Source organism: Bacillus sp. CCNWLW194 (assembly GCF_037120585.1).
GTDB classification, from domain to species: Bacteria; Bacillota; Bacilli; order Bacillales; family Bacillaceae_G; genus Bacillus_A; species Bacillus_A basilensis.
This window is the reverse complement of record NZ_JBBBBL010000005.1, coordinates 173,015-230,685: the sequence shown is the minus strand read 5'-3', so window position 1 is coordinate 230,685 and position 57,671 is coordinate 173,015. Positions and strand designations below refer to the sequence as shown.

The window sequence follows — 57,671 nt, the reverse complement described above, 5'->3', positions numbered from 1 at the left end:
TCCATTTTTTCGTTTAACATAATTGGAACTATGTCATACTTACTTTTATCTAAATGTGCAATCATTTCATTTCCAGTCATAATTGATACTTGTTTTTCAGAGGATACTCCTCCCATAATAACGCCAATTCTCATTTCCTCAACTCCAAATTTCATTTTTTATTGTACCACCGATTATTTTAATTCCCCGAACTATTTCTTCTTCTTTCAGACGTGAAAATCCTAATCGAAAAGTATTCGCTCCTCCTCCATCAGAGTAAAAAACATCTCCAGGAGAAAATGTAACTCCTTGCTCATAACACTTTTGCAAAAGTGTACGGGCATTAATATGCTCTTCTAGCTCTATAAATAAATGAAGTCCACCATCACCGGTCATTCTTTGAAACGGAATGTACTCGTTACACGCCCCAACAGCTAACTCATATTTTTTCTTATAAACAGACCTTGCCTTTTTTAAATATTTTTCAAAATATCCTTCATGTAAATATTGAAAAAGAACAGCTTGATCTAAAGTAGATGTATGAATTGTTCTTGCTCTTTTTACACTTTCTAAATGATGGATCAGCTCTTTATCTGCAATGATCCATCCTACACGTAAACCAGGGAAAAGTACCTTCGAAAAGCTACTAATATAAATCACATTATTACCAGCGCCAGCAAAAGTTAATAATGGTGCTAAATGTGAACCTGAATAACGTAGTTCCTCATTAAATCCATCTTCTATAATAGGAACCTTATATTTTGAAAATAATCTCATCAGTTCCGTTCTTTTCTCTGAACTTGTAACAATACCGGTTGGATTATGATAGGAAGGAATTAAATATGCAAAATCAAACTCTTTTTCACGCAAGCTTTTTTCAACTTGATTCGTATCAAGACCATCCTCATTCATATCAATACCATGAACTTCAAGGCCATGTAAGCGGAACAGCTTCAACGCAGCATGGTGAGTTGGATTCTCACAAATAACTCGCCCTGATTTCTTTGACAACGAGGATAATACAATGTCTAATCCTTCTGTAAATCCATTTGTAATTAAAATATCTTTGTTCGATATATCTACACCCTTCATTTCCATATAATGAAGTAGATAATTCATTAACGATCTATAACCTTTTGCGTATCCGTAGTTTAGTACGACATCTCCTTCAATGGACATACGAGTAAGAAAAGCTCTTTTGAAATTTTCCACATCAAATAGCTTTTCATCCGGAGCAATGCTATTAAAAACAATCATTCCTTTTTCCCAGCGAACACCATGTTTCATTAAATCTAATTCATCCGCTAATAGGGTAACTGTATTAAGTTTATTTTTCCAATTTATTTCAACAGACGAAGTGTTGCTTATATCAACCTTCGCAACAAAATTTCCTTTTCCTTTAACTGCATAAATGAGCCCTTCTTGCTCCAAATCTGCATAAGCAGCGAGTACAGTATTTCTGCTCACACTTAATAATTCACTTAGTTCCCTTGTTGAAGGTATTTTTTGATCCCCGAGCAAATGCCCTTTCATAATCATCTTTTTTAAATAATCTTTCAATTGAATATAAACGGGACGATCTTTCACAACTTTAAAATCTTTAAACAATTTCTTACCCCCTGCAATTATTTTTACACATTTATTTCATTCTCAAAAGGTCCACTACATATGTATTTTTTATAAAGGGCGGTACGGTCTTATAAATCTTTTCGGTACAAGTTAATTACATCTTTTAACGCTGCTGCTGCGGCTCCACGTGGATTTGATGCTCCACCAATTGTAGTAACTTGGCCCATCGTATCTGTAAAGAACGTAACCCCTTTTTCTGTACCATTTACTTTTGCTAGCGGATGATCTCTATCTATTTCGGACGGTTCTACATGAAGAACCACGTTACCATCCTTATCCTTATTTGCTGAAGCTATTAATTTAATATATTTATTTTGTTCCTTCGCATTTCGAATTTGTTGTTTTGTAACATGTTCGATTCCTTTTATATGTATATCTGTAAGCGTATTCTCTGTTCCCATTAAAATGTTTGTCAAAAGTAATAATTTACACGCACTATCAGAACCACTTACATCTAATATTGAGTTTGTTTCAGCAATTCCCTTATTTTTGGCTTCTTTCAGTGCTTCTTCAAACGTAACATCTTCCTCATTCATTTTCGAAAGAATATAATTTGTTGTCCCGTTTAATATTCCTTCTATTTTTTCAATATGGCAACCAGCTAAACTAAGTTGACCAATATCAAGTGTTGGTAATGCGGCTGCAGTTGCACCGCTATATCGAATTCGTACATTTGCCTGCTTTGCTGCTTCATTTATTTCTCTCCAGTTTGTAACGAGTGCGCCTTTTGAAATTGCAACTATATCCATATGTTTCTCAATCGCTTGTTTCATATAGTGTTTCCCGGGATTTCCATCTTTAAGGTTTGTAACAGTTGATTCTACTAATACAGTACCATTTATCCCATTTGTTGCACGTTCCTTCGGATAATAGTCTAAATATTTTTCAATTGCAGCAGTACCGCCACCATACATCAATAAATGGTGAATAGATAAGCCATCTTCATTATGTATTGCAATATTTCTCCCTAATACACCACTTACAACTAATTGAATCCCATATGTTTCATATATATATGAATATTTTTCGTTTAATAATTTTATAAACTCTCTGCCTACTGTTCCATATCCTGATAGTACAACTTGAATTTTCATAATATCCCCCTATATTTTTCTATCAAATCCCCCTTTCAATATAATATAAAGCGCTCTCGAATTCCATCGAGAGCGCTTTATTATTACCTATTTCGGTAAATGTGATAGCTTTTCAGCAATTGTTCTATAAAACTCTTGAATGCTAGAAAAACCTAACGTGTCTGAAACACTTAATCCTACCATGTCGAGATGGTCCCAATTTGCTTTCGTTTCGATATGATTCCATTTTCCAACCTGTAAAGATTCATTATTATTTACAGCAGTATTAGAAGAAGGTGCAATCATAGAATTTGTATTTACTACACCATCATTTTGCCACCAAGAAGTATCAATTAATGGACGGTTTTCTTCATATCTCGCATAAGAACCTAAGAAAAATGCATTCCCCATTAACACTTTATTCATCGTTATATGAGGTAAATGTAAACCTGTTATAGGTGCTGCTTGTGATGCATGTCCACTATAGGATAAGTAATACACATCAGATTGCGTCTTTACCCAATTATTTAACTCCTTTGCACCATCTGTACTTAAATCCCATTGACTTATATCTTTTGTATTTTTCCAAAGTGAACTATTTATAATGCGATCAGTATATTGAAAAAAAGACTCTCCAGCATTCTTCTTTATACCCCATTGATCCAATTTGAAATCATATAACGATAAATTATTGTTTCCTCCAAAACTTGCAGCTGTAATGAGTAAATCTTTAACGAACGATAGCAGAAGACTACCATCCGCAAGTGTTGTACCGTTGTGAGGGGTTGCTAATGTTGTAACACTATGAACATATGATTTCTCACCTTCAAATAGTGGTGATATTTTGGTGTTCGGGTGATTTTTTACATAATTCTTTTCTTCAAAACTACCTTCTTTTAATAGCTGTACTAATGCTCTAGTCGTTTGTCCACCCATGCTATGCCCAACTAAATGAACTTTATTTGTTTCACTCCAATTCGGTACAAAGCCACTATAAGTTCTGCCAAAACGATTATGTCCATGTTTCTCGGCATGTGCGGCACCATAGTCTACTGTTCCACCGTTAATTTGGGCATACAATTCACATGCACGGTCCCAGTTACTAGAAACAGGTCCAACAGCTGCGGTATGTACAGTATAACCATTTCTTTTTAAATCTTCCTGTATATCATGAACACCGCCCCAATATTTTACGCCAAGCATTTCTTCTCTACCCCATCCAGCAAATCCATTCACTAATATGATCGGATAATTATTTTGGTGACCCTCTTCAGCGTATATAATTTTCGCTGAGAATAAACCTACAGTCATTAATGCAAAAAAACATATTTTTAAAAATAACTTTCCCATACTTTCTCCCCCCCTAATAAAACGCTTATATTTTTCTTTTAAAAAATCCACAGCCTGCTTTAATAACTTAAACATAATGTAAAGTATTTTATATACGTTGTATATATAGAAAACATATACAAATGTTGATAAATATTAATTCAAGTAAGCATTTACTTTTTACAATACATCTTGTAAATCTGTTTATTTGAATTTATAATTAGATATAGTTTCCTCATGTTAAATAAATTTAAAAACCATAAGAAAACTAATTTCATTGCTTGAAAAGGAGGAAAAATCATGCAAATCGGATCAAACATTCATACATTATCTCAACCTACTAAAATAACTCCATCTACTCTTGAGCATAATACTATCTCTTCTACTAAACTTGAAGGTAAGAAAGTAAATGATCCTATCAAGTTCGATATTCGTTCATCTGAAAAAGAAATGAAACAACCTGAGCATAAATTTAACGAATTAGATTTATGGAAGATGTTAAAAGATAAAGGTGTTCCATTATGGATCATACTTGAAATGCTACAAAAGTCTCGTAAAGAAAAAGAAGCTCAAAATAATTCGGTTCAAAATACAAATGCAATTGAGGAAACAAACGAGACTCGATTAAATGAAGTAATGTAATCTATTTTATATAAATGGTCTATAAACTAAAAAGAGTTCGAGGTTGATAAAGTTTCTATCAACCTCGAACTCTTTTTTAAGATTTTTCTCCAATCGTTACAAACTGAAAAGATACTTCTCCTTCCAAACCTTTAATTAGCTTTTTTACTTTGATATTTTCATTAACCAATGAATTATCTGTCGACATTTTAGGTTTTTCATCACCTATAGATTTTTTAAATTGAAGAAGATGCAATTTTGTTTCATTTGCTTTTATTTCCTTATATACATTGTTTTTTGATACAATCACATACCGTTGCGTTGGATAAATACGTTTGTTACCAATCCAAGCGTCACTATCGTATATGACAGGAATCTCTTTTCCTTCTAGTTTAATACTTTTCAAAGTCTTTTCGTCGTCTTGTGCAAACAGTAGCGAACCCCCTTTTGGGAATTTCGGTAACGTATTTACAGGTATATAATTAGAACCATTGTCTCGTTCACGAAAAACTTTAGCTTTAATCAATGCTTGTGCTGTAGATTCATTTAAAATTAATACGTGTCCGTTTCCATAAATACCTGTTTTCACAGAAAACACTTCATTTACTTTCGTAATTTCCTGATAACGATTAATAATTGGTGAAATTTTATTTTCATCTCCAATGATTAATATACCGTTTGCAGGAAATAGATTCTCCTTTTTAGAACATGCACTAAAACTTATTATTAGTAGTATCGTTAACATAAAAATAGTTAAAGTTCTTTTCATCGCGTTTCCTTTCATCATACAGTTGATTTTTTTACATACTTTCATATAGTCTTACAAGCTAATAAACTCTATTGCTCCATAACCTTATAAAGCTTTTGCAAGTAACGCCAACGGGTTATAAAGAAATATAAAACTTGTATACAAATAAATGAAATCAAAATTATGATAGAGCTATTCATAATAGAAAAATCGACTAATTGTTGTAATGCCATATAAGCGACTACAGTATGTATCACTGCAATGATAATCGGTAAGAAGAACATTAATAATAACTGTCTCGTTACAACTTTCTTTAGCTCTCGTTTACTTAATCCCATTTTCGAAATCATTTTATATTGCTGTTGATCACGATTCAAATCCGTATATAATCGGAAATAAATAAAACTAGCAGCAAATGTAAAGAAGACGATTCCGACTAAAACACTTGCCATAAGTAATAATCCATTCGTTTGTTTTGCACTTAACAAATCTATAGTTAAAGCTCGAAACTGAAAACTACCTTCTTCTTCCGCAAATGTACTAATTAATTCGTTTGAAATTCTCTTCGTTTTTATCCAATCGTCTACAACAAATCCGTAAGTACGATATGGAATATCAAGATTATCTGGATCACTAATAATAGGTATTTCATCATATACATGATCTTGAACAGCGATATATATATTTCTCGTATCATGTGGTAAAACTAAATTTTCTACAGCCTTTTTCACTTGAAATGTCTTTGTCCATTCACCTTGAATGACTTCTATACTTTTTTTATACTCGCCATTTTTAAATTCTTGTTTTTGTGATACGACTCCAGGAATTAATAAAATTTCATCCTCTTTTTCAATCGTTTCTTGTTGATACCCAAGTGCTTTAGCAAGATCGTTATATTCACTTAACTTCATTACAATTACATTACTTTCTGTGTATATATATGAAGCTGAAGCCATTCGATATGGAATGTTAGCATCAGAAAGTTGTTTTTTTATAATAGAAAGATTTTTATTTAATGCTTTTTCGTTTTCAAAATCCCCATATAAAAATGTATACGGATTTGTCATCCTTACCAAATCTTTACTTCCAATTGCAGCTGTTGTACCAATCGCTGTAAATGCAACTGCTGAAACAATAGAAACTATAAAAAACATCGTTGCATTATCTTTCATACGGTAAATTAATTCAGAAAACGTTAATATATTTGTTCTCTTTAAAAAGAAAGATTCTCTCCTTTTAGCAAGATGTAATATATAAACGCTACACTGTGTATATAAAAAGTACGTTCCTATAATTACTAGCAGGACACCCATTCCAAGCGTAGTAAAACTAGAACTTGAAATGAAGCGAAATACTGAGAAATATCCATATCCTATACTACTTAAAGAAAGTAGCGATAATAAAATTGAAGATTTCGGTTCAGGTTTTGGCTTTTCCTCTGCTCGAATAAGTTCCACAAGTTCCGTTATTTTTACCATTTTAAATGTAAATAGTGAAACAATTAAAAATAAGAAAAGAAAAGTGATAACTGTTAATAATACAGCCTTCACTGGTGTATAAAAAGGTAAACCATTATTAATCATTAATACACTTGCGCTTATCAATAAGACTAGTTTAGAAAATATGAGTCCGATGAAAATCCCTATACAAATTGAACCAAATCCAATCAACATATTTTCAATTAATAATAATTTCTTAAACTGTTTCATTGACATACCTTGCATCATTAATATGCCAAATTCTTTCTTACGAGTTTTTAAAAATGAACTAACTGAATATAGAATAAAGAAAAATGAAAATACAAAAATCAAACCTTGCGAAAGTGTAAATCCCATAGTACCATACGCGCTTATTGTTGCACTTGTTGATTTTAATTCTCCTTGTAAATCAGGATGAAATAATAAAAGAGCATACGTAAAGAAAATCATAATAGAAAATGTACTACTTAAAAAATGACCTGCATATGTACGCTTATTACGAAAAATATTATTAAATGCGAACTGACGAAAAGTCATGGCTTTTCCCTCCTAACAAAGAAAGGACATCCATAATCTTTTGATAAAACGCTTGCCTGCTTTCGCCGCAATAGATTTCATTATATAGTTGACCATCTTTAATAAATATAACCCTGTTGCAAAAACTCGCTGCATACGGATCATGTGTAACTAACATCATCGTCGCTTTTTCTTCTTTATTTAGAGTATCAAGCATCTCCATTACATCATTTGAAGATTTAGAGTCTAAATTCCCTGTTGGTTCGTCAGCAAGTAATAATTGTGGCTTATGGACAATCGCACGTGCGATTGCCGTTCTTTGAGCTTGCCCCCCTGATATTTCAAACGTTCTTTTACTCAATATATCTGTAATATTTAATTTCTCTGCAATTTCTTCCACTCGTTTGTTCATTTCTTGTACAGACACACCATCTAAAGTCATCGGTAATACGATGTTTTCTTTTACAGTAAGTGTACTAAGAAGATTAAATGATTGAAAAACAAATCCTAATTGTTTTCTGCGGAATAACGCTAATTCTTCTGATGATAATCGAAAAGGATTTGTGCCATTAATTAAAATTTCTCCCGATGATGGAGAATCAATTGTAGATACCATATTCAATAACGTTGTTTTCCCACTACCCGATGGCCCCATAATCCCTACAAATTCGCCTTCTTGAATGGATAAATCAATATCTACTAATGCTTTATAAGGTACTTTCCCTTTATATACTTTACTAATATTTTTTGCATGTAAAATTCCCATGTATATTCCCCCTTCATTTGCACTTCTCATAGTAGAGTGTAAATGAATTGTCTTATAGCTCATATTGATTCATCTTTCATTTATCTTACACGCTTGTAAGATTTCTAAAAAAACTGACAATATAGCTGTTTTTAAACTAAAATTAACCCATAACTATCTTATAATAATTGTATAGTGTCAGGAAATACAATGTATATCAATTCTTTATTATATAAATGAAAAAAGTTATATTTTTAACTAATCCCTTTAGTTGAAATGTTTTTGAGTTACCCTTTTAATTCTCTTTCACTTTATAGTAACCTCGACAAAAAATTGAGTTCTTCGGTTTAATCGCAATTAAAAATGAATTGTATATATCTGAAGAGGAAATTATTGCGTTTATCCAACATACAAATAATAAGATTGATTTAATATTTCCTGTTACGTAGAACGATAAAATGGAAGGAACAACTGATAATACAATAGTAGGCAAGCTCATAAAGACCCAAAATCTAGTTTTGGATAGGATTGCATTTGTGTTTAGCCAAAAAAATATTCCACTACACGTTAAGCTAATATCACCCTTTTTATTTATAACAATAACCGTGTAAACATTCATGAATGATGAAGACAAAAATACCTATGATGATGAGATAGAATATATTAATATGGGTAAAACTTGCTCCAAAATAATACGGTACTAGAAAAATAATGATTTGAAGTACATATACAAACTTCATATAATGTTTTCGATGCCAATTATTTTGTATAAAAGGAGTCCATTCTGACAAATCCATACTTATCTGTGGTAAGTGACGAAACCAAATTATAATAAACATTCCCCTCCCTCATTTAAATAATTTTATATTTAAAAACATGTAATCCACAAACACTCAACCGTTAATTTTAAATTCAAATCTTTGCTCGCCTGCACTTTTGCCATACATTCTTCTACTAAAGCCTAAAGTCATTCATTTGTAAGATGATTTGAGTAAGAATTTATTGTTTTCATAGGTACACACATTATACAAAATTTTCCAAATACCTTTTTAGATATGATGCTTATATAATGATTCTCGCACGTACAACTTGATGCATCTGTTTTTGGTAAAAAGCAACTTTATCCAGAAGCTACTCTTTAATATGCTTAACTGATACATTTGAATGTAAAAAAGCTTAGAGTTTTAGCTCTAAGCTTTTTTATGATTTCGTTTTAATTTCTTTTACAGAGCAATATTTTTTATCCATTCGGATTTACTTAATTGATAATGATTATATAGTTGATTTTCTATCTCCTGTTCACTCAAATAAATAAACCCGCATTTTTCAATAACTTTATTTGATGCTATATTGTTAATTAAAGCAATTGCGTTAAGAACATCTACATTTGTTTTTTCAAACAAATAGTCAATCAGTCCTTTAGTCGCTTTAGTAGCATAACCATTATTTTGATACTCACTTGAAATAGCATACATAATTTCTCTGTTCGGTGCAGGGAGTTCATCTTTCATGCCTGTGCAGCACCATCCAATAAATTCATTTGTGGTTTTCTTAAATATTCCTAGTCTTAATATGTGATCATCTATGTTAGTTGTAGTTCTCACTGCATTAAGAAACGCTTTATTTTCTTGTATTTCATAATTTGCAACCCAATCAACCCTTTGTTCTTTCGTTGATTTCCAGTCCGGTAAAAACTTTGCTATCTCCGGTTGATTTGCTATTTTATAAATACTCTCTGCATCTTTCACCGTAAACTCTTGCAGGTATATATGTCCACAATCTATTCTAAATAAATTAGTCAAACTCTCTTCTCCCATGTTAATCCCCCTTACTTACGTTAAAGCGCCTTAATCTGCTTCGTAAGTTCCATAAACCGTTCATCCAGTTCTTTATATTCTTTGTCTTTAGAAGTTAAAAAGCTTAATTTACCTAATACTTCTTGTCTCTCTGTTTCTAACGTTAAACGTAGCTCTTCAATTTCATCTCTTGTTTTCGTAGGTTCTTCGAGCTGCTTTTGTATCGTTTTATTTAAAAACACAAGTTTTGTATTAGTTATTTTCTCCAGAAAATATCGATCGTGAGAAACGATAACGAGTGTTCCGTTATACTCAGCTAATGTATTTTCAAGTTGTTCACGTGAAGGCAGATCAAGATGATTCGTCGGCTCATCCAAAATGAGTACATCTTTTTCATCTAAAATATAAGACATTAACTTACACTTCACTCGTTCCCCCATACTCATATGTTCAATCGGCTCTTTCCACTGAGAGGCTTGGAATCCTAAATGTTTCATTAAATTTTGGACTTTTCCTCTTTCTTCAAACGTCTCTTTGAAAAATAAATCTTCTGGTGTTTTTTCCAGCGGTAAATCAAATACTTCTTGTGTTAAATAACCGATGTTTGCTGATGGTGAAATCCATACTTCTCCTTCAGCAGTTTCCGCCCCCATAATCATCTTCAGTAATGTTGTTTTCCCGCTACCATTTGGTCCAACAATCGCAACCTTCTCACCATGTTGAATTGTAAAATTAACGTTTTCAAATAATGTTTTTCCATGAAATTCTTTTTTTAATTGCTTTACTTCTAAAAAGCGTTTTCCTACTTTTTTACTCGCTTGAATAGAGAATTCAACTGAATATTCCTCTTTCACACGTTCTACCTTCGTTTTCTTTAGCTCTTTTTCAAGACGTTTTCGTTTTGACTTCACTTGTGCATCCATGCGTTTCGCTTTTACGCGATAAAATTCTTTAACCCCTTCTTGTTTTGTAGACTGCGCATGTGCCTTTTGTGACCATGAACTTAATTCTTTTATATGAGTTTCTACTTGTTCTATCTTTTTTTGTTGTTTTTCATATTCACGCTGCTGCGTCATTCTTTTATGCTCACGTGCTTTCATATAACTCGTATAATTACCGCTATGGTCAATTAATTTCTTATGCTCAATTGACCATATTCTAGTTGCAACAACATCTAAAAAATATCGATCATGCGATACGACGATAACTGTACCTTTCATATTTTTTATTTGCTTAATGAGAAATTCTGTACTCATCTCATCTAAATGGTTTGTCGGTTCGTCTAATATTAAGACATTAGGATTTTCAGAAAATCCTTTTGCTAACCGAACTTTCAGTTTTTCACCACCACTTAAAGTATGAAAATCGTTCGTTGGCACGCCCCATTTCGCAAGAAGTTCTGCTTCTTTTGCAATCACATCGTTACTAATAAAAGATTCTATTTCTTGTTCTACATATGCGGTTGTCATATTCATTTGCTGCCATTCAACAATGCCTTTTGATGGCTCAATTTTACCATTTATTAATTGAAGTAACGTTGATTTACCAGCACCATTTTTACCGATTAATCCGATAACATCCCCTTGTTTTACTGTCACATTCATTTTCTCTAACAAAGTATTTTCCTTTATTTCAACATAAACATCATTTAATTTTAAAATTTCTTTCATAATACCGATCCCTTTCGTTAAGGGAGAATAAAAAAATCCTCCCAAATAAATTTGGCAGGATTAGTCATTACATTATTTATACCCAAATAAGCTATTACGCAAATCAAATAGCAAAACCGTTGTTTGGAATTGGGCAGACTAATCCTATTTTTTATAAATTGAAATTTATTTCATTTCAACATTTAAAAATAAGATTAGTTAATCATCGTCCACCCATCATTCCTTTCCGTCATTAATAACCATATTGTACCATGATAGTACTGTATGAGTAAATGCAATTATTTGTGTTGCTAAAAAGATCACTTTCTTATAGGTCTATTTATCATTTCTTAACTTCATATTAAACAATCATAAATTACATTTGTTGTACTACTTCCTTTAGATTTCCCTAGTAATAAAATTATAAGCACCCTCTCTTATATAATTTTTATATAAATTTATGATTAATTATATATTATACATACTACATTTCAGTTCTTATAATAAAGTTATCATTTTTTAGGAGGGATTCTACAATGGAATTTAGCAAACTAGGACACAGTGGATTAACAGTAAGCAAGATTGCATATGGGAACTGGATAAACCATGGTGGAAAAGTAAATGAAGATACTGCAAATGATTGTGTAAAAGCCGCACTAGATGTCGGAATTACAACGTTCGATACTGCTGATGTTTATTCAGACACGATAGCCGAAGAAGTACTCGGCCGATCTTTGAAGGGCATACGCCGAGAGAGTATAGAACTTTGTACAAAAGTATGCCATCCGACCGGACCTGGAAAAAACGATCGAGGTTTATCACGAAAACATATTATAGAAAATTGTAATGCATCGTTACAACGACTACATACAGACTACATTGATGTCTATTATGCACACCGATTCGATACAACAACTCCTCTTGAAGAAACAATGTTAGCTTTCTCAGATCTTGTAAGACAAGGTAAAGTCCTTTATTTAGGTGTAAGTGAATGGACATCGGAACAAATCACCCGCGGAGCAACACTTGCACGAGAATTGAAAATCCCTCTTATTGCTAGCCAACCTCAATATTCGATGTTATGGCGAGTTATTGAAACTGATGTGATTCCAACATGTCAACGTGAGGGACTTGGCCAAATCGTATGGTCCCCACTCGCACAAGGTATTCTCACAGGAAAATATCAACCTGGTAAACCATTACCGAATCAATCTCGTGCTAACTCAGATGCTGGAAAACCGTTTTTTGACAAACTCGTGCAACGTTGGATGAGTGATGATGTGCTTACCGCTATCCAGGAAATTAAACCTATCGCGCAAGAAATTAACCTTACCCTATCTCAACTCGCAGTTGCTTGGGTATTACAAAATCCAGCTGTTTCATCTGCAATTATTGGCGCTTCAAATCCGGAACAAATAAGAGAAAACGTAATTGCTTCTAATGTTACATTACAACCTGAAATTATGGATAAGATTGATAGTGTACTAAAAGGTTTCGCTGAGTATGATCCTAGCAAAACAGGTTGAAACATGAGTAAGTTCTACCTATATACTATGAAGCTTCCCTTTCCAAATTCCTCACTGCCCATCCTATGAAGATGGGCTTTTATCTTTTAAGTTCACATTGTGAAGTCGAATAAACCTCTCTAACAACTGCTAAGAAGTTCTCTAACACGACAGACTTTTCATCTTGCCTCCATCCGGCATATAAATTTATTATTGGTGTGTTCTCTTGAATTTCTTTATATATAACTCCCGATTTTTTATAACTTTCCACAGATGACGGAACGACAGAAATCCCCATACCTGCTGCAACTAAATTCACAATCGTTTGCATTTGAATCGCCTCTTGAACAATATTTAGACTTACTCCATGTTCCCAAAAGTAACTAATAATTAAATCATAAAAATTTGTACCGAAATGGCGAGGAAATAAAACAAATGGTTCATCCACTAGTGCTTTAATTGAAATATTAGGTAACGAAACTAACGGATGATCATGATGTAAAACCAATTTTAAGCGCTCCTCAGAACAAACTTCGGAAGATAATATTTCATTATTTTGCATAGAACGAATAAATCCAATGTGAATTTGTTTTTCATAGAGCGCTTTTATTTGCTGGTCTGTTGTCATCTCGCGTAATATAAGCTGTATTTTAGGAAATCGTTCTCGAAATGTTTTTAATATGTCTATAACTGTTTCTGTAGAGTCGACAAAACCAATGATTAAATGCCCGATCTTCCCTTCATCCGCGAGCTGTGTTTCTTTAATGGTTCTATCTACTTAAAGTAACGTTTGCCGAGCACCTTCTAAAAAGATTTTCCCCGCACCGGTAAGTTCAACCACCCTTTTTGTCCTATGAAGAAGCTGAACACCTAATTCTTCTTCCAACTTTCGAATTTCTTGACTTAAAGGCGGTTGTGCCATCATAAGACGTTCTGCCGCACGACTAAAGTTTAATTCTTCTGCCACTGTTATGAAATATTTCATTTTTCGAATATCCATTACAATCCCCCTAACATTCACAACTAGTAAAAAAGCCCTCCTTCTAATAAATTGTAAATAAAAACAAGAGGAAACTATATCAATCCCTTTTCGTTTCTTTTTTATCATAAATCAATTCATAAAAATACGAGTGATTTATACTATGTTGAATTACATGTTTTGGGCAATTTCATTACTTGCATATATTATTTGATTTACCATTTGGTTGAGTAACGAGTTCTTGATATTTTATTCACCTAATTATAAAAACAAAATGTTATTCGTTATCCAATAACCACTTATTGTTTTTCGATAAATTTTTATTGATTATACCCCTATAATAAGCTATTATATGTTTGCAGAAAATATAAATGTAAGGATTGATTTTATGGACAGGACATTAAAAATCACAAGGTTAAATATGTTTTTAAGGATTTTTCTCATCCCGATTATAGTAGGGATAATTGTTGGTATACTAACTAAATTGGGGCAAGGTATACTTCCAGGACATTGGCATTCATTAGCTAATCTAGGAAGCGTTTGGTTAGTTCCATCCTTTTTTGTGGCTAGCTTTAGTTATTCTAAGCGTACAGCTATACTTTCTGGTATCCTCGCACTACTCGGTATGGTATTAGGCTACTATGGTTATGCAATAGTTATTAAAAATGTAGCTCACTCTATTTATTTTATATCTGTATGGATTGTATGTGCATGTATAGGAGGAACTATCTTTGGAATTGCAGGTTTTCTATGGAAAGATACTACAAATCCACTTCATAAATTCGGAAGTGCGCTTATTAGTGGAGTTTTTGTAACGGATGGACTTCACATTCTTTTAAATTTTGAAGACTATAGTCACATGTTACCTGTTGGATATACCGAAGTCATAGTCGGGATTATTTTGATTCTTGTATTAGAGCGCTCTAATGCTAATCGAATTTCTTCTTTTTTAATGGTGATTCCGATCATTATTTTAGGTTTAATTGGATATAAAGTATTAAGTTTGTTTACTTAATTACAATACTGAATCATGAAAAAAATAAAAGATTAATTCTTTTATAATCCACAAAACATACCGCGAATTCGAACATTATACTGATCAATGTTAATACGCTCAATCATAGGATGGATACATAAAGCTACCACTTTCAAAGGGGGTGGCTTTTTTCTTACAAAAACTATTTATTTATCAGCCTATTATTAAACCCTTCTAATTTAACAGCTGTATTTATTAGTGTGTTATTATATATACCAATATGACTTTTTACCATTGCAAATAATGACTATAAAATAAGGCTAAAAAACTTATATTTCAAGTTCTTTAGCCTGAATCATTTTTACACATTTAAAAATTTAATTCGTACAACGGTACCTTTACCAACTTCTGAATGGATTTCTACACTGTGACCTAATTGTTTCGTAATTTCATATACAAGATATAGCCCCATTCCAGTTGATTCTTTAAAATCTCTACCGTTTTCTCCTGTAAAGAAAGGTTTAAACACTCTTGGTAAATCTTGCTTCGGTATCCCTACGCCATTATCGACAATTTCAAGTATAACTGTATTACCTTCCTTACAAGCTTTCACTTTAATCTTCTCTCTATTACCTGATGAATATTTAATTGCATTTGATAGTAGTTGTCCAATTAAAAATTGTAACCATTTCGCATCACTTTCTACTGTAATATCCTTCTCAATTTTAAGCTCAGGATATACAAAGTTCCGGATAAAGAATCGTTTATGTTCATGTACGGAATCATTTACTATTTTATGTAGTTGCACTCTTTCCACATAAAAATCTTGTGTAAATGCTTCTAAACGTGCGACATGCAGAGCCATCTCTAACCCCTTTTTCAGCCTATCTGTTTCCTCATTTATACTTTCAAAACGAGGATCGACTTCATCTTGTGTGATTAATTCTATTACAGATACAGGTGTTTTCATTTGATGAATCCACTGATTCATAAAGGTTAAATGATCATTATTTTTTCTCTCTTGCATCTGAAGCTGATTTTGATAATGGCGATATTGCATCTCAAGTAGTTCTTGAAGAGCAGTCGACACAGCTGCAAAATCAGATTTTTGAACAGATTCATCTAAAGATTGCATCGGGTTTGCTAATCGTTCATAGAAAGTGCGATGAGTAAAGTAACGAAATACTAAATAGCCTACCATAAAAAAGGCACCTAAAAACATTGCATACAATGCCGTCGCGATATGCTTATGCCCATCAAACCAATATACGAGAAATATGGATAGTAGTTGGATTGCTGTAAAACAAATAAGAGGTATATGATCACGAATAAACAATCTTATCATTTTTCCATACCAGTATCCCAAGTAATATGTAGTCTATAACCAACACTACGAATCGTTTCAATCGCATCCTTAATCTGTAACGTTTTTAACTTTTTTCGCACACGTGTTGTATTTACACTTAATGTATTATCATCAACATAGGATTCGCTATCCCATAATTTATTTAATAACACCTCTCTACTCACAATGCGCGGATAATTTTTCATTAACGTTTCTAATAAAATAGCTTCGTTTCTCGTTATATCAATCTCTTGATTCTTAAGCCTCAATACAAGCCTTTCGGGATATAAACATAGTCCTTGTTGCTCAACCATCCGTTCTTCTACTTTCGGTGCATAATCTCCGTAAGCACGTCTTAAATGACTTCGAATTTTAGCCATTACCACTTCATAATGAAATGGCTTTGAAATAAAATCATCACCACCGTTTTCTAGCGCCATAACTTGATCCATCGTGCCTTCACGGGCTGAAATAAATAATATCGGACATGTAGAAACCCCACGAATTTGACGACACCAATAGTATCCATCAAAACTCGGCAAATTAATATCTAATAAAACTAGCTCTGGTTGTTCTTCTAAAAAAATGTCTAATACATTTTGAAAATCCGATACAATAATTCCTTGATACCCGTATTTTGCAACATGTGTTGATAATAGTTCTGCAATTTTCATATCGTCTTCTACAATCATAATTTTGACCATTATTGAACTCCTTTTTAATCCACAATCTCAAATATACTTATACAAAATAAATACTACCTCTTTTCACAAAATCCGTAAATGAAAAAAGGATACTTTTATACAACAGCATCCTTCTTCTATTATTCTTATTTAATATTAAATTTACTCCAATTAAAACCTAGCTTCTCCACATATCCCATACCTACTTCCATCCGTGCTGTTTTCAACGGATCAACAACCTGACAAACTTTTAAATCTCCTGCTGCTGATAATAAAAGAGTTGCATCAGCTTTAGGCATTTCAAATTCTTCATGTAAAAATGTTACCATATTACGTACAGCTCGATTCGCTGCATCATCTAACAATTTCTCTGAAGCAATCGCCATTATTTTTTCTTTTTGAATAACCATTGGTAAAGGCCATTTCTTTCCTTTTATAGTCTGTACTGTTACAGTTACCTCACCCGCAACCTCTACCCCGCTAACACCAATTTCACCATCACCCATCGCTGCGTGTAAATCTCCTAATGCTAATAGAGCACCGGGAACATTTACAGGTAATAGTAAAGTTGCCCCTTCTTTTATCTCTTTACAATCCATATTCCCGCCGTGATCATGCGGTGTGCCACATGAAATGCTCTCTTCTTTCGGCGCAGTACCAATTACACCGATCATTGGATTAATCGGTATTTGCAGTTCATTTGAAAACAAAACATGTTCATTATGTATTGGGACGATTTTCACTGTATTTTCATGTAGCTCTCCACCCATTACACCAAGATTCGCACCTGTAGTTAAAACACCTTGCTCTGCAATTTGAATCTTTTCAATCGTTACAACTAATATATCACCAGGTTCTGCACCTTTAATATATACAGGTCCAGTCGCTGGATTAATTCGATTCCAATCTAACTCTTGAAACGCAACATCTTCAGAATCAATTTGATTTTCAAAGCAATCAAATGTTTCAAATACAAGACGACTCCCAATTTCTACTTCCATACACGGCTTATTTTCCGGCGACATTGCGTAAATAATATGATCTTTATGAATTCGATACATTTTATCTCTCCCCTTTTATATTGGTCTACAATTATTAATTAGCTTTTTTCATAAAAGCTCCTTTTAAAAATCAATGAATTTACATATAGAAAAGCACCTAGCTTATTTTAATACATACACTCCTTACTATAACAGGTAAAGAAAGGTGGTATCACTATGCCCCTTATTCCATATAACGAAAGCGATGTCGATTTACTAGCTCGTTTAATTCGTGCTGAAGCTGAAGGAGAAGGTCGACAAGGTGAACAACTGGTTGGTTGCGTTGTCGTAAACCGTGTATTTTGTGATTGCTTAGATTTTAAACAAATTCGGTCTGTACGTGATGCAGTATATCAAAGCCCCGGTGGATTCGAAGCCGTGCAATACGGATATTTTTATCAGCGCGCTCGAGAATCAGAAAAAGAAATTGCAAGAAAAGTTTTACAAGGAGAATGGCGCTGGCCTGCACGATGGGCTCTTTGGTATTTCCGTCCAGTTGGGGCTTGCCCACCTGAATGGTATAATCAGCCGTTTGTAGGACAGTTTAAAAGCCATTGTTTTTATGAACCTACTGGCGATGAATGCCCGAAATTGTATTCACGGTAGTAAAATTTTCAACGCAAGTGCTTAGAACTTTGGGTACTTGCGTTGCTTTTAACTGTGTTTTAGAAATCTAATAATGTGATGGATTTTTCGATACGCTTTTCTAAATTAAAATCATATAATTACCTAAAAAAATTCTTTATCGCTTCTAATTGAATTTTGTGGCTACACTCATCACAACAATATGCCCCTTTTGGTTTCTCTTTAAATCGCTTATATTTTTCACTACCTTCATAAACGCGAAATATATTTTTACAAGAAAAGCAAACAATTTCATAAAACATCATATGCATTTTCCTCCTCGGATTTATAACCTTTTATCAAGTTACTTGAGAAGGCTTCTTTCCCATATCCGTATATTATTAATAAAAGGTTTATCTAAATTATTATCGAATTATGTAAATAGCATTGAAAGTGAGGTGTACATCTTTTTCAACAATTTAAAATTAGTGATTGATGCTAACGAAAGTTTAACTGAAGGATCCAGTTACAATGAAAGTATTGGGGTTGAAACAGTATGAATCGTATTAATTACATAAGACAAGAAGAAAAGAAATATCATGACCTTTGCTATGAACAATATAAACTATTTGAAACTGGTTCTTGGCTTTACAAACCGGTTAATACAGTTATGGACTTAATGGATCACTTTGAAGGACAAAACAACTTGCAAATACTTGACCTCGGCTCTGGCGTTGGAAGAAATAGCATCCCAATTGCACAAAAGATACAAAATACTAGCGGCACTGTTACATGTGTCGATTTACTTGATTCTGCTTTAACAAAATTACAAACTTATAGTAAAAAATATGGTTTAATTAATAATATTAAAACAGAACAAGCAGCAATTGAAAACTACTACATCCAACCTAATACTTATGATTATATAGTTGCAGTATCAAGTTTAGAGCATGTTAAATCAATAGAAGATTTAACATGCGTGCTCCATTCTATGAAAAAAGGTACAAAAACCGGTGGTATCAATTGTTTAATTATTAACTCAAACATACAAGAAATTGACTTACATACGAATGAAGAATTAGATGCTTTAATTGAAATTAACCTTCCTACTGATGATATGATAGATCTATTAAAAAGTATTTATAAGGAATGGCAAAAAATAAAAGTTGAAATAAAAGAATTAGCTTATGATATAGTCCGAAACGAAAGACACATTCAATTAAAAACAAATGCTATTACGTTTGTCGTTCAGAAATAATCGTATTATAAAGATGTGACTCTTTCCCTTAGATTCATTTTTATTGTACAAGATTTACAACTTAATATATATATTAAACAAAATATAAAAACCATGCTTCAATATCATAAGAAGCATGGTTTTTATTAGTGTTCATACAAAGCTACTTAACTATTTAATGAATTCATTAATTGGAAAAAATGTTCAGGTTCATGTGTCTTATTTAATTCATACCATGCATGGAGTGTATCCGGTGCAAATACATCTAATTTTTTCAGTACTTCCATCGCAAATTCCAAAGGAGCTACTCCAGAGGCAGTAATAAGATTTTCACTAGACGCTACAGGTCCCATGTCATATAAATTTTCTCCTTTATAAGTAGGACAAACCATTTTCATATAATCTAAACTATTACTTGTATGCTTTCTAGAATCTAAATATCCGTAATTTGCAAGGCCTACTGTTGCACCACAAATTGCGGCCACAATTACACCAACCTTTAAAGCCTCATCAACTTTTTGCAAAATGGGTTTATGTATATCTTCACCCCAAGTGTTCCCTCCAGGTAAAATTAATAGATCGTTACTCTCAAATGCACATTCATCTAAAGAAATATCTGGTTTTACGTTCAATCCGCCCATTGATATAACCATTTCTTTATTTATTCCTACTGTAACTACTTTAAAAGGTGCTACTCCCTTTTTAAAATATCTTCCTGTATTTAGTTCGGCAATTAAATATCCGTATTCCCAATCGGACACCGTATCAAATACATATAAATAAGCTTTTCTTGTTTGCATTCAATAACACTCCATTCACAACTTTATCTAATCCCATCTTTTCTAAAAGATAAGCTATCTATTATTTATAATTGCTTGTCGAGCTTTTTCTTTATCATCAAAATGAATTGTTGTATCTTTTAAAATTTGATACGTTTCATGTCCCTTACCCGCAATTAAAACAATATCATTAGAAGACGCCATTTTTATTGCGCGTTTTATAGCTAGTTCACGATCTACTTCTACTTTATAATTCAAATTATTATTCTGTAAAAATCCTATTTCAATATCTTTCATTATTGCCTGCGGATCTTCCGAACGGGGATTGTCAGAAGTAATAAAAACAAAATCGCTATAACTGCCAGCAATTTCACCCATTATAGATCGTTTTTTTACATCCCTATTTCCACCGCAACCGAAAACAGTAATAATTTTCCCTTTTGAAAACTCGCTAATTGTAGAAAGAACATTTTCTAACGCATCCGGTGTATGAGCATAGTCCACTATTACAAGGTAATCTTGATTTTCGTCTATGATTTCCATTCTACCTTCAATGCTCTTTAAGTTAGATAAGCTTTCACTAATGTTTTTAAGCGGAATACCTTCAGCCAATGCAGCAGTTATTGCTGCTAATGCATTATATACATTAAAACGTCCTACTAGATTTAGGTTAACTTCTATTTCTCCATTAAAGGATGAAACTAAAAATCGAATTCCTTTTGAGCTTAAAGTTATGCTCTTCGCTTGAACATTCGCTCCATTATGTACCCCATAAGTAATAACCTCAGCTGAAGTAATGTTTTTAAAGTATTCTACCGATGGATCGTCTGCATTCAAAATAGCAATTTTTTTATTCGTAGTAGAAAAATCATTTCCTAGTCTTGAAAAAAGCAGACCTTTCACATGTTTATATTCATCAAATGTTCCATGATAATCCAAATGATCTTGTGTTAAATTTGTGAAAACAGCTATTTTAAAGTTACACCCTTTAACTCTCTCCATATGTAAACCTTGTGATGTAACTTCCATAACACAACAATTTACATTTTGATCTTTCATCATTTTCAAATTCCGCTGAAGTGTCGGTGGTTCTTGCGTATTAATATCAGTAGGATACCATTTCGAACCGACTTTGACTCCGTTATTCCCCATAAGCCCTGTTTGAAATCCATAGTCTGTTAAAATCTTTTCAAGTAAATAAGAAGTAGTCGTTTTGCCATTTGTTCCTGTAATTCCAATTAGATTCATTTTATTAGATGGATAACTATAGAAGTGTGAAGCAATAACTGCCATAGCGTACCTTGCATCTTTAACAATTATTTTAGGTATTTCAATATTTACATCTCTTTCTACAATTAGCGCCACAGCGCCATTTTTCACTGCATCTTCAACAAATTGATGTCGATCTTCAAGAAAACCATCGATACCTGATACACATATAAATAGATTTCCATTAGTTATCTTTCTAGAATCCATTTCTAATCCCGTAATTTCTACATTCATATCGCCAATAGTTTCTTTAATCAATAACAAATTCGCCAGCTCTTTTAATTTCAAACTCCCCGCCTCCTTACACATTCCCCTCATTCATTTTACCACTTTATACAAAATAGTGGTTTAAAATTACATTTCAGTCGAACAAAATTTAATCATCTTACATAAACAAAAAATAAAAGAGCACTTGTTTCCGCAAGTGCTCTTTTTGGGGATTTTGAGATACCCTATTAACGAAAGTTAAGGTTACTTAAAGTTAAAAGGTATTTATATTATATGCTTGTCCTTTTTATTTGTGCATAATCAATATATAAACATCTTTAATAATTTTTAATAACTTTTAGTTATAGTTCTTTCATACATTTTATCATTAAGAAATTAATTGAAGGTTTATTTGCCATGTTTTTATTTGGTTCATCAATTTCCGAAACTTGTACTAATCCATATTTTTCAAAACCTTGTTTTATAGATTCAGAATCATAGAAGAACATTTTTACGCCTTCCATTATCTCATAATAGTCTTGCTCCAACTGTTTTCCTTTTCCGTACATTGGAGCTTTTTTAGAAACTGTTGTAAAAACCATATACCCGCCTGGTATTAACTGATTATAACAATCTTTAATAAATTTCTCTCTTTCCTGCTCATTCAACAAATGAAGAAGAGCATGACTAAATATCCCATCATAAGATTTATTATCAAAAGGCATTTCGTTTACCGAGCTGTGATATATACTAATATCTTCTAATCCGTTTTGTTTCGCTAAATCAATAGCTGTTTTTGAAATTTCAATACCTGTTACATTTATATCATTATCGATAAACACCTTTGCGTTTCTGCCATATCCAATACCTGGAACTAATATGTCCTTAACGTTCTTTTCTATAAAAAAATCCTTTGTCAAAATTGCAGATTCTGTAGGTTCAAATCCCCACATCGTTTGTTTCTCAATAAAGCTTGATTCCCAAAATTCCATTATATTTCTATCTCCTTATTTTCAATCCATTTTAGTATCAAATTAAAGACAAGTTTTTTGTGCTGTTGTTATATAGTGTTGTTGCTATATAGTTTTTCTTCTATTTATACCACTTACCTTAGTCATCGTAGCTCCATTGAATATAGCATAATAATAAGCATATATCTAATATAAAGATTGGTGTAAAAGCCACTCTTTTTTATTAACCCTTTATCATTCTAAATGAATTTTAATTAAACTTTTTTGTGAAAATCAAAACTTATATATACTGAAAATAGATCTATTTAGCTCAATCTTTTTTCAATAAGGATTTGATGATCCATCTTCTATTTTCAAAAAATAAAAAGCACCCGAATGGATGCGTATAGATTAAACTTATTCATTATTAATTTTTTCACTTTCATCATCAACTGATTTCGAGTCTAACATGCTGCCTATATCCGGTGGTAAAGCTAACTCTATACCAGCTACTGGTTGATTATCTTCATTAAACCATTGTTTTTTAAATTTAATCAATTCTTCATTTTTCTTATTTTCATTCATATTATCCCCCCTTTTATGTTTGATATTAAACATTTTACTTAATATGTACATTGAGAAAGATAATATACTGTTTGTACATAATGAAAGAGCAAAAACCATTCTCTGTTTTCACAACCCGTTGTACCTATTAAAAAATCCCCGTACATGTTACTCCGCGCTCTGTTATCATATTAGTGTCGAAACATATGTGGGCTATGTGACAAGTACCTGGTAATTTTGTTCATTATTCATATGAGACAAATACTTTTAAAGGGGTAATTATTCCTTGACTTAATTCCTCAAAACATTGAATGAGTTCTGTATATTGTATTTCATGTTGAAAAATCTCTTCTATCCATGGTGTTTGTTCTATTTGACTAAAAAATCAATCTGCATGTTTTTGATAATTATATCCGTCACTTGAACCAATGATCCGCAGTTCTTTCTCATAAAAATCAGCGGTTAATGTTAGTTCCTCTAAATTCCCATCAGAAAGTATACATATTTCACTATTACTGTAAGGTGCTTTTTGTAATGTATGAAACTCGATATTTGTAGCAGAACATTCAAAACCGTAATTATATGTTTCTATTATTTGTTCTTCTGATTCATATATGTTTCTCGCACCAAAATTCTTTGCAGAATCTCTTCTATTTTTATTAGGTTCAACAACATCTACATGCTTAACACCTACAAAGTATTTTAAAAAATAACAAGCGAGTAAACCAATAACTCCCATTCCAGTTATAAGTACTTTTTCATCCTGTCGCAGATTTAGTTTTAATACTCCTTTAGCAGCATCACACGAAAGAATAGATAATAAAGCAACTTTAGGTTTTATATAACTAGGCACTCGAATTACTTTATCCCCCTTAACTATTCCTACAGTTTCATGTCCATAAAAAGAAACTACTTTATCACCTACATTTAAATTTGTTATTTTATTCCCAACTCGAACAACTTCACCATAACTTTCATATCCAGTTTTGCTTGGATAAATAGGAGTCATATCTGTAACATCGGATCCTTTAAACTGCGGTAACTCTGCTCCGATACTTATTGCACCTGCAATTGTTTTAACGATAATTTCATCATCCTGTATAAACTTAATTTCATGCGTTTCCCACTTAAGCCGTTTTGGTCCTTCTAAAACTAATTTATTTTGTTCCATTTATATCCTCTCACTTTATAAAAATATATTCTCACAAAATTTCAAACAATGTATAATAGATTTAACTAAAATTTAAGCTATAACGTTGGCTAGCACCCAACAGTGATAACATGATAATTGAATTTGATGGATATGGAATAAATAAGTATGTTTTTGGCCGTAACTTTTCTCTTAACGAGTTAATAATAATGTATTTAAATGTAAAAAATGAAGAGATATGTAATGAAGATCTTCTAAACTTATTTTGTGTACGGTATCATTATGAAAAAATCCCAAAGTTATTACAAGAAGACGTCTTAAGCAATGTTGTCATTGATTTAGATACAGACTATATTTATATCCCTACTAGATAACAGTAAAATAGATCGAGTGAATAGAAATTACGATTCAGCTAAGTGTTTAATAAAATAAGTCATTGCCCAAATTAATGTCGCAAACTGAGTGACAAAATACATTGTCCATTCAAAACCCGTCAATTTTCTATCTCGTTTAACCTTCTTTAAGTATCTGTAAAATATAAATGTACTTAAAAACATAAGTAACAACGATAATTGTTGTAAATCATCGACTATACGTACTGCCATAAACTTCATCATCCTCCTATTTACAATATAAAGTGAAAAGATAATCCAAAGGGCCTTTCCCCTCTGATTATTAGTTGAACCAACCAAGCTTTTACGAGCAGTTAATGCGGAATATTCTACAATCTAACAATACCATTAATTGGTAAAAAATAATACTTTTCAACAAATACATAAAATCCGAATAAATATATTTATAAATATAATGTGTTATTCTTTTTCCTTATTAGTTTTAATCCGGGGGCCTTGACAAACGCTCTTTAATTTTCAAAATAATAATTATTTTGAAAATTCCATAATCTAAATTAAATGATGACTGCAATTTAGCCTTTGAACCACTTAAATGTTAACTCCCTTTTTAATTTTTTGGGATTGTTGCATAGTATCAATATTCACAACTGTTATATTTCTTTCCCCACAAAAAAACTGCAACTAAAAAAGTAGGGGCTATACAAATTGTTAGGTTTATTGTTTTCTTATACAAAAAATCTTCTCCGTAATATATAGATCCTTACTTAAACAATAAGGATAGACTTTTCTTTTTATAAAATTAATCAGGATTATAAAACAATACCATTCTCATCCGTTGTTTTCCTCTCCTATCCACCACTTAAATTTATAGCACCTTGATTAACCAGGGATAATTTCTTCCATTTTGGAAATTTTATAAGTAAACTTTTTGAGAATCCTTTGAGGTGCGACCAATGTTTTTAAACCAAAATCAAAAAGAAAGAAAGTTGTTTGTTTTTGCGACAATTATACTCATTCTCTATTTGTCTCCTTTATTTATTCTTGGAGAAAATGCGCATATTCGCATTCATGATAACCTTGATTCCAATTTGTCCTGGTATAAGGTTTTGACATGTAGTGGAGAGATACAAGGTCCGATTAATGGTACAATTCCACAGGTGATAAATAATCAATTGTCAAGAAACGCATTTAGCACGGAGTTTAGTGGTATTGTGTGGTTGTATGCTTTTTTCCCAAATATGGTTGCTTATGTATTAAGTCAGACGATTACAAGAGTGGTTGCTTTTATAGGCATGTATGTACTTTTAAAACATCATTTTTTACCAAGAGAGGAATGGCTGGTCATTTCAATAGGAGTTTCATTAGCTTTTGCTCTTACCCCTTTTTGGCCATCAGGAATGCTTAGTACTCTGGGAATGCCTCTTGCACTTTGGGCATTTTTAAATATTCGAAAAGGTGAAAAATTGTGGAAGAACTATTTCGTACTTACTCTAATCCCTCTATATTCGAGTATTGTATTAGGTTTTTTCTTTTTTTTAAGTAGCATAGGGATACTCTGGTTAATTGACTTAGTAGTTAAAAAAGAATGGAACTTTCGTTTTCTTTTTTCAATTATTTATATGACGCTCATTTACATGATTGTAGAATATCGCTTAGTAACTTCCTTCTTTTTATCAATTGCACCTAACAGTAGAGATGAATATTTTCATGCAAGATTATCGTTATGGCGGTCTCTCCGACTTACAGTGAAAAATTTTCTTTTAGGACATACCCATGTCATGACAGTCCATACATTTGTTATTTTACCTGCCATACTTATTGCGTTGTATTTTATCATTACTAAAAAACGATGGAAGCAAGAAAAAGTCTTTATTTTTTTGTTCTGGTTTAACATAGTTTTGTCAATTTGGTATGCTTTTTGGTTTTATAAAGGCTGGCTTCCATTAACAAAACGATTTCACATTTTAGATACATTTAATTTTGCACGTTATCATTTTTTGCGTCCGTTAGTTATTTATGTTCTATTCGCTCTTGGATTAAAAGTTTTATGGTTACAAGGGAAAGTATGGAGACACGCTGCAACAAGTTTTATAATAGCCCAAATTATTTTATTATGCTTTTATAATGAAGAAATTATTTATCAAAATAAACCTTCAGTAAAGGAATTTTTTGCAGAAAAACAATTTAAGGAAATAAAAGAGTATATTGGTTTACCTTTGGAACAGTACCGTATCGCTAATATTGGTTTACATCCAGCTATCGCTCAGTACAATGGGTTCTATACACTTGACACATACAACAACTTTTATCCTCTATCTTACAAATATGAATTCCGAAAAATAATTGAGAAGGAACTAGCGAAAAATAAAACGATTCGTACGTATTTTGACGAATGGGGTGGCCGTTGTTATATTTTCACCGATGAACTTGGAAAACACTATATGTTTAAGAAAAATTCGAAAAAGCGTTTAAAAAATGTAGAGCTAAATATAAATCATTTTAAAAAAATGGGTGGTCGTTACATATTTTCTGCTGTCCCTATTGAAAATGCAGTGAAAAACAATTTATCCCTCGAGAAAATATTTATATCAAAGACATCCGCTTGGAAAATTCATTTATATAAAGCAATATAGATAAGTACATTAGATTACATCTCTCGATATAAATTTATAAAAAACCAAACCAATATTTAACTGCAATATTAGTTTGGTTTTTACTATTTTGTATGAAATTGAACTACTCACCACATCCCCAACTACACTTAAGCGCTTTTTACTTTTTTTAATAACTATCTCCTCTTTGCCCCTGGTCTTTATGAACAGCACTTACTAAGATTATTGTTGATTATATCGATGTTCTTAAGAATTTCCCAATTCAAAATAAGAACCGCAATTTCAATGCCATCCTGCTTTGTAACAAGCTCTTTAGTTTCTACAATTGATTCGGTTCTCCCCATACAAGATAAATTCCCTCTTGTACTTGTTCTTGTTACATATACAGTTACTTCGGCTATAACTACTATTTTTCCTTAGACCGATTTCATTTTATTTTTATAACTTCTGGTATATACTTTCTATCATATTTTCTCGTATAGATTTCACCATCTGGAGTAACGAATTGTAATACAATCTCACCACAAACACCATGCAGCACTTCAAATTCACCTTCTGCATTTGAAATACTGCGTTCCTTACCTTTAATAGAATCTTCATAAATTTTCACATTAAATATAGGTTCGTTATTTTGATTTATGATAATACCTCTTGAATACTTACCAACTGCAATGCATTTATCATCTTTTTAATAAAAATTATTCACAACTATAGCTCCAATTATTACAGCGATACACACAAACAAGAGAATTATTTTGCACCTCACAACAAAGCTCCTTATTCATTTTATTCTTTTTTAAATTGAAAATCTAAACGTCTTAATAGTTTGATTTCCTCAATTACTTTACGAATTCCTTCTTCAATCCTTGCTTCCTTTACATTCGATACGTTTAACTTTAATAACTTTTCTTTATGAAATTTATTTAAATAATTTCTATCAACTGAATCGATACTTACTTTATTTTCTCTTAATTTTTTTATAAATGTTTCTGTAACTATGTTTTTCTGTAATTCTAAACAAGTGTGTATTACCAATGTGTTTTGTCTATTATATGTAAATAACGATGGATTTTCATTTTGCACTTTTTCTAATGTTTCTGCTAGTTTTTTTGATCTATTGTAGTAGGAAGAATTAATTTTACTTTTATGATGGTCAAACATGCCACTCTTTATATAAATTTCTAAAGCCGCTTGAGATATCATGGGACTATCAATATCTAAAACCTTTTTATATGTATGGAAAGCATTCGCAATAACCAGTGGAATTATCGCTACACCCACTCGTAAACCTGGAAAAATAATCTTCGAATAACTTTTCAAATATATGACATGATTACTATAATCCAAGCTATATAAAGGATCGGCTTTTGAATCAGTTTCTAAATCTGCTAAATAATCATCTTCTACTATAAATACATTATATTTCTCCGCCAATAGTACGATTTTTTCTTTCTCATCTTTAGAATAAGAAGTTCCAAGTGGATGATGATATCTTGGTATTGTATAAAAGAATTTTATTTTACCAGTTCGAAAAATACGCTCCAATTCATTTAAATCAATACCTTCATTCGTACGTTTAATACCGATTACAGGAACTTTATTTATTTCTAAATATTCTATATATAAATGATACGTTGGCTGTTCAACTAATATTGTTTCATTTTCATTCGGAAATGGTATAGAAGTTAATATTGCAAGTGCCTGCTGCACACCTGACGTTATAAAAATATTTTCTTCTTTCGTGAACACTTGATAATTTGCCAACTGTTTTTGAATAACTGGAATTAAAGATGGTAACCCTTTCGGTGTTCCGTATACGAACAAATCATTTTTATAAGTATCAATAGCCTTATTAATACAATGCTGAAATTCTAAATACGGAAAAACATCTGGATCCGGTGCTGAAGAAGCAAAATCAATTATTGCGTTATTTTCTATGATACTCCCAGATTTCTTAACAACGTAGTATCCACTTTGAGGGACAGAATATATAATATGACGCTTTTCTAATTCATGAAGCGCACGTATGACTGTTGCCTTATTACATTCATATTGCGTAACGAATGACCGTATTGATGGTAATTTCTGTCCTTCTTTTATCTCTCCATGTTGAATCATGTTTTCTATATCATTAAAAATATGTAAATACTTATACATTCTTTCACTCCCTTATAGAAGAACTAAAAAGGATTCCTCATTCTCATAATAAAGCAAAAGGAAATTCATCCCTTCAATCACTTTAAAGTTTAACATTATTTCACATTTCCGTCTCTTAACAAGGAAATTACAATTAATAAATAGAATATCTTCATGAATAAATAAAAAGTGAGGGTTATGTCATGCAGCACTTAAATACGATTTATATTAGTAACGTTCTAGAATTAGAAAATACTCTTTCTACTTTAGAAAATGAAGTGATTTCTTCAAAACTAGAACTTGAAAACTGGTTAAAAAAACAATCTACATTCATTTGGGAAATTGAAGAACAATTAAGATCGCACTATATCGCCTTTCAATGTAATACAGATAATAAAAAAATAAAAGATACTTTTGAATATGATCAACAATATGTACGACCTCTTTTGAAACGTTATCAAAATTCATTTGATAATAAATATTTAGAGTCTCCCTTTCGAATGGAGCTTGATCCAAAAACGTATAGCTTACTAGATAAAAAAATTAAGAATGCGCAGATATTATTTTCTGAAAAGAACATTGATTTAGAAGTAAGAGAAGACAAACTAGTAACTGAGTACTTCGAAATTACTGGTGGTTTAACCGCGCTATGGGACGGTGAAGAAAAAACAATTACTGAACTACAGTCTTACTTACAAGTTCCGGATCGTCATATACGAAAAAAAGCAAAAACGCTTATTTCTGAGAAGTTCTTATCTGTTGAAGATACTTTACAAAATATATTAAATGAATTAATTGTAATCCGTCACCAAAAAGCAAAAAATATTCATTTAGATAATTATCGTGATTATATGTTTAAAAAACATGAACGTTTTGACTATACAGCGGAAGACTGCTATGAGCTTGCTGAATCTATTCGTAAGCATGTAGTGCCACTTATCGATAAGATATTTAATGAGAAAAAATCTGAACTTCAAGTAGATAGCCTTCGTCCATGGGATCTAAAAGCAACCGCACCAAATCAGAAAGCATTAAAACCTATCGAAAACGCGAGTGATTTAATCGAAAAAAGCTCTCATATTTTACATAAACTAGACCCTGAATTTTCCGCATTACTGGATCGTATGCAGAAAAATAATTGCTTAGATTTAGAAAGCCGTAAAGGAAAAGGTCCAGGAGGATTTTGTGAATATTTACCTGCTTCTCAATTATCTTTTATTTTTATGAATCTCAATCATACACATTATGATGTTACTACTTTCCTCCATGAAATGGGCCATAGTATTCATAATGATTGTATGAAGCAATTAGAGCTTCAAAAGTATTTAGAAATCCCTTCAGAATCAGCCGAACTAGCTAGCATGACAATGGAATTGTTTTCGATGGAGTATTGGGATACTTTTTATGAAAATAAAGAAGAATTTATAGAAGCAAAATTAGACTTCTTTAAGGATATTGTTAAGTATTTACCACAAATGCTTATCGTTGATCAATTCCAGCATTGGATGTATGAAAATCCTAATCATACCGCTAAGGAAAGAAACGAAAAGTATCTAGAATTGCATAACACTTACCAATCGAACGTCGTAAATATTGAAGGCTATGAAAATTGGATAGCAACTGGCTGGTTACCCGTACTACACATATTCGAAATACCATTCTATTACATCGAATATGCAATCGCACAACTTGGTGCGCTGCAAATGTATAAGCAATATAAACAAAATCCTAAACAAGCATTAGAAAATTATAAAAAAGCTTTATCATTAGGTAGCTCTAAACCTTTAACTGAAGTATATGAAGCTGCTGGAATTCGTTTTGATTTTTCTGGAGAAACGATTAAAGAACTAATGTTATTTGTAGAGGGTGAATTAGAGTTACTTGAACAATTGTAAAAAGAAAGCTGTTCCTATATTTTAGGTACAGCTTTCTTCTTTATTTTATTTATCAGTTCTATGTACTGAGAATCCCCATATCCGATTGTTGGAAATAGCTGAAACAACTTTATTAATAATTCTTGCGTTGATAAATCTTTATTTTTAGAGATGAATTTCATTACAGTATTATCTTCTTTTAGCATTTCTAAATATAAGTCTATAGCCTGATACATTACTGGTGGTACCTTATAGAAAATCTTTTTATGGTTTACTAATACTTCATTGTATACAGAAGAATAATTTCCCAATTTAAGTTCAATTTGATTTACTTTAAATTCATCCTCTCTGAAACTATTTAAGTATACCTTCCCTTCATAAGAAGACTGTTCAAGGTAAGAAAGTATGGTAAGTAGGTTCATTTGGCAGAACATATCTTCACCAAACCATAAAACAATACATTTATACTTTTTCGTAAAAAGGTTTTCTAACGGGTCTATAACCTTTTTTGTGTAACTTTCTATTGAACTATTATGCCCTTCTGCTCTTGTTTTAATAAACTCTTTATCAAAAACTTGTGTTGTAGCCATGTTTACACACATTGCCTCATTAAATGGTGCATAATCAGACTCCCCCATTAGCTTTTCATTTTTAAATTCTTCATGCATCATTTGACCATTCAATATGTTTAATACATCTTTATCAAACAGCTCACTCTTCGCATTTCGTAACTGCTCAACCTCTAATTTTCTAGAAATATTCATTTTAAACTCTCCCTCTTTATTTATATTGAGTTTAACAAAAGATTGAATAGGCAATTTGTTAAGTTGAAATTCTCTTGGGTTCATTCCAAAAACATTCTTGAAAGCTCTACTATAAGTCTCTTGCGAAGAATAATCGTAATCCAATGCAATATCTATTATCTTTCTATCGTTTATTAAATCCTCCGTAGATAAATACAATCTTCTTAAAAGAATATAGCGTCTAATACTTATACCTGTTACTTGGTGGAATTTAAAAGAACAGTAATACGGAGAATACCCCATATAATGAGATAAATCCTCTAATGAAAATTCCTTTTTTAAATTGATCTCAATCCAATCAATCATCTGCTGTATATGTTCATTTATTTACTTCCCCCCTTATTAAGCATTATAAGAGATGTTCATTACTTTCTTTTGATATTTCTTGTGTTTTATAACATGAGCCATTTTCTATAATCTTTAAACTCTATATGTAAGTATTAATTTTTTTTAGCTATCTTATTTTGTCATACCTTATACTAACTTTTCAATCTAACGTTAATTAGTATGATTCACACACCTTACCAATTATTAAAAGTCAATTTACATTATATTTCATTTTAAAGGAGTTCAAAAATTAAACTCGAATTTTGTAAAATAAGATTCTTTTAATTCTCTAGTAAAAAATTAAACTTTGGAAAGGACGTTACAATGAACGAGATAGATAAAGAAATACTTCAATTAATAAATGAACAATATCCGTTGAATTTTATTAACATTAAACCTATAACGAATGAAATGTATCAATGTTTAAAAATGCTGTTGTTTAACTAAGTTTCCTTGTAGTTAAACAACAGCATTTATTAATTATCTACTAGACAACCTTTTTTATAACTTATAAATACTGATTCAAAAGTCTGTTCAAATACAGTTCATTTTGCGGAGATACTTTCTCAGCAAATCTAGCTGTAATAATAATAGGAGCCCATTGAAAGATCTCATCTCGTGTGAGGCCAGTATTTCTACAATATATTTGTAAATACGTTTCCGCTAAGTCTATATGAGATTGCGCAAACAATAAATATGTACGAAATACATCTGCACGAATATCACCTGAACTGGCATCTACCCAGTCTATAATTTTCACATTCTCTTCCTTAGTCAAAATTAGATTAAATGGATGGAAATCCCCATGGCATAATCTAGGTTCAAATTTGATTAAATGTAACTTATTTAATATATTTTCCTTTTGTTTTCCATCCGATTTCTGTACAGATTTAATTTGACGCTCTAACCTTTCTCTCATTGATTCTATTTCATCTGTGTTCATACAAATAGAATGAATCTTTATTTGTTCATTAACACAAATATTTATGTAATGCTCCGCTTCATTTAGATTATTAAGCAGGAGATTACCAATACTGTCCCCTTTTACGTATTCCATAATAATTGCCTGTCTATTTTGTATCTTTGTCACTTCAAATACGTTTGGAACTGGTAGCCCACATAAATAAGCGTATTTTTGTTTTTTTGCTTCATTCATAGACTCTGTATTTGGAAGGTATTCGTTGAATAATTTAATAACTTTATTTTCATAAAGATATATCTTAGCTGTATTTCCTTTAGCTATTGGCTCACCTAAATTCAAGTTTTCCCCTCCTTAAACCATGTAGTATTCTACAACCTTATTTTAACTTCACTTCAATGATAGTATTTCCTTCTACTCATATGAATCCTATCATTACAAAAATATCTGAAATGAAAAAAAGAAAAACACGTATTGAAAACAGCTCTATAATTATAAGGCGACTTTAATAATGTTGATAATTTTTTGTTTCGTTTGGCTTAAATAATTTTTATTTTTAGTAGAAATGAGTATACCAATTGGAATTTTAGAATTAAAATCCTTAATCTTAAAAGATAGTACTTCATCATTCAAAATTGTACCTTTCGGAATAATCCCTATAGCATTTCCAAAAAGCATTTGTGGAATGAGGTTTAACGCACTACAATTGTAAATTCTTTTAAAAGACAAATTATTTTCCAACAAGAAAGAACTTACAGATTGGTAGGAATAACAATTACTTTCACCTACAATAACGGGATAATCTATAATATCAAATGCCTCAACAAATTCTTTTTGTAATAAAGGATGCTCTGGATCATTCACTATAAATTCAATCTGTTCATCACATATTGCAATAAATTTTACATTTGATATATTTTCATTATTACCACATACCGCAAAATCAATCTTATTATGATCTATCATTTCTGATAAAAGTGCTGTATTTCCTACTACAAAATCACAATGTATATATGGTTTTTCAGCATTTAAAAACTTTAATATTATCGGTATTAACCTTTTAGCAACTGATTCTAATAGACCTATTCTCAAACTGCCTTTCTCTTCATTACTAATTCGTTGAGCTTGAGAAATGGAATATTCCCAATGGGTTAATAAATTTTCTACTTCTTCCGCAAAAAGTTTTCCTTCTTCTGTTAATCTTGCATCCCATCCTCTTTCAAACAAAAGAAAACCAATTTCATTTTCCAGCTTTTTTATATGTGTTGTAACTGTTGATTGTGCATAGTTTAATTGTTTAGCAGCTTGTGAAAATGTTCCTTCTTCAATAATTTTTTTGAATGTAAGTAATTCTTTCATTTCCATTTCCAACACCATCTTCATCGGTTTTATTGATAGTTACTCAATATATTTTCAATTATACAAATGGAAGTATTGGAAGTAAAATGAAATCAAAAGAAAAGGAGTGCTATATTATGCCATTTGTCACTGTTTATCATCCTGAAAAATTATTCGATAATACGTTATTAAAGAATGTAAGCAATCAAATTCACCATTCCTTAATTGAGCATTTCAATATTCCCGAAAGTGATTATTTTCAAATGTTTTTACCTTATCCTCCTCATCAACTGTTTTATGATTCATCTTATCTTTTAGAAGGTTCAGTAAAACGATCCAACAATATGATTTATGTTTCCATTAAGTGTGGACCAGGAAGAACAATTAATCAAAAAAAGGCTTTATATAAAGCTATAGCCACTAGTACAGCTAATATATTACAAATCTCTACTGCTGATGTTTTTATTACACTACACGAGACACCTATAGAGAATTGGTCATTCGGTCAAGGTATAGCTCAAATGTTAAATCAGCGTAATAAATAGGCTTTATTTTTCTCAAAAAATAAACTTACCACCTTCTATAACTATATAGAAAGCGGTAAGTTTATTTTGCTAGGAATATCGGAAGGAAACTTTGGTGTATGCAAAACAGTAAATGAGTATCCTAGTTGAATAAACAATAATTCATTATGTTTACATTCATATGGAACACTATTTTTCTTCAAATTATTTTGTATGCGCTGTAAAAATGCTTGATCAGGTGTTCCAAAAGAAACGTGTACTTTCGGTGGTAAAGCTTTCATCGCAATTGGAATCCACGGTCGCTGCCACCAAGTTGCAACAATGTATGCAGTGCCACCTATTACAAAGTTAAAAATATCTCCATCCTCCATCGTTTTCATATCTAGATTTAATTTCAACCATTCCGTAAATACAGGTACACTTTTAACGGGAAGACCGATTTCTCTTACATATAAAACGTTTAATGGTGAATGCGGTACTAATACATCTTCTTTAACATAACTATGCGCGATAATTTCGAGAAGATTTCCATCACCATCTCTGAAATATAAGTTGAATCGGCCGCTCTCTTCATCAATTGTATGACCATCTTTCCATTTCACAATGAGTAATCCAGACTCTTCAAGCCATCTTGCAGTTTCATGAAATTTTGAATATGGAATCTCAAAAGCAAAGTGAGCAGGTGCAATTGGTTCATATACTTCTTGAAAACTAATTGTTGTGTATGGCGTTACTTCAAATTGAATAAATGATGCTGTTTCTTTTTTTATTGGAAAAGATAATATATCATTATAAACTTGTTTTACCCCTTCTATGGAAACCGTTTGTAGTTTTATATCTGATATATGTGTAATCACGTTACATTCCTCCCTTGTTTCTTACCATCTATTCGTATTGTATTACACTTATAAACAGATAAAATCAAACGGAAGAATGGATTTTTCATTTAAAAACTACAACTTTAGTATGAATATGTTAACTTCTTTCATTGTGAGTACAGTAACGTTTCAAAACAATTCCCCTCCATATTTCGTCTTTTTGATTAACACTTTACTTATTTCTATTTTTTCAAGTTTCTCCTGCATTGTTTCCATATAAAAAAGCTGTCTTTCCTTAAATGAAAAGCAGCTTTTACAATAAAATATATTAAGATTTTACAGCAATAATCAGAAATCTTTTTGAATTCGTACGAATACCTTTTTCCGAACTATTAGCTTCAATAAACTTTTGCAAAATATTAAAATCCTCTTCCTCTTCTCCAAAATTAGGAATAATAGGCGTATGTTTTAATAAGAAAATAAGATCCTTAGGCGTACTGTAATAATCAGTAACATCATATCCACGTACTTGCACGAGTTCAAATCCCGCACTAATAAGTTCCCTCATATACTTTTCTTTTAAAGTTCCGTCTCTTTCACCTAAGCATTGTCCTCGGCCAAATGCTTCTTTAAGATTTAATTTATCATGTTCGCTAACTTGTTGTGTTAAGAAAAAAGCACCCTGTTTCATTACTTTTGCTAACTCAGATGCTATAAACGGTGCGTGACAACTAGAAGCGATATCAAAAGGGGCATTCTGAAACATTAACGCTTCAGAATCCATTTGAAAAAACTCAACGTTTTGTATACCTGATATTTTCAAGTTGGAATGTGCCGTTTCAATCATGCCATTAGAATTATCAATTCCAATTAACAATTTAGCTGAAGATGCTATGTTAAGTACATTCTCTCCTCCACCTGTACCAACATCAAGTAGAGTGTCTGATGGTTTACTTCTTTCTTTCACTTCTCCATAAAAGTCCCATGTATCTCCTACAGTTTCACATTTTATTTTACTAAAATCCCATCCATTTAATCTTCCTACTTTATCATAAAAGTTTTTGTACTCTAATTCGTTCACTTTATACTTTCCCCTTTGTTGATGCTTATATATTCTATAGATTCTTAATGAAAATGAGTCATCAATTATTTATTCTAAATATGCAAGCCAAGCCTTATAAAACGCTAGAACAGGCGATATCTTTTACTTTTTTCTTTATGCAGAGCTTTTTTACATATTTTGTTTTCTTCTGTTTGTTCATAAAACATCAATCCTTCCAAATAACCGCCTTTAATTACATTCAATAACTACCAAAATATTCTTACTTACTATTATACTTAATAATAATAATAGTAATAGTAATCATTAAATTATTTAATTTAATTAAAATATAATAAAATAAAGATTATAAGAAAACCTATTCTATACCGCACTTAATTTACATAATAATTTTATAGTTTATTTCTTACTGTATATTCTAAATGTCCTCCACCCAAACTACACATACTATCCAACACAATACTAACTGTTTTTCCATTTTCAGATAAACTATATTTTATGCAAAATAGATTTACTACAGACACTGTATTGTTTCCTGATGGAGGATACACATACCACTAAATTATTAGCAATAAAAGCCCCTTATTAAAGTAGCTTTTGTTGCTAATTTAGAAACTGCTGAAGTAATACAGGATTCTCTTTTAAAAGTTCTGCTAAAAACATAAGTTGTGGGAAAGGTTGTAAAATTAATTCTTTATCCATTTTTTCTTTTAATATAGCAACTCCGCCTTGATTTGTATAATCAGTTAATGTTATTTTTCCAGTGCAAATTAATTCAATATCATTCAATGAAAGTAACAGTAGTCCATTCGTTTCAGAAGATGGTTTAGGTAGCATCTTTGAATAAGCAACATACATGATAGATAAACTTTCATCTGGACTATCAATAATTAATATTGGATTGACTTCATTTTCTGCTTTTATTTTCTTTGATTGTGCATTCCAATTCTCTTTATAAAATGTAGTTGGTGAATTCAATATAGTAATATCGATAGAAGCTTCTTCTTTCACTTCTCTTTTAGCAGTTTCTACTGCTGTTTCATCCGCCTCTTTATGTCCTCCAAGTCTTACTACACCTAATGTATCGCCTTTACTCGTTGGTCCAACTTGAAAAACAAATAAATTCTTATACATTACATATGCACCAGATGTTCGTACATTCTTATCTATAGGTATCAATATTTACCCTCCTAAATTAACCATCTCACAAACCAGTTTACTATAATTTTATTATGTTTTTAAATTATCTTCAATCCAACACACAGCATCAAGTAAATTTTCCGCTATATAATTAGGCGTCGTTTCTATCCACGTATTTCTATACTTTGTTAATGAGCTTTCTCCCCATCCTGTTCGTACCAAAATCTTTTTCATATTCACCCTTTTGGCTGCAATCATATCCGTACTCCCTGTATCTCCAATAAGAAAACAGTCTTTTAAGCATAGATTATGTTCTTTCGCTGCTTTTAAAAGTAATCCTATATTCGGTTTTTGGCAGTCACAACTACTATTCATTTTATGTGGACAATAGTATATTCCATCTATATAAGCATCATCATCTTTTAAAATTTGTTGCATTTTTTGAAATCCTTTAAGCAGTTCTTTTTCAGTAAAATATCCTCGACCAATTCTAGTTTGATTTGTATATAAAAATACCTTTAGTCCTAATTTATTTAACCGTTGAATTGCATTAGGTACAAAATCAAATAACATAAATTCATTTGGATGTATTCCCCCTCCTATTGTTCCATCTCTATCTATAAAAACTGCCTTCATTTTTATTTCCTCCTTAAAATACATATAAAAAGTAGGATTCACCAAAAAATTACAGAATTCTATATATAACAAGTATTGGACGGATTATTTTCAAATTTCTCTATAATAAAGGTGGTATAAACAGTTTGAAACTTATACAAGAACGTAGCCTTACCGTAAAGACAACTTTTACTAAAGAATACAAGATTTTTATTTTTGGTTTACTCATTTCACGAATTGGAGACTCATTGTATACTTTTGCGTTACCTTGGATTGCCTATCAATTAACCGGTTCAGCTGTAATTATGAGTTCTTTATTTGCTATTAACATATTACCAATCGTTTTATTTGGCCCTTTAGTTGGCGTAATAATTGATCGATACGATCGAAAAAAATTACTTTTGGTAGCGGATATTACTAATATTATTTTAGTAAGTCTTGTACCAATACTACATTCATTATATCTACTAGAAATATGGCACTTGTACATAATTATTTTTATTTTAGCAGTTATGTCCATGCTTTTTGATGTAACAACTGTTACAGTCATTCCGCAAATTGTTGGAGCATCCTTAACTAAGGCCAATTCTTTCTATCAAATGGTCAATCAATTGGCTAGTTTATTTGGTCCAATGATAGCTGGAGTTCTCATTTCTTTTATTGGCGGCTTTCAGTTACTTTGGATTAATGTTCTTTCATTTATTGCAACATTAGTTGCTGTGATGTTATTACCGTCTATGAAAACCGTAAATAAGAAATATGAAGATAAAAATACACTTCAAAATGTACTATCTGATTTGGTTAATGGATTTACATGGCTCAAAAATGATCGCTTAAATATAGCTTTATCTTTTCAAGCTATGATAGGAAACTTTGGAGCAAGTGCGGTTTTAGGTGTATTCATGTATTATTTATTATCCACATTGCAACTTACCTCGGAACAAAGTGGGTTTAATTATTCATTAATTGGAATAGGCGGGCTTTTAGGAAGCTTGATTGTAGTTCCTTTAGAAAAGAGATTGCAGCGCGGCCTTCTAATTCCTTTACTCCTATTCGCTGGAGCAATTGGCTTAACTTTCGCGCTTTGGAGCACATATTGGTTCGCTCCTGGAATTGCTTTCGGTATTGCAATGACTTGCAATGTTGCATGGAATACACTTGTAGCCTCAGTTCGCCAGGAAACAGTCCCATCAAATATGCAAGGGAGAGTTTTAGGATTTTCACGTGTACTTACACGATTAGCTATGCCACTTGGAGCGTTAGTAGGAGGCATTATTTCAGCTTATAATCCAGTCTATGTATTTGCTTTAGCTGCCTTCACGAAATTACTTGAAGTTTTTATTGCACTATGTAGTCCGATACGAAAGCTATGATGGAAGGAAAGATAATTATGTATGATTGGTTAATTGCAATTACTGATAAGTTTATAAAGAAAAAAGGCATATCATAGTGCCTTTTTTCTTTACAATCATTTAACTGGATAACAAACTTCTGTAACCCACTTACTAGGATCCGATTCCATCGCTGGGCTCACATGATAAATATTAAACATCGGACCTGCTAATTCGTAACCTTCTGTCTCAATCCATGTTGCTGCAGCCTCATTTACAGCTGTCATTTGTTCATAGCTTCCATTAACCGTTATGGAAGCTACATTAGTTGATTCAATCTTTTTAAATGTAACGTCTTTTGTATTTTCATGCTTACCTAGGATACTTAGCTGTATTTCTACATCTACATCATTTTCTTTGTATTCTTGATCATGAAAGACAGCGATACTATAACTCGGATGGTCCATACTAATATTTTTAATATGAATTTCTCGCATCAATATACTCCATAAATCGCCTTCACAAATATACGATGGAATAATCTTTCTAACACTAGCTACATTTCTTTCTGGAATTTCTTTTATTGAAACGTGGTAATTCATCTCAACAACATCCTCTCTCATCGTTTTCATTGAATCTTCGAGGAGACGTAATTGTTTTTGGAGGTTAGTCATGTCTTCTTTAATTTGAGCACTACGATTTGAAAATTGCTCCTTAATACCATCTATATTATCGCATTCTATTATTTCTTTAATGGTAGCGATATTAAATCCCATATTTTTTAACGTTTGAATTTGATTTACTTTCTTTAATTGGGCTGCTGAATAGTATCGGTATCCACTCTGCTCATCAACTTTTATTGGTTGTAATAATTCCACTTTATCGTAGTGTCTCAACATCCGAATACTAATGGAAGATAGTTTTGAAAAGTCTCCTATTTTAAACATGATTTCCTCCTATAAGTTACATCTACTTCGAAACTCAACTTCATCTTAAACAATGACATTGTGTGAGAGTCAACTGTTTATAACACTTAAATCATATTTCTTTAATTCTTTCCCCTTATACTTACTTCCTTCTTAAGGCTATAAGAATTGATATTAGTCCGTTCACAGCTAATAAAGTTACAATAATACTTGTAACTAAAGCTACGTCTGGCGCAAATATTTTAATCGTACGCCATGGTGAACTTGTACTATACGTAAGCAGTGGGATGAAAACAATAGATATTAGTAGGGATAGACTCCCTATGAATAACCAAATTTGCTTTTTTACAGTTTTCATATGTTTATACTTTTTAATTAACATGATTGATATTATGAAAAGTATAAGTGTAACTATCAACAAAATAATTTGTGTTAATGGTATGTTTTTAGGGATATCAACCGGTTCTTCTCCATTCAAAATACTAATAATCCCCTTTTTCAATACTGATAGTGCGGTTTCTTCTAATACATGATTTTTATTCGTTAGAATCACACCACCCCAGCCACTTTTGTTTAAAATAAATAATTCTGCACGAGCATCGGGTGTTGATCCTGAATGCCAAATCATCGTTTCACTTTCATTTATATTTGTTGTTCTTAATCCAAAACCATAACTTTTTTCTGAGTTTATTTTATAAAGTGGTGATAGATAAAGATCCATGTTTTCTTTCTTCAATAATTGAGCATCCTCTGGACGATTCAAAAACATAATATATTGAATCATATCTTCTAAATTTGCAGTAATATAGCCATATGGTGCCCCGGTATTATCATAGGACACTACACTTTTTCTTGGAATGCCAAACCAAGACTGATAACCTGTAAAATAACCTTTTTCACATGCAATTTCTTTACTTGCTGCCGCGCCATTCATATTTAATGGCTGAAAAACATTCTTTTCCATATATGAAGAATATGTTTCATTTGTGACTTCTTCAATAAGCGCACCTAAAACAATATAATTTGCATTACTATATTGATATTTTTCTCCTGGTGGAGCAGTTACTTTTACATTTGAAAGCCTCATTACATTTTCTTTTAATGCTGTAGAATTTTTGGATTGCTTATCTGATAATGCTAAGCCCTCATAAGTGCTTATTCCACTTGTATGAGTTATTAGATGTTGGATTGTTATAGTTGAGGATATTTGAGAATCTTTTAGTTTAAACCAGGGGAGGTATCGTTGAACTGAATCCTCTAATTTTATTTTTTTATCTTCTATTAATTTCACTATAGCTAAAGCTGTTAAAGATTTACTTATTGAGCCAATTGCAAATTGCGTTTTACTAGTGACCTTTTTTTCAGATTCTCCAGTAATCCCCATCGTTTTTGTGAAGAATACATCTTTATTATGTACAATTGCAACTGAAGCTCCCGGAATATTCTGCTCCTTTATAAATTTTTCAATATACTTATCTAATGTAACTTTAATATTTTGCTGAGCGTAAACTTTTGGAGGTATGATACATAATATTAATACATTACAAAGAATACAAATTAGAGACAGTTTATAGATCGTATTCTTCATTATACTTTAGATGCTTTCTTTTTTTATAACTTACTAAGCTAATAAATACCACTACAGAAAGCGTCAAACTAGTCAATATTAATAATGCGTTCCACCATTGATTATCTGAAATACGATATAGAAGATTATACTGAAATGCATTTTTACTAATAATTGGATTAAATGATTCAGTTAAAAATATTGAAAATATAGTTTGCAAGATGAGGTAAGTAATAACTGCGATGAATATGCCACTTAAGATAATTGTGTTGAATTTTCCCTTTTTATTTTGAAGTTGTTTCATTTTAACTTGTAAGTCAATTTCATTTATTTCTAAAAAATCTTGAACAAATAATTGAGGTGTACCTAAATCATCTATACTATCTTCACCATGTTCACGACATTCTTGAATATGTTCTAATATTTGTCGCTTAATATTATCCCTTTCTTCTAAACTTATATCGTATTGCTTTAATTCCTTAAGTACGTCTGTTAAAAATTTCTTTTCTTTACCTATCAATCTATTCCTCATTTCAGAAGGTCTCCTTTCAAACCGCTTTTTAATAATATTTGAATATCCGATTGCAATTCTAACCACTCATTAATTTTCTTCTCAAGACGTATTTTCCCATTTTCATTAATTTCATAATAAATCCTAACTTTACCACTGTCTGTTACTTCTTGATAAGTATTAACCCATTCTTGATTTTTCAACTTAGTTAAAATAGGGTAAATACTTCCTACTCCTTTCAATTTTAAATTGTTTACTTCAAGTTCTTTCATAATCTCATAACCATAACTTTTCTTTTTCGACAAAATAGATAATACACACATTTCTAAATGACCTTTAATTAAACTTGTTCTATTCATAGGATAAATTTAACAGAAATATATACTTCATTCAAGTATATATTTCTGTTAAATCAAAAAAATAAGATAATAAAATAGAAAGATTAACAAACAAACAATATCACTTACGAACTGTTTTTACCCTTATTTATCACTTTTATAATATAATAATTACATAATATATCAACTATTTATCCCTATTAGCTTTTTATATCTCCTTGTCTTATACTTCTTCTCTTAGTGAAAAATATCGTATGCGGGACATAAAAATAATAAAAGATCCAATTTCTTAATTTTGATATTAAGAAATTGGATCTTCTTTCATTACCTTGTATCAATCATACTGCGTTAATATATACATTATAAAGAATATACGTTTTATATAAGTTATGTTAATAATACATAAGCTAATAAAACTTTACTGATTACGCTCAAGACATTCATAAACCGCCATCATATCTCGTTTATCCAATTCACGAATGCGATTAAAAATTGGTATTTGCACAACAGCCTCTGTTAATAAACTCTCATCTACAACATCACTAACTTTTCCAGTTAACCATGTTTTTACATCCACACCCTCAACAACTTCTTTTAGCCCTTCATCATTAATACCACTTGCATTACAAGTTACACATGGAATTGTTAGTTTAAAGACACCATCGTGCAAATTATCTTCAGTAATAACTTTCTTTCCTTTACAAAATGGACATGGATTACTTTTTTTAATTTTATTAATTTGGGTAACTAACTTTTTATATCCAAATGCTTCGTATACATACGTAAGTTTTTTATATTTACCATTTGTGAAATACTGATCTATAATGTTTTCTCTCGTTTCATAAACATTAGGGAAATCACAAACAGTTACTTGATTATTAACACTAATGGATTCGATATTTCCTTTTATTTCATCCCAGAATGGTAAGACATTTTGTAACACTATTTCATAGTTTGAAAAGCTTGCTTGTTCTAACTCAAACATTTTTAGTGCAACTTGTGCTTTTCTTGGCAATAAAGAAACATCTTCTGTCAATCTCATATCACCACCAACTATATCTTTCAATTTATGAAGTGCAGGTAAATCACCGACTATTTTCAACACTTCATCAACTGGCTGATTGATAATTTCACGAATATCTGATTTACCAAATTTAAGTGGTTTATGATGATTTAAAACAGTCCCTTTACAAATTGGGCATGTCATCATTTCTTTAGAAGTTTTAATTTCTTCTTTAATAGCTGCTTTTGAAATAACAATATATCCACCAATAATCGTATTAAATCCTACCCATGTCCTGCGTGTCTTTCCTTTTTTATCATAAAATGATTTTTCAAAATATCCGTACCAAAACGTATGCTTTTCTTCTTCTGACATATCACTATAGCTCTTTGAAAAATCGTAACCAAGCTCATTTTTAATTTCTTCGAATAGAAACTCTATTTTTTCATATTGATAAAATTTTAATACTTTCATAATTTCTGGATCGAATAAACCGTCCCAAAATGGAACATTTTTATCTTGAATTGTAATATCTTTATCGAAAATTTCAATTTGAAGACGTCCAGAACAAGATGGACAATGATTGCCCTGTGAATAGAAATCAAAACTTCTCGTATCTTTATTAGTTGAATGAGCAGCTACAACATGATTAATTAGTCCACCAATTTCATATAAGAAACTATATTGACTATATAAATGCCTTTCAAGATCAATAGCAACAACAGGTGCAATTGTATCTGATTCATATTCACCATATATTAACCTAGCCATTGATGATAAACTTTTTAAAATACCACCCTTATAAATGTTTTCGGCATTTTTAAAATAGTTAATATGATTATCTTCTAAATAGTGAACTCCTTCCTTCTGCTTAAGCGCTGAAGAAATGTGAATTTGTTCAGCATTATTCGCACTACTTTTTTGACGATAATAATCATCATGACTTACTACATCCAGATGGTTTATAGATTCAAGTTGTCTTTTCCCGAAATCTACAATATAATCAGAGCTTTCTAACATGTAACTATTATGTTCAATCATGATGATCGAGACTGATTCATCTTGCAATATCCCTCTAACACTATCTATAAATTGATTTAAAATATTTTGTGATAACCCCTTTGAAGGTTCATCAAAAATAAATAATGTATGTGGATTTTTTGTGTTTGCAAATAACTCCGAAACTAAGTGAACACATTGAAACTCACCCGTTGATAATGTTTGTGTTTTTCGTTCTAATGTTAAATAGCCAAGTCCTAGTTTAATTAATAGGCTCAAGCGTTTATACGCAATATCTTCATTTGGAAGTTCATCAATAATATCTTCAATCGAGCGCTCGAAAATATCATCGATTTCTTCACTATACTTTGTTAGTTTCTTTTTAATATCTAGGAAAGTGGCTACAGTTGATCGACTTGTTATCGATTGATTTCGATCTTGCCCTACCATAGCTAGTTTATCTTTTGGATATCGTTTCAAGAAATCTGTAGCTAAACATTCATTGACAAGTGTAGATTTCCCGCAACCAGATTCTCCTGTAACTGTTACAAGCCTATTTTTAGGAATCTGAAACTTCACCATTTGGATATTACGGCAATATAATTCTTGGAATGTATAATATTCTGTTGGTACTTCTTTATTTAGATCGCACAGGATTGATTTTGGTCTTGGTGATTCTTTCACAATTTGTCCACCATATTTTCCGCTACCAGGTCCAAAGAACAATTGCTCATCTGTTGTATCCAGTACTGTATCTGAATGATCTATAAGCCAAATTTGATTTTTACACCCTAATTGCTTGATCTCTTCTAATATTTGTAATAATGTTTCATGATCAAGTCCAACTGAAATCTCATCAATAATAATTACAGCATTTTCACTTACTGCCATGAATTCAGCCAAATATAGTCGAGTTAACTCTCCACCTGACAACGTACCCATTATTCGATTTAATGTTAAATAGCCAATGTTCATATTAATTATATTTTGTAGTATATGTTGCTTTGCTTCACTAATATGTAACTCTTCCGCTAGCGAAAGAATAGATTCAACACTTAAATCATTAATATTTGAAATGGTATGTGGTTTAGCAAATAAATCTATAGTATGTTGTTCAATTTCTTCGCTATAACGTTTTCCCTTACATTTTTTACACTCAATATTTTTAGTAGTACCTCGGCCTTTACACCCAGTACACCAACCTAACTCGTTATTAAATGAAAAAACCTCAGGGGAAAGATGAAATACTTCAGCAAGTTTTTCGCGAATTTCAGTGAAAACACCAGTATGTGTACCTAGCGTTGAACGTGGATTAGAAGAAATTGATGATTTCCCCAGAAAAAGTACTAAAGGCATATCCTCCATCTTAATCGCACTAAAATTCGTTTCCATGATATTAGGAAATAAATATTGATATTCAGCCTTTGGTAATAAAGAAACTAATCGTTTTTTTGATTCTTCGCCAATCGTTTGACAAAAAGTTGTTTTACCGGATCCTGATAAACCAGCGATTCCAAAAGACTTATTAAATGGAATGACTGTATCTAATTGGTTTATGTTATTAGCAATTAATTGATTTACTTTCATATTAACCTCCATTCTTATTTTTCATTAAAATCATTTTTATAGTATAATAATTACACAATGAATATAACATCTTATATAATTCCTTTTACTTCAAGAAGCTTATCCTTATATATTTCAAACCATTGTTGCCATTCATCTTTAGAAAACTCTTTTTCTTCTCCTTCTAGAATGGAAGAAAAAAGATCTAAACAAATATGCCAACCTGCTATATCTTTCGGTGTATGATCAGTTAATTCATGAATGTATTCTTTAAGGAGTAAAAGAGAACCATTTTTCTCTTTATATATTTCAAATCGAACCCGATCTTTATCCCAAGTAAATTCAAGTACTGAGTTTAGTTGACACTCTAAAATATCAATATTTATAAATGAACCATCCATCATGTCGAACTTTATGATTCCACCTGTTTTAAGGCTTTCAATCTGCAAATTAGACATCCATTTTTTTAACTTACTGTTTTCTGTTAAAACTGACCAAACCTCTTCTATTGAATATGAAAAATGACGATCAAATTGTACTACGTATTCATTATCTTGTTTATCTATTACAGCTAACATTATTAATTAACCCCCTCCAAAAAACGAATATACGTTCTATTTTACATGATTTCATAAAAAAAAGAAATCTCTATTCCACCCCACTTAGTTTAAGGATTTTTTGTTAGATTCAAAATTGATTGACTGATTATATATGAAAGTTCTAATCTGGTTGACCATGCTTTTATTGGATCAATAATATTATCTTGATTAAGACTATTGACATATTTTAAACCATCTACTGCAATATACCCGATTTTAAAATCGGTAAATTCTTTTATAATCATCGGCCATTCCCCATCAGTCATTCTGCATTTAGAATATTTTATTATGTAATCAGCTGCTTGTTTTGAAAGCCCACATGAACCAGCTGTAATATCTACTTGTTTCCCTAATTGTAATGACATAATTTTATTTGATACTGTTTCTGTAACTTGCCATTCTTCAGGGTGTGTCTGAAAAGCTTTCTCCGTTCTGCCAATGATTAAGTAATCTACATCTACTATATTCTGAATGAATGAATTAAGCTCAACTGGATATTCTTTCATCCAAGTTAGTAAACGATCAAAGTCACAATAGTGATAGTAATCATGATCATAGTTTCTAACAAACTTCAAACAATCCCTACGTGCGTTCCCTGTCCCTGATTTTTCTACTATATTTATATGGAATTTATATTCCTCCAGTTCTTTTACAATTTCTTTAGCTGTTACATTACTAATTGTTATATATTTTTTATCATAATTTAAATTCATTAATTCCTCTTTTAGCTCTTTTATAGTAGATAATAAGCTCCCTGTTGGATCATGAGTAATGCATGTTAATGCCACTTGTTTTATAGGTTGCATAGTATATTCATCCCCTTTGCAAAATAAAAAGCAGAAAGAATACTTTCTGCTTTTTTATAATAAAATAATATATTTCGTATGTTCAAATTGAATATAAAACAATAGTGTATACAAATAAACTCCACTACAATTCATAGATTAATATTATAAGCACTTAATTTAGTTTAATGATTTACCGCTTAATCGCATCGACAATTAACGATGGAAAACCAAGTTTATCACCTTTATTTCTAGAATCATACCTTTTCGAACGGAAAATAACACCGTCGTTTGCATCCCATTCATTGTAATAAAACTGACCATTTTCATCACAATATTCAAGTAATACTACCTCAAATCCAGCAGTTTCAAACATTTTCGTTAAAGTTTTATAATTATGAACAATTTTATGACTTGCAGCTGGATGATCTTTCGGGCCAGGTCCGCCTATTTGAACTATATTTTGGTACGCTTCATCTCGGAAATATGCATCAGGAACACCGCACCGGATATGCCCTGCTAGCTTTAAAAATTCATAACAAATTTCAGCTGCTCTTACACCTTCTTCAAACGTAAGGTGTTCCCATACATGCTCCGCTAAAATAGCTGAAATAGAGTTGTGTTCAAATCTATTTTCCCACGTAGCCTTATCTAGTAAGTTAAGTTCGTCTTCTTGCGTTTGAACCCAACCTGGATTATTATTAAACACTCCAGCTCCGACTACTACTTTAATTTCGTCTTGTTTTATTACCATCACTTTCACCTCGTAAACATTTTAATTTATTAATATATTCTATGTTTACTAATATCCTTCCTTCTTCAACAAATTAATAAAAATATAATGAAAGTAATAACAACATAACGAATTAAGGAAAAAATTTAGTATCATGAGTCCAGAACAATATCTGAATTCAAACACTAAAAATTTCTTAATGCAACAAACTAACTAACTTTATGGAATCAGTTCATGATACACAACCCTTTTATGTCTTCTAGATAATGAACTTTTTTTAAAAGGAATAATCCTTACTATTATTTTTGTATCTTTCTAAATTTACGAACTAAAGTGAGTACTGTACCTGTAATAACCATCCATATCCCCATTGTTGTACTGTTAGTTGTACTGGCCCCCGTGTTGGGAAGTTCTTTATATATAGACTCTTTTTTATCGGATTTATTGTTGTTCGTTATATTACTGTTATTAGCAAGGCCATTAGCTTTTCCAGTGTCTTTATCTTTCACAAATACTTTTTGTATTGTATTTACCTCATTGCCTATGGAATCTCTGACACTATATATTATTTCAAAAGTACCAGATTTAGATGTATCTACAGTTCCTTCATACACTACTTTAGAAGTAAGGTCACCGCCCTCTTTATCAGTAGCTGACACTCCTATCATTGGATCAAATTGATCTCCTTTAGTAATTGTAGTTGTAGCAGGTACTTTTAGCATCGGCATTTCATTTTTCACTTCTTCTCTAGCTTCGACCGTTACAGTTTGTTCCGCAGTTACTTCATGACCTTTTGAATCTGTAACTTTGTACGTTAATACATATGTACCGGCTTTAGAGGCATCTACTTCACCTTCAATCTTTACTTTAGAAGTAAGATCGCCGTCTTCTTTATCAATAGACAACACTTTTGCCATTGAATCGAATGAATCTCCTACACGAATTGTCGCTGCAGTAGGCACTGTTAATATAGGATTTAGATCTGATGCTTCTCCATTTTCTTCTACAATTACAGTCTGTGTTGCCGTTGCATTCCCTCCTTGAGAATCAATGACCGAGTATTCTACAATGTATTTACCTGGATTTGAAGTATCTACATCACCTTTATATTTTACTCTAATGGTTAAATCACCATCTTCTTTATCAACAGCTTTTACATTTCTCATCGGGTCGAACGTATCACCGACATGTAGTGTAATTGTAGGTGGTACAGTTAATTCTGGGACTTGGTTTTCCTCAGTTTTTTCGTTTTCTTTCACTTCTCCATTAATTTTTGCTGCATCAAAAGCTTTTTGGACCGCTTCAACCTCAGTTGAATTTGCCCCATATATGTTTGTTGCAACTTTAAGACACGCTAATCTTAATTCAGAGAAATTAGAAGTCATGTTCAATTCATCAGTATTTGCATAATAGAAAATATCAAACATTTTATCTTCACCAATACCATTTACAGTTACACCGTTATGAGTGCCACCTTGTGCAATTAAATACGCGACTTTATTAATAATACTTGAGTTGAAATGAACGCCCTCATTATCCTCTCCGTTTAAATCACTGAATTTACTATAATCATCCGGATACGGTACTCCATCAAAAAATTTGACTGAAGATGGATTTTTCATATTACGGAGAACTGATCCACTTTGTTCTCCTATTGTCCAATTAAATTCGCCATTATTTATATATTTCTCAATAGCCGTTCCCATAATATCAGATAATGCCTCATTAATGGCTCCAGATTCCCCAAAAAATTCAAGATTAGATTCGCTAGATGTAACCGCATGTGTAAATTCATGGCCCGCTATGTCAAACGCTCTAACCATTGGATCACCATATATAAGCATACTAACATTATTAATATTAGCACTAAATGCATTCCCCCAATTTTTAGGATCATCTGTTTCTCCTGAATGCCATGCATGTACAACTGATACTACTTTTTTCCCCTTATTATCAAAACTATTACGCTTATATTTGTCTTTATAAAAATCATATACCTTTGTTGCTAAGAAATGAGCACTTACCGCCTTTGGTTCATTAAATGTTGTCGAAGTGCTAGTTGCTAATATACCAGGATAATATCTTTCTTCCAAATTAATATCTCTATAATTTACATTATAGGTCTCAATTCCTTGCCCTCTTGTATAATCAGCAAGCGCATATTTCCCATTACTTTGTTTAGAAATACCCAATGAGCGAGTTATACCTAAATCATCTTTTCCTGTTCCAGTTAATGAAATGGAATTATTTTTTTTACTCTTCTTTAAAGATTCAACATGCTCTTCACTTACTTTTAAATCTGATTCTTGTACCATGTTTTTCAACATATCACCATTTTGAGCATTCACTAAATAAGTTCCAGATACATAGTTTGGTGTTGCGGCTGCAAATGTAACTTGATATGCGTTAGTAGCCTGCCCATGATTTTCATCAACAAAAATAACTTCCTTAACTTCTGGCTCAGAAATAAATTTAATATCTTTCCCATACTTCGTATAAATATATTGCTTTGCTTCTTCTTTTGATAAATTAATAGGATTCTTTAAATCTTCTTTTGCTAAGTTTTGTGCGCTATCTCCTGAAATGCTTTTAATAATACCCTTTTTATCTACATGAACAGTCAATTGGTGTCCATATACTTCTTTTTCTTCATATATTTGTTGCATACGCACAAGTGTAGTCCCATCATATGAACCACGTTTTTGAAGCACTTTGTAATCTACTCCTTTGTCTCCACTAACTTGTTTTGGAGACAAAGCATGCTCCGTCTTTTCCTTAAGTGCATCTTTGACTACATTCTCTGGCGTTTTTTGGGATGGTTGTGTAAGTTCACCTGTACGGAACGAATCCTCTTGAATATCAACTTGCATTTTGCCCGTTTCCTCTGCATAACTTACTCCATATGGTGTTACGCTTGTTAAAGCTAATCCTGTTGTTAATGCAACTATAGCTATTTCTTTTTTATTTTTCATGTTATTTTCCTCGTATAATTTTCTAAAATATGAAACTGCTAAAATTTATACAATTTATTCCTATTATAAAAAGATGACTTCTGTAATTAACAAAAGTCATCCCTTCAATATGTAATATCCCTAATATATTTTCAATGCATAATTTCTATATAAAAAGAAAAAAGCATTCATTAACGAGCATTTTGCAATACTTTTATTAGGTCATTTATATTTTCAACTTTCTGCTGAAACTGATCAAATCTACTATGTAGCAATGAAGGATTTTTATCTTCAGTTGAAATAACTTTTTTTAATTCATTCTCTAATTTATCATATGTATCAAAGAAATTATCAAATTCTACACTTACAAGTTCTTCATTTTCTCGATAAAATCTTTTTGCTTCTATATAAGTCATGTATGATTTATTTAAAAATCCTAATGAAATTAAATATTTAGAAGTGTTTTCTTGATAAATAGCAATATCACATGCTATTTTAATATCAGAATAAGTCTTTTGAACGAAACAATGCAATTCAAAAATCTTAAACTTTAATACATTATCCATTTCATCCCCTCCCATCCTATCTATTCTACATAAAAAAAGGATATTATACAAAGTAAAATATCAATATAGTACAAAAATAAAAAGCGGAAGAATAATCCTTTCCGCTTTTTATAGCAATAAATACATTTCATATTGTGCTAATGTATTCTTTTCAAATCCATTTTTCTTTAAAAATCCTTCTAGTAAATTGTTATTTGGAAATCCAATTGATAAACTTGCTATATTCAATTCTTCACTTGCCCTAAGTAGTAAACTCGTTGCAATGCCAATATTTCTATAATCTTTGTCTACGAAAATAAAACTAATTTTACCTTGTTCATTTATACATATAGAACCATTCAATTCATTTCCTACATATGCACCGTAAAATGTATTATTTGTTTTTTCGATATAATCCATATCATTTTGCCAATTAATATGGAAATGTAACCATTTCTGAATTTCAACTTTAAAAGATGGGAATTCTAATTGTTTTACTTCAATTCCCTTACCGCCTTTACTTATTATTTTAGTCAAATCTTTTAAATTATAATAGGATAGATCGTACACTTTTTCATAGCCTAATTTATTATAAAAACGAATTGCTCGGTCATTGCCTACAATGACTTCAAGAAAAAGTTGCTTACACTCGTTTTGAAGCGCCTCTTCTTTATGTAGTTCAAATAACTTTTGACTCACACCAATACCACGGTAATTAGGATGAACCGCTAATGTTCCACAGCGCATTGTTTTTATGTTTTCATAATCCTTTATCCCACCAAGTATTACACCAATTGATTTGTCACCGTCTAAAGCAAGAAAAGAGTGCTCTAGCAAGTTACCTTCTGTTCCCAAAAATCTTTTTATAAAATCCTCTTTTGAAACTTCCATTTTTATGATGTAATCTGAAAATCCGTCCCTAAAAGCCTCATATAATAAATCTATACTCACTTCACTGCATCTTTTGTATTGAATCATATAAAATCTCCCCCACTTACTCCTAACTTAGCATTCAAATACATAAAATGTACTAGTTACATCGTAGTTTAATTTTAAATTCTACCACTTAATTTGAAATGAACGGACACTTCCCTACATACCTCTCACTATTAATTTGTTTTATAACAAATGGTGCAATATCTCCATTTTTTATTTTGATTCCTTGCATATCTACTAAACTTTCTTTTATTTTTCCAATGCCCTTCCCATCCATAACAAATGGTAATCTAACAATTGTCCAATCTACATCACTACTTTGAATAATTTGTAATTCTTTATATTTATCTTTCATCATTTTTGGTAAAAATACTTTAAACAAGTGGGCCCCTATTTTATTCACAATTCTCTTCTGATCTCCTGCGACATTTACAGAACCACCAGAAATAAGAATATAACGCTTAATTTCAAATCCCTTCATTACTTTCAAAATATGTTTCGTTACTGTACTAAAAATGTAAGGTTCATTTTTCGGTTGACCTACCGCATTTATTACAGTTTGACAACCTTTAAGTAATTCGCATATTGCAAAAAAATCACGTGCATCCCCAATAATAACCTCTAAATTTTCATTAGTTATCGTCATATTATTAGAATTTCTCGTTAATATTTTTACTTGATATCCCTTTTCTAACGCTTCGTTCACAAGGAATTTTCCAGCTTTTCCATTTGCGCCCAGAATAGCTATTTTATTTGTACTTTCCAATATTAAACCCCTCTTACTATCTATGATTTACTACATTAATCTCATACACACGTAAAAAAGCAATTAAATGCTCACATGCTCTTTCACATGCTAACATTTTAAATATTTTTTGTTCCTCTTTCGTTTTATCATTCGCTTGATCTGAAGCGGCTTTTAAACTTAGAAATGGTTTCTGGTTTATATGACACACATAAGCAAAAGCTGCCACTTCTTGATCAACTGCCAATGCTCCATATACAGTATGGAGTAAATATCTCATTTCCGAATTACGAATACGTTGATCTCCAGATAAGAATGTACCGAAGTGGATCGGGTCATAAGATCGTATTTTTTTTATTCTTCTTACAAGTGACTTTGTCGTTTCAATAGGTGCTGTTCTACCATTATATAAGTTAAAAACATCTTCGCCCGAACCAGCAGCAGTAACATCGTGTTGTATTGCGTTTAGTGCCACTACAATATGACCATTTTTTACCTTGTTTGATAGGCTTCCGCATATTCCTGTCATAAACAACTCATCAGGCTGAAATTCACTAATTAATAATTGAACACAACTAGCACAACTAACTTTCCCAACACCAGTTATAACTGAAATAATTTCCAGATCATTTATAGTATGAAAATGAAATTCCCAAGCTGCTCTTTTTTCAATGCGTTCACTTGGATAATATTGTTGCAAATAATTAAGTTCAGGTTCCCATGCGGCTACGATTGCAATACGTTTCATTACACGCTTCACTTCCCCCACTGTCATTTAAATAAGTTATCTATACTTTCTTGTTCATAATTTGGAATCCACTCTTTATATTTTTTATATAAATTTCGTATTGTTTCTTTATTCTTCGTAATTACTTCTCATCCTCTATCATCGTACATAAACATGATAATATCTTTTGTTGCATTTATGAGAAATACATCTGGATAAGAAATTTCTTTTTTACATCCAAGACGAGGATAAAGACCTGGAAAATCTTCATGATTCGCTGCTTGAATAGGCCGGTTTTACTTTATATCACTAGCGAAACATTTTAATGAAAATTGATATGTACAATACAAGTCAGATCCTTCATCTTAAAATAAAAATGGCATTGTTTCTTGCCTTATATGATACTTTAAATCTCTTTTCTGAATGAATCGTCTATATATAATTATTTTCTGTAGATTTTTCACATTTTCCTTTTTAAATCAATAAGCATTTGTTACTAAAAACACTTCATCTTCCTCTGAAAATATATCTTCAAATAAGTATTTATTATATGTATAAAGTTGAGAGAAGTATTCCATATTTAAATCGCGGGTTCCTTCTATATTTTGATATTTCCCTTTCCCGAAATCAAAATGCAAATGATTTTCCCACTGAGAGTATATGTATGGTCTTAATGTAACACCTGGAAATATTTAATTCGTATATCCTCTTAATTATATTTTCATATCCTTTCTACTCTACAATTTCTTTTAAATGCCAATATGCTTCTTCTAGCCACGGATGTATAACTTTCAATGTATCTTTTCTTTCCCATAAATATGAAATATATGCAAATGCAGCATGTTCCAACGATTTTTCCAATCCGTTTTTTACTTCTACTAAAAATGGTGGTGCCCCATTTTGATCCCATTCTATTTTATCGGAAACAAATAACACTAAATCCATCTTCTTTGCATGTTTACGCAGCGTGGTATGGCAACAGATTGCATTTAAAATCTCTTCATCTTTTACTTTAAATATCTCTTTTGCAATTACCCTCGACAATTTTTGATGAATAATCATCGGAAACTCTCGCTCTTCTTCTATGATTTCAACTCCAAATTCTTCAGCAACTGCAATCCGCACATCATTTGGAAATATTGCACTAATATCATGTAAATATCCCGCGATCGCTGCTTTTTCTTCATCTCCATAAAACATTTCTGCAATTTTTCTCGCCTTATTTGCTACACGAATTGAATGTTTATATGTAAATTCTTGATTGTATTTTAATAAAAAATCTTTAATATCATTTTCTATTTTTCCAGTTGGAGAAAATGAATATATATCTTTATATAATATAGCAAATCCCCCTTAAAACTAACTTTCAATATAATATGTAATTTTAATATCCTTATGTTTTGTATTCGCTATGAATGTTTTAATCCCTTTTTAATACGTTACATGAAATTTTATGTGGAATCATTGCTACAAAATACATAAATGTTTGATATTATAGTAATGTTAATGATTTGTAAGGAAAGGAACTACATAATGAACAAAAACATATTAATTATTGATGATGATAAAGAAATTGTTGAATTACTTGCTGTTTATTTGCGAAATGAAGGCTATAACATTTATAAAGCATACGATGGCGACGAGGCATTGCAAATGATTTCTACATATGAAGTTGACCTTTTGATTTTGGATATTATGATGCCAAAACGAAATGGATTAGAAGTTTGCCAGGATGTTCGTGAGAATAACACTGTACCTATTCTTATGCTGAGTGCAAAAGCAGAAGATATGGATAAAATATTAGGTCTTATGACAGGTGCAGATGATTATATGATTAAACCATTCAATCCATTAGAATTAGTAGCTAGAGTGAAAGCTTTGCTACGAAGATCATCTTTCCAAAATACTACTTCTCAAAAGAATGAAGATGGCATTCTTCATATTCGTTCTGCTGAAATACACAAACATAATCATACTGTTAAAGTAAATGGAGAATATATTAAACTTACATCTATTGAATTTGATATTTTATATTTACTTGCGAGTAATACTGGAAGAGTATTTAGCTCCGAAGAAATT

The 57,671-nt window shown here is 31.3% G+C and carries 52 protein-coding genes and 7 pseudogenes (2 of these 59 running past the window's edge); 12 read left to right on the top strand and 47 right to left on the bottom strand.

Annotated elements, in window-relative coordinates:
* The 4 genes from ddlB to V7S50_RS13965 form a co-directional block, all read right to left on the bottom strand.
* Positions 1-134 carry the start of a D-alanine--D-alanine ligase gene (gene ddlB, locus V7S50_RS13980; RefSeq protein WP_242253560.1) on the bottom strand. The gene continues 781 nt to the left of window position 1, outside the view, so 134 of the gene's 915 nt are visible here — the first part of the coding sequence; it begins with the start codon at positions 132-134; its stop codon lies off the left edge, out of view.
* 4 nt (positions 135-138) lie between these two features.
* A complete protein-coding gene (gene pdxR / locus V7S50_RS13975) occupies positions 139-1,587 on the bottom strand; it encodes a MocR-like pyridoxine biosynthesis transcription factor PdxR (RefSeq protein ID WP_242253341.1) in 1,449 nt (482 codons plus the stop codon).
* Between the two features lie 89 nt (positions 1,588-1,676).
* The gene (locus V7S50_RS13970) at positions 1,677-2,702 is read right to left on the bottom strand and encodes a homoserine dehydrogenase (RefSeq protein ID WP_242253340.1); all 1,026 of its coding nucleotides are present in this window, start codon (positions 2,700-2,702) and stop codon (positions 1,677-1,679) included.
* Positions 2,703-2,789: 87 nt separating this feature from the next.
* On the bottom strand, positions 2,790-4,031 hold the full coding sequence (locus tag V7S50_RS13965) for an esterase/lipase family protein (RefSeq protein WP_242253339.1): 1,242 nt from the start codon (positions 4,029-4,031) through the stop codon (positions 2,790-2,792).
* Between the two features lie 279 nt (positions 4,032-4,310).
* On the opposite strand from V7S50_RS13965, the gene V7S50_RS13960 reads away from it, so the two are divergent.
* A complete protein-coding gene (locus V7S50_RS13960) occupies positions 4,311-4,652 on the top strand; it encodes a DUF3914 domain-containing protein (RefSeq protein WP_075307100.1) in 342 nt (113 codons plus the stop codon).
* A gap of 76 nt (positions 4,653-4,728) precedes the next feature.
* Here V7S50_RS13960 and V7S50_RS13955 read toward each other — a convergent pair whose 3' ends face one another.
* From V7S50_RS13955 to abc-f, 6 genes and pseudogenes are all read right to left on the bottom strand, one after another.
* Positions 4,729-5,400, bottom strand: a complete 672-nt coding sequence (locus V7S50_RS13955) for a lipoprotein BA_5634 family protein (protein WP_242253559.1) — start codon at positions 5,398-5,400, stop codon at positions 4,729-4,731.
* Between the two features lie 68 nt (positions 5,401-5,468).
* Complete coding sequence (locus V7S50_RS13950; RefSeq protein ID WP_242253338.1) at positions 5,469-7,394, bottom strand: ABC transporter permease; 1,926 nt, start codon at positions 7,392-7,394, stop codon at positions 5,469-5,471.
* On the bottom strand, positions 7,369-8,139 hold the full coding sequence (locus V7S50_RS13945; protein WP_242253337.1) for an ABC transporter ATP-binding protein: 771 nt from the start codon (positions 8,137-8,139) through the stop codon (positions 7,369-7,371). Before V7S50_RS13945 ends, V7S50_RS13950 begins: the two co-directional genes overlap by 26 nt.
* Positions 8,140-8,413: 274 nt before the next feature.
* Positions 8,414-8,957, bottom strand: a pseudogene (locus tag V7S50_RS13940) (DUF3267 domain-containing protein).
* A gap of 384 nt (positions 8,958-9,341) precedes the next feature.
* On the bottom strand, positions 9,342-9,935 hold the full coding sequence (locus V7S50_RS13935) for a GNAT family N-acetyltransferase (protein WP_242253336.1): 594 nt from the start codon (positions 9,933-9,935) through the stop codon (positions 9,342-9,344).
* 20 nt (positions 9,936-9,955) lie between these two features.
* Positions 9,956-11,584 carry a ribosomal protection-like ABC-F family protein gene (gene abc-f, locus V7S50_RS13930; RefSeq protein WP_242253335.1) on the bottom strand — a complete coding sequence of 543 codons (1,629 nt, stop codon included), beginning with the start codon at positions 11,582-11,584 and terminating at the stop codon, positions 9,956-9,958.
* Between the two features lie 515 nt (positions 11,585-12,099).
* Between abc-f and V7S50_RS13925 the strand changes: the two genes are divergently transcribed.
* Positions 12,100-13,089 (top strand): aldo/keto reductase family protein, encoded by a 990-nt coding sequence (locus tag V7S50_RS13925; RefSeq protein WP_242253334.1) that lies wholly within the window; start codon positions 12,100-12,102, stop codon positions 13,087-13,089.
* A gap of 79 nt (positions 13,090-13,168) precedes the next feature.
* Here the strand turns inward: V7S50_RS13925 and V7S50_RS13920 are convergent.
* Positions 13,169-14,068 (bottom strand): annotated as a pseudogene (locus tag V7S50_RS13920) (LysR family transcriptional regulator).
* Between the two features lie 367 nt (positions 14,069-14,435).
* Here V7S50_RS13920 and V7S50_RS13915 point away from each other — a divergent pair.
* Entirely contained in the window at positions 14,436-15,062 is a 627-nt protein-coding gene (locus V7S50_RS13915) for a DUF6518 family protein (protein ID WP_242253333.1), read from the top strand.
* A gap of 322 nt (positions 15,063-15,384) precedes the next feature.
* Here the strand turns inward: V7S50_RS13915 and V7S50_RS13910 are convergent, their stop codons facing one another.
* From V7S50_RS13910 to V7S50_RS13900, 3 genes are all read right to left on the bottom strand, one after another.
* Positions 15,385-16,368 carry a sensor histidine kinase gene (locus V7S50_RS13910; protein WP_309260177.1) on the bottom strand — a complete coding sequence of 328 codons (984 nt, stop codon included), beginning with the start codon at positions 16,366-16,368 and terminating at the stop codon, positions 15,385-15,387.
* A complete protein-coding gene (locus V7S50_RS13905; RefSeq protein WP_242253331.1) occupies positions 16,365-17,072 on the bottom strand; it encodes a response regulator transcription factor in 708 nt (235 codons plus the stop codon). The genes V7S50_RS13910 and V7S50_RS13905 overlap by 4 nt, the downstream gene beginning before the upstream one ends.
* A 125-nt stretch (positions 17,073-17,197) precedes the next feature.
* Positions 17,198-18,112, bottom strand: coding sequence for an acetamidase/formamidase family protein (locus V7S50_RS13900; protein ID WP_242253330.1), 915 nt, complete (start codon positions 18,110-18,112; stop codon positions 17,198-17,200).
* 156 nt (positions 18,113-18,268) lie between these two features.
* On the opposite strand from V7S50_RS13900, the gene V7S50_RS13895 reads away from it, so the two are divergent.
* Complete coding sequence (locus V7S50_RS13895; RefSeq protein ID WP_242253329.1) at positions 18,269-18,697, top strand: cell wall hydrolase; 429 nt, start codon at positions 18,269-18,271, stop codon at positions 18,695-18,697.
* Between the two features lie 119 nt (positions 18,698-18,816).
* Here V7S50_RS13895 and V7S50_RS13890 read toward each other — a convergent pair whose 3' ends face one another.
* Positions 18,817-18,987 (bottom strand): DUF2197 domain-containing protein, encoded by a 171-nt coding sequence (locus V7S50_RS13890; RefSeq protein WP_000551042.1) that lies wholly within the window; start codon positions 18,985-18,987, stop codon positions 18,817-18,819.
* 224 nt (positions 18,988-19,211) lie between these two features.
* Between V7S50_RS13890 and V7S50_RS13885 the strand changes: the two genes are divergently transcribed.
* Positions 19,212-19,913 (top strand): class I SAM-dependent methyltransferase, encoded by a 702-nt coding sequence (locus V7S50_RS13885; RefSeq protein WP_242253327.1) that lies wholly within the window; start codon positions 19,212-19,214, stop codon positions 19,911-19,913.
* A gap of 146 nt (positions 19,914-20,059) precedes the next feature.
* Here V7S50_RS13885 and V7S50_RS13880 read toward each other — a convergent pair whose 3' ends face one another.
* From V7S50_RS13880 to V7S50_RS13860, 5 genes and pseudogenes are all read right to left on the bottom strand, one after another.
* Positions 20,060-20,692, bottom strand: a complete 633-nt coding sequence (locus V7S50_RS13880; protein WP_242253326.1) for a type 1 glutamine amidotransferase family protein — start codon at positions 20,690-20,692, stop codon at positions 20,060-20,062.
* A gap of 54 nt (positions 20,693-20,746) precedes the next feature.
* Positions 20,747-22,228, bottom strand: a complete 1,482-nt coding sequence (locus V7S50_RS13875; protein ID WP_242253325.1) for a UDP-N-acetylmuramoyl-L-alanyl-D-glutamate--2,6-diaminopimelate ligase — start codon at positions 22,226-22,228, stop codon at positions 20,747-20,749.
* Between the two features lie 281 nt (positions 22,229-22,509).
* The gene (locus tag V7S50_RS13870; protein ID WP_242253323.1) at positions 22,510-23,139 is read right to left on the bottom strand and encodes a class I SAM-dependent methyltransferase; all 630 of its coding nucleotides are present in this window, start codon (positions 23,137-23,139) and stop codon (positions 22,510-22,512) included.
* A 375-nt stretch (positions 23,140-23,514) separates the two neighbouring features.
* Entirely contained in the window at positions 23,515-23,682 is a 168-nt protein-coding gene (locus V7S50_RS13865) for a hypothetical protein (protein WP_242253321.1), read from the bottom strand.
* A gap of 223 nt (positions 23,683-23,905) precedes the next feature.
* Positions 23,906-24,832 (bottom strand): annotated as a pseudogene (locus V7S50_RS13860) (alcohol dehydrogenase catalytic domain-containing protein).
* Between the two features lie 110 nt (positions 24,833-24,942).
* Between V7S50_RS13860 and V7S50_RS13855 the strand changes: the two are divergent.
* Positions 24,943-25,185, top strand: a complete 243-nt coding sequence (locus V7S50_RS13855) for a hypothetical protein (protein WP_242253319.1) — start codon at positions 24,943-24,945, stop codon at positions 25,183-25,185.
* Positions 25,186-25,212: 27 nt separating this feature from the next.
* Here the strand turns inward: V7S50_RS13855 and V7S50_RS13850 are convergent, their stop codons facing one another.
* Positions 25,213-25,416: a hypothetical protein gene (locus tag V7S50_RS13850; RefSeq protein ID WP_000290885.1), complete on the bottom strand. Its 204-nt coding sequence runs from the start codon at positions 25,414-25,416 to the stop codon at positions 25,213-25,215.
* A 701-nt stretch (positions 25,417-26,117) separates the two neighbouring features.
* On the opposite strand from V7S50_RS13850, the gene V7S50_RS13845 reads away from it, so the two are divergent.
* On the top strand, positions 26,118-27,797 hold the full coding sequence (locus V7S50_RS13845) for a DUF6044 family protein (protein ID WP_242253318.1): 1,680 nt from the start codon (positions 26,118-26,120) through the stop codon (positions 27,795-27,797).
* A gap of 245 nt (positions 27,798-28,042) precedes the next feature.
* On the opposite strand, the pseudogene V7S50_RS13840 reads toward V7S50_RS13845, so the two are convergent.
* The 3 genes and pseudogenes from V7S50_RS13840 to V7S50_RS13830 all read right to left on the bottom strand — a co-directional run.
* A pseudogene (locus V7S50_RS13840) lies at positions 28,043-28,186 on the bottom strand (short-chain dehydrogenase); the annotation flags it as partial.
* A 17-nt stretch (positions 28,187-28,203) separates the two neighbouring features.
* Positions 28,204-28,449 carry a carboxypeptidase regulatory-like domain-containing protein gene (locus tag V7S50_RS13835; protein ID WP_242253558.1) on the bottom strand — a complete coding sequence of 82 codons (246 nt, stop codon included), beginning with the start codon at positions 28,447-28,449 and terminating at the stop codon, positions 28,204-28,206.
* A 113-nt stretch (positions 28,450-28,562) separates the two neighbouring features.
* The gene (locus V7S50_RS13830; RefSeq protein WP_242253317.1) at positions 28,563-29,933 is read right to left on the bottom strand and encodes an aminotransferase-like domain-containing protein; all 1,371 of its coding nucleotides are present in this window, start codon (positions 29,931-29,933) and stop codon (positions 28,563-28,565) included.
* Positions 29,934-30,115: 182 nt separating this feature from the next.
* Here V7S50_RS13830 and V7S50_RS13825 point away from each other — a divergent pair, with 182 nt between their 5' ends.
* Positions 30,116-31,807 carry a M3 family oligoendopeptidase gene (locus tag V7S50_RS13825; protein WP_242253316.1) on the top strand — a complete coding sequence of 564 codons (1,692 nt, stop codon included), beginning with the start codon at positions 30,116-30,118 and terminating at the stop codon, positions 31,805-31,807.
* 14 nt (positions 31,808-31,821) lie between these two features.
* Here the strand turns inward: V7S50_RS13825 and V7S50_RS13820 are convergent, their stop codons facing one another.
* Positions 31,822-32,916, bottom strand: coding sequence for a helix-turn-helix domain-containing protein (locus V7S50_RS13820; protein ID WP_242253557.1), 1,095 nt, complete (start codon positions 32,914-32,916; stop codon positions 31,822-31,824).
* A 324-nt stretch (positions 32,917-33,240) separates the two neighbouring features.
* Between V7S50_RS13820 and V7S50_RS13815 the strand changes: the two are divergent.
* Positions 33,241-33,342, top strand: a pseudogene (locus V7S50_RS13815) (protein kinase); the annotation flags it as partial.
* 82 nt (positions 33,343-33,424) lie between these two features.
* Here the strand turns inward: V7S50_RS13815 and V7S50_RS13810 are convergent.
* Both V7S50_RS13810 and V7S50_RS13805 read right to left on the bottom strand, forming a co-directional pair.
* Complete coding sequence (locus V7S50_RS13810) at positions 33,425-34,177, bottom strand: phosphotransferase family protein (protein WP_242253313.1); 753 nt, start codon at positions 34,175-34,177, stop codon at positions 33,425-33,427.
* Positions 34,178-34,327: 150 nt separating this feature from the next.
* The gene (locus tag V7S50_RS13805; RefSeq protein WP_242253312.1) at positions 34,328-35,200 is read right to left on the bottom strand and encodes a LysR family transcriptional regulator; all 873 of its coding nucleotides are present in this window, start codon (positions 35,198-35,200) and stop codon (positions 34,328-34,330) included.
* Positions 35,201-35,310: 110 nt separating this feature from the next.
* Here V7S50_RS13805 and V7S50_RS13800 point away from each other — a divergent pair, with 110 nt between their 5' ends.
* The gene (locus tag V7S50_RS13800; RefSeq protein WP_242253311.1) at positions 35,311-35,718 is read left to right on the top strand and encodes a tautomerase family protein; all 408 of its coding nucleotides are present in this window, start codon (positions 35,311-35,313) and stop codon (positions 35,716-35,718) included.
* Between the two features lie 41 nt (positions 35,719-35,759).
* Here V7S50_RS13800 and V7S50_RS13795 read toward each other — a convergent pair whose 3' ends face one another.
* The 5 genes and pseudogenes from V7S50_RS13795 to V7S50_RS13775 form a co-directional block, all read right to left on the bottom strand.
* A complete protein-coding gene (locus V7S50_RS13795; RefSeq protein ID WP_242253302.1) occupies positions 35,760-36,554 on the bottom strand; it encodes a VOC family protein in 795 nt (264 codons plus the stop codon).
* A gap of 289 nt (positions 36,555-36,843) precedes the next feature.
* The gene (locus tag V7S50_RS13790) at positions 36,844-37,596 is read right to left on the bottom strand and encodes a class I SAM-dependent methyltransferase (RefSeq protein WP_242253300.1); all 753 of its coding nucleotides are present in this window, start codon (positions 37,594-37,596) and stop codon (positions 36,844-36,846) included.
* Positions 37,597-37,967: 371 nt separating this feature from the next.
* Positions 37,968-38,075, bottom strand: a pseudogene (locus tag V7S50_RS13785) (winged helix-turn-helix transcriptional regulator); the annotation flags it as partial.
* 103 nt (positions 38,076-38,178) lie between these two features.
* Positions 38,179-38,754, bottom strand: coding sequence for an NUDIX hydrolase (locus V7S50_RS13780; RefSeq protein WP_242253299.1), 576 nt, complete (start codon positions 38,752-38,754; stop codon positions 38,179-38,181).
* Between the two features lie 51 nt (positions 38,755-38,805).
* The gene (locus tag V7S50_RS13775) at positions 38,806-39,351 is read right to left on the bottom strand and encodes a D-glycero-alpha-D-manno-heptose-1,7-bisphosphate 7-phosphatase (protein ID WP_242253298.1); all 546 of its coding nucleotides are present in this window, start codon (positions 39,349-39,351) and stop codon (positions 38,806-38,808) included.
* 125 nt (positions 39,352-39,476) lie between these two features.
* On the opposite strand from V7S50_RS13775, the gene V7S50_RS13770 reads away from it, so the two are divergent.
* Positions 39,477-40,703: an MFS transporter gene (locus V7S50_RS13770; RefSeq protein ID WP_242253297.1), complete on the top strand. Its 1,227-nt coding sequence runs from the start codon at positions 39,477-39,479 to the stop codon at positions 40,701-40,703.
* 95 nt (positions 40,704-40,798) lie between these two features.
* Here V7S50_RS13770 and V7S50_RS13765 read toward each other — a convergent pair whose 3' ends face one another.
* The 15 genes and pseudogenes from V7S50_RS13765 to yqeK all read right to left on the bottom strand — a co-directional run bounded on the left by V7S50_RS13765 (position 40,799) and on the right by yqeK (position 56,933).
* Entirely contained in the window at positions 40,799-41,608 is an 810-nt protein-coding gene (locus V7S50_RS13765; RefSeq protein WP_336376441.1) for a MerR family transcriptional regulator, read from the bottom strand.
* 121 nt (positions 41,609-41,729) lie between these two features.
* Positions 41,730-43,175, bottom strand: a complete 1,446-nt coding sequence (locus V7S50_RS13760) for a serine hydrolase domain-containing protein (RefSeq protein ID WP_242253291.1) — start codon at positions 43,173-43,175, stop codon at positions 41,730-41,732.
* On the bottom strand, positions 43,156-43,686 hold the full coding sequence (locus V7S50_RS13755; RefSeq protein ID WP_242253290.1) for a hypothetical protein: 531 nt from the start codon (positions 43,684-43,686) through the stop codon (positions 43,156-43,158). Before V7S50_RS13755 ends, V7S50_RS13760 begins: the two co-directional genes overlap by 20 nt.
* The gene (locus V7S50_RS13750) at positions 43,683-43,988 is read right to left on the bottom strand and encodes a PadR family transcriptional regulator (RefSeq protein ID WP_306467431.1); all 306 of its coding nucleotides are present in this window, start codon (positions 43,986-43,988) and stop codon (positions 43,683-43,685) included. The genes V7S50_RS13755 and V7S50_RS13750 overlap by 4 nt, the downstream gene beginning before the upstream one ends.
* A gap of 433 nt (positions 43,989-44,421) precedes the next feature.
* Complete coding sequence (locus tag V7S50_RS13745) at positions 44,422-47,592, bottom strand: ATP-binding cassette domain-containing protein (RefSeq protein ID WP_242253288.1); 3,171 nt, start codon at positions 47,590-47,592, stop codon at positions 44,422-44,424.
* Between the two features lie 71 nt (positions 47,593-47,663).
* Positions 47,664-48,149: an SRPBCC family protein gene (locus V7S50_RS13740; RefSeq protein ID WP_242253287.1), complete on the bottom strand. Its 486-nt coding sequence runs from the start codon at positions 48,147-48,149 to the stop codon at positions 47,664-47,666.
* Positions 48,150-48,238: 89 nt separating this feature from the next.
* Positions 48,239-48,976, bottom strand: coding sequence for a hypothetical protein (locus V7S50_RS13735; protein WP_242253286.1), 738 nt, complete (start codon positions 48,974-48,976; stop codon positions 48,239-48,241).
* Between the two features lie 172 nt (positions 48,977-49,148).
* Entirely contained in the window at positions 49,149-49,709 is a 561-nt protein-coding gene (locus tag V7S50_RS13730) for a class I SAM-dependent methyltransferase (protein WP_242253285.1), read from the bottom strand.
* A 278-nt stretch (positions 49,710-49,987) separates the two neighbouring features.
* Complete coding sequence (locus tag V7S50_RS13725) at positions 49,988-52,660, bottom strand: M4 family metallopeptidase (protein ID WP_336376440.1); 2,673 nt, start codon at positions 52,658-52,660, stop codon at positions 49,988-49,990.
* A gap of 170 nt (positions 52,661-52,830) precedes the next feature.
* The gene (locus V7S50_RS13720; RefSeq protein ID WP_242253281.1) at positions 52,831-53,205 is read right to left on the bottom strand and encodes a hypothetical protein; all 375 of its coding nucleotides are present in this window, start codon (positions 53,203-53,205) and stop codon (positions 52,831-52,833) included.
* A gap of 108 nt (positions 53,206-53,313) precedes the next feature.
* On the bottom strand, positions 53,314-54,162 hold the full coding sequence (locus V7S50_RS13715) for a GNAT family N-acetyltransferase (RefSeq protein ID WP_242253276.1): 849 nt from the start codon (positions 54,160-54,162) through the stop codon (positions 53,314-53,316).
* A gap of 88 nt (positions 54,163-54,250) precedes the next feature.
* Positions 54,251-54,886 (bottom strand): SDR family oxidoreductase, encoded by a 636-nt coding sequence (locus V7S50_RS13710; RefSeq protein ID WP_242253275.1) that lies wholly within the window; start codon positions 54,884-54,886, stop codon positions 54,251-54,253.
* 16 nt (positions 54,887-54,902) lie between these two features.
* Complete coding sequence (locus tag V7S50_RS13705) at positions 54,903-55,640, bottom strand: phosphorylase family protein (protein ID WP_063224881.1); 738 nt, start codon at positions 55,638-55,640, stop codon at positions 54,903-54,905.
* Positions 55,637-56,284 (bottom strand): annotated as a pseudogene (locus V7S50_RS13700) (DUF3885 domain-containing protein). The gene V7S50_RS13705 and the pseudogene V7S50_RS13700 overlap by 4 nt, the downstream one beginning before the upstream one ends.
* A gap of 40 nt (positions 56,285-56,324) precedes the next feature.
* Positions 56,325-56,933: a bis(5'-nucleosyl)-tetraphosphatase (symmetrical) YqeK gene (gene yqeK, locus V7S50_RS13695; RefSeq protein WP_242253556.1), complete on the bottom strand. Its 609-nt coding sequence runs from the start codon at positions 56,931-56,933 to the stop codon at positions 56,325-56,327.
* 192 nt (positions 56,934-57,125) lie between these two features.
* On the opposite strand from yqeK, the gene V7S50_RS13690 reads away from it, so the two are divergent.
* Positions 57,126-57,671, top strand: partial view of a response regulator transcription factor gene (locus tag V7S50_RS13690; RefSeq protein WP_242253274.1) — the 5' portion only. 150 nt of this gene lie beyond the right edge of the window; the window shows 546 of its 696 coding nt (coding positions 1-546); the start codon lies at positions 57,126-57,128; its stop codon lies beyond the right edge, outside the window.

Bases quoted from the DNA above. Each gene is read 5' to 3' on its own strand.
- V7S50_RS13970 (WP_242253340.1), bottom strand. From the start codon at position 2,702: ATGAAAATTCAAGTTGTACTATCAGGATATGGAACAGTAGGCAGAGAG.
- V7S50_RS13965 (WP_242253339.1), bottom strand. From the start codon at position 4,031: ATGGGAAAGTTATTTTTAAAAATATGTTTTTTTGCATTAATGACTGTA.
- V7S50_RS13960 (WP_075307100.1), top strand. From the start codon at position 4,311: ATGCAAATCGGATCAAACATTCATACATTATCTCAACCTACTAAAATA.
- V7S50_RS13955 (WP_242253559.1), bottom strand. From the start codon at position 5,400: ATGAAAAGAACTTTAACTATTTTTATGTTAACGATACTACTAATAATA.
- V7S50_RS13950 (WP_242253338.1), bottom strand. From the start codon at position 7,394: ATGACTTTTCGTCAGTTCGCATTTAATAATATTTTTCGTAATAAGCGT.
- V7S50_RS13945 (WP_242253337.1), bottom strand. From the start codon at position 8,139: ATGGGAATTTTACATGCAAAAAATATTAGTAAAGTATATAAAGGGAAA.
- V7S50_RS13935 (WP_242253336.1), bottom strand. From the start codon at position 9,935: ATGGGAGAAGAGAGTTTGACTAATTTATTTAGAATAGATTGTGGACAT.
- abc-f (WP_242253335.1), bottom strand. From the start codon at position 11,584: ATGAAAGAAATTTTAAAATTAAATGATGTTTATGTTGAAATAAAGGAA.
- V7S50_RS13925 (WP_242253334.1), top strand. From the start codon at position 12,100: ATGGAATTTAGCAAACTAGGACACAGTGGATTAACAGTAAGCAAGATT.
- V7S50_RS13915 (WP_242253333.1), top strand. From the start codon at position 14,436: ATGGACAGGACATTAAAAATCACAAGGTTAAATATGTTTTTAAGGATT.
- V7S50_RS13910 (WP_309260177.1), bottom strand. From the start codon at position 16,368: ATGATAAGATTGTTTATTCGTGATCATATACCTCTTATTTGTTTTACA.
- V7S50_RS13905 (WP_242253331.1), bottom strand. From the start codon at position 17,072: ATGGTCAAAATTATGATTGTAGAAGACGATATGAAAATTGCAGAACTA.
- V7S50_RS13900 (WP_242253330.1), bottom strand. From the start codon at position 18,112: ATGTATCGAATTCATAAAGATCATATTATTTACGCAATGTCGCCGGAA.
- V7S50_RS13895 (WP_242253329.1), top strand. From the start codon at position 18,269: ATGCCCCTTATTCCATATAACGAAAGCGATGTCGATTTACTAGCTCGT.
- V7S50_RS13890 (WP_000551042.1), bottom strand. From the start codon at position 18,987: ATGCATATGATGTTTTATGAAATTGTTTGCTTTTCTTGTAAAAATATA.
- V7S50_RS13885 (WP_242253327.1), top strand. From the start codon at position 19,212: ATGAATCGTATTAATTACATAAGACAAGAAGAAAAGAAATATCATGAC.
- V7S50_RS13880 (WP_242253326.1), bottom strand. From the start codon at position 20,692: ATGCAAACAAGAAAAGCTTATTTATATGTATTTGATACGGTGTCCGAT.
- V7S50_RS13870 (WP_242253323.1), bottom strand. From the start codon at position 23,139: ATGGAATTTTGGGAATCAAGCTTTATTGAGAAACAAACGATGTGGGGA.
- V7S50_RS13865 (WP_242253321.1), bottom strand. From the start codon at position 23,682: ATGAATGAAAATAAGAAAAATGAAGAATTGATTAAATTTAAAAAACAA.
- V7S50_RS13855 (WP_242253319.1), top strand. From the start codon at position 24,943: ATGATAATTGAATTTGATGGATATGGAATAAATAAGTATGTTTTTGGC.
- V7S50_RS13850 (WP_000290885.1), bottom strand. From the start codon at position 25,416: ATGGCAGTACGTATAGTCGATGATTTACAACAATTATCGTTGTTACTT.
- V7S50_RS13845 (WP_242253318.1), top strand. From the start codon at position 26,118: ATGTTTTTAAACCAAAATCAAAAAGAAAGAAAGTTGTTTGTTTTTGCG.
- V7S50_RS13830 (WP_242253317.1), bottom strand. From the start codon at position 29,933: ATGTATAAGTATTTACATATTTTTAATGATATAGAAAACATGATTCAA.
- V7S50_RS13825 (WP_242253316.1), top strand. From the start codon at position 30,116: ATGCAGCACTTAAATACGATTTATATTAGTAACGTTCTAGAATTAGAA.
- V7S50_RS13805 (WP_242253312.1), bottom strand. From the start codon at position 35,200: ATGGAAATGAAAGAATTACTTACATTCAAAAAAATTATTGAAGAAGGA.
- V7S50_RS13800 (WP_242253311.1), top strand. From the start codon at position 35,311: ATGCCATTTGTCACTGTTTATCATCCTGAAAAATTATTCGATAATACG.
- V7S50_RS13775 (WP_242253298.1), bottom strand. From the start codon at position 39,351: ATGAAGGCAGTTTTTATAGATAGAGATGGAACAATAGGAGGGGGAATA.
- V7S50_RS13765 (WP_336376441.1), bottom strand. From the start codon at position 41,608: ATGTTTAAAATAGGAGACTTTTCAAAACTATCTTCCATTAGTATTCGG.
- V7S50_RS13760 (WP_242253291.1), bottom strand. From the start codon at position 43,175: ATGAAGAATACGATCTATAAACTGTCTCTAATTTGTATTCTTTGTAAT.
- V7S50_RS13755 (WP_242253290.1), bottom strand. From the start codon at position 43,686: ATGAGGAATAGATTGATAGGTAAAGAAAAGAAATTTTTAACAGACGTA.
- V7S50_RS13750 (WP_306467431.1), bottom strand. From the start codon at position 43,988: ATGTGTGTATTATCTATTTTGTCGAAAAAGAAAAGTTATGGTTATGAG.
- V7S50_RS13745 (WP_242253288.1), bottom strand. From the start codon at position 47,592: ATGAAAGTAAATCAATTAATTGCTAATAACATAAACCAATTAGATACA.
- V7S50_RS13740 (WP_242253287.1), bottom strand. From the start codon at position 48,149: ATGTTAGCTGTAATAGATAAACAAGATAATGAATACGTAGTACAATTT.
- V7S50_RS13735 (WP_242253286.1), bottom strand. From the start codon at position 48,976: ATGCAACCTATAAAACAAGTGGCATTAACATGCATTACTCATGATCCA.
- V7S50_RS13730 (WP_242253285.1), bottom strand. From the start codon at position 49,709: ATGGTAATAAAACAAGACGAAATTAAAGTAGTAGTCGGAGCTGGAGTG.
- V7S50_RS13725 (WP_336376440.1), bottom strand. From the start codon at position 52,660: ATGAAAAATAAAAAAGAAATAGCTATAGTTGCATTAACAACAGGATTA.
- V7S50_RS13720 (WP_242253281.1), bottom strand. From the start codon at position 53,205: ATGGATAATGTATTAAAGTTTAAGATTTTTGAATTGCATTGTTTCGTT.
- V7S50_RS13715 (WP_242253276.1), bottom strand. From the start codon at position 54,162: ATGATTCAATACAAAAGATGCAGTGAAGTGAGTATAGATTTATTATAT.
- V7S50_RS13705 (WP_063224881.1), bottom strand. From the start codon at position 55,640: ATGACAGTGGGGGAAGTGAAGCGTGTAATGAAACGTATTGCAATCGTA.